This is a genomic window from Collinsella sp. TF12-2AT (assembly GCF_003436735.1).
Taxonomy (GTDB): Bacteria; Actinomycetota; Coriobacteriia; order Coriobacteriales; family Coriobacteriaceae; genus Collinsella.
Genome location: NZ_QSQK01000012.1, coordinates 37,742 through 85,291, shown reverse-complemented (window position 1 = coordinate 85,291; position 47,550 = coordinate 37,742). Strand labels below are relative to the sequence as shown.

42 protein-coding genes and 5 tRNA genes are annotated in these 47,550 nt (G+C 57.5%); 3 read left to right on the top strand and 44 right to left on the bottom strand.

Annotation, left to right across the window (positions count from 1 at the left end; genetic code table 11):
* Positions 1-316 precede the first annotated feature (316 nt).
* Entirely contained in the window at positions 317-1,618 is a 1,302-nt protein-coding gene (locus tag DXD24_RS08440; protein WP_117564801.1) for a glycosyltransferase, read from the bottom strand.
* 75 nt (positions 1,619-1,693) lie between these two features.
* Here DXD24_RS08440 and DXD24_RS08435 point away from each other — a divergent pair, with 75 nt between their 5' ends.
* A complete protein-coding gene (locus tag DXD24_RS08435; RefSeq protein ID WP_233502370.1) occupies positions 1,694-2,674 on the top strand; it encodes an NAD(P)/FAD-dependent oxidoreductase in 981 nt (326 codons plus the stop codon).
* Between the two features lie 215 nt (positions 2,675-2,889).
* Complete coding sequence (locus tag DXD24_RS08430) at positions 2,890-3,501, top strand: DUF1836 domain-containing protein (RefSeq protein ID WP_199407935.1); 612 nt, start codon at positions 2,890-2,892, stop codon at positions 3,499-3,501.
* Positions 3,502-3,574: 73 nt separating this feature from the next.
* Here the strand turns inward: DXD24_RS08430 and DXD24_RS08425 are convergent, their stop codons facing one another.
* The 26 genes from DXD24_RS08425 to DXD24_RS08300 form a co-directional block, all read right to left on the bottom strand.
* Complete coding sequence (locus tag DXD24_RS08425) at positions 3,575-4,441, bottom strand: DegV family protein (RefSeq protein WP_117564799.1); 867 nt, start codon at positions 4,439-4,441, stop codon at positions 3,575-3,577.
* 175 nt (positions 4,442-4,616) lie between these two features.
* Entirely contained in the window at positions 4,617-5,729 is a 1,113-nt protein-coding gene (locus tag DXD24_RS08420) for an NlpC/P60 family protein (protein ID WP_117564798.1), read from the bottom strand.
* 32 nt (positions 5,730-5,761) lie between these two features.
* The gene (locus tag DXD24_RS08415) at positions 5,762-6,307 is read right to left on the bottom strand and encodes an adenine phosphoribosyltransferase (RefSeq protein WP_117564797.1); all 546 of its coding nucleotides are present in this window, start codon (positions 6,305-6,307) and stop codon (positions 5,762-5,764) included.
* A 21-nt stretch (positions 6,308-6,328) separates the two neighbouring features.
* The gene (locus tag DXD24_RS08410; protein ID WP_117564796.1) at positions 6,329-7,213 is read right to left on the bottom strand and encodes a MerR family transcriptional regulator; all 885 of its coding nucleotides are present in this window, start codon (positions 7,211-7,213) and stop codon (positions 6,329-6,331) included.
* A 3-nt stretch (positions 7,214-7,216) separates the two neighbouring features.
* Positions 7,217-7,651, bottom strand: a complete 435-nt coding sequence (locus DXD24_RS08405) for an FHA domain-containing protein (RefSeq protein WP_195239292.1) — start codon at positions 7,649-7,651, stop codon at positions 7,217-7,219.
* 65 nt (positions 7,652-7,716) lie between these two features.
* A complete protein-coding gene (locus DXD24_RS08400; RefSeq protein WP_117564795.1) occupies positions 7,717-8,421 on the bottom strand; it encodes a CDP-alcohol phosphatidyltransferase family protein in 705 nt (234 codons plus the stop codon).
* Positions 8,422-8,715: 294 nt separating this feature from the next.
* Positions 8,716-8,792: transfer RNA gene (locus DXD24_RS08395), tRNA-Pro, on the bottom strand.
* Positions 8,793-8,872: 80 nt separating this feature from the next.
* Positions 8,873-10,087 carry a bifunctional phosphopantothenoylcysteine decarboxylase/phosphopantothenate--cysteine ligase CoaBC gene (coaBC, locus tag DXD24_RS08390; protein ID WP_233502371.1) on the bottom strand — a complete coding sequence of 405 codons (1,215 nt, stop codon included), beginning with the start codon at positions 10,085-10,087 and terminating at the stop codon, positions 8,873-8,875.
* A gap of 3 nt (positions 10,088-10,090) precedes the next feature.
* Entirely contained in the window at positions 10,091-10,810 is a 720-nt protein-coding gene (locus DXD24_RS08385; protein ID WP_117646532.1) for a zinc ribbon domain-containing protein, read from the bottom strand.
* Entirely contained in the window at positions 10,807-11,616 is an 810-nt protein-coding gene (locus DXD24_RS08380) for a Nif3-like dinuclear metal center hexameric protein (RefSeq protein WP_117646531.1), read from the bottom strand. The genes DXD24_RS08385 and DXD24_RS08380 overlap by 4 nt, the downstream gene beginning before the upstream one ends.
* Positions 11,613-12,791 carry a cysteine desulfurase family protein gene (locus DXD24_RS08375; protein WP_117564792.1) on the bottom strand — a complete coding sequence of 393 codons (1,179 nt, stop codon included), beginning with the start codon at positions 12,789-12,791 and terminating at the stop codon, positions 11,613-11,615. The genes DXD24_RS08380 and DXD24_RS08375 overlap by 4 nt, the downstream gene beginning before the upstream one ends.
* Positions 12,792-12,797: 6 nt before the next feature.
* Entirely contained in the window at positions 12,798-13,469 is a 672-nt protein-coding gene (gene rpe / locus DXD24_RS08370) for a ribulose-phosphate 3-epimerase (RefSeq protein ID WP_117646530.1), read from the bottom strand.
* A gap of 18 nt (positions 13,470-13,487) precedes the next feature.
* Complete coding sequence (locus tag DXD24_RS08365; RefSeq protein ID WP_117564790.1) at positions 13,488-14,495, bottom strand: NAD(P)H-dependent glycerol-3-phosphate dehydrogenase; 1,008 nt, start codon at positions 14,493-14,495, stop codon at positions 13,488-13,490.
* Positions 14,496-14,504: 9 nt separating this feature from the next.
* Positions 14,505-15,188: a glycerol-3-phosphate 1-O-acyltransferase PlsY gene (gene plsY, locus DXD24_RS08360; RefSeq protein ID WP_117564789.1), complete on the bottom strand. Its 684-nt coding sequence runs from the start codon at positions 15,186-15,188 to the stop codon at positions 14,505-14,507.
* Complete coding sequence (gene der, locus DXD24_RS08355) at positions 15,181-16,515, bottom strand: ribosome biogenesis GTPase Der (RefSeq protein ID WP_117564788.1); 1,335 nt, start codon at positions 16,513-16,515, stop codon at positions 15,181-15,183. The genes plsY and der overlap by 8 nt, the downstream gene beginning before the upstream one ends.
* A 10-nt stretch (positions 16,516-16,525) precedes the next feature.
* Positions 16,526-17,968 carry a DUF512 domain-containing protein gene (locus tag DXD24_RS08350; protein WP_117564787.1) on the bottom strand — a complete coding sequence of 481 codons (1,443 nt, stop codon included), beginning with the start codon at positions 17,966-17,968 and terminating at the stop codon, positions 16,526-16,528.
* 2 nt (positions 17,969-17,970) lie between these two features.
* Positions 17,971-18,870 carry a 4-hydroxy-3-methylbut-2-enyl diphosphate reductase gene (locus tag DXD24_RS08345; RefSeq protein WP_233502369.1) on the bottom strand — a complete coding sequence of 300 codons (900 nt, stop codon included), beginning with the start codon at positions 18,868-18,870 and terminating at the stop codon, positions 17,971-17,973.
* A 2-nt stretch (positions 18,871-18,872) separates the two neighbouring features.
* Positions 18,873-19,601, bottom strand: coding sequence for a lysophospholipid acyltransferase family protein (locus DXD24_RS08340; RefSeq protein ID WP_117564786.1), 729 nt, complete (start codon positions 19,599-19,601; stop codon positions 18,873-18,875).
* Positions 19,602-19,604: 3 nt separating this feature from the next.
* Positions 19,605-20,291: a (d)CMP kinase gene (cmk, locus tag DXD24_RS08335; RefSeq protein ID WP_117564785.1), complete on the bottom strand. Its 687-nt coding sequence runs from the start codon at positions 20,289-20,291 to the stop codon at positions 19,605-19,607.
* A gap of 65 nt (positions 20,292-20,356) precedes the next feature.
* Positions 20,357-21,283: a pseudouridine synthase gene (locus tag DXD24_RS08330; RefSeq protein WP_117646529.1), complete on the bottom strand. Its 927-nt coding sequence runs from the start codon at positions 21,281-21,283 to the stop codon at positions 20,357-20,359.
* Positions 21,284-21,305: 22 nt separating this feature from the next.
* Positions 21,306-22,034: an SMC-Scp complex subunit ScpB gene (gene scpB / locus DXD24_RS08325; RefSeq protein WP_117564783.1), complete on the bottom strand. Its 729-nt coding sequence runs from the start codon at positions 22,032-22,034 to the stop codon at positions 21,306-21,308.
* A gap of 11 nt (positions 22,035-22,045) precedes the next feature.
* Positions 22,046-22,855: a ScpA family protein gene (locus DXD24_RS08320; protein WP_117646528.1), complete on the bottom strand. Its 810-nt coding sequence runs from the start codon at positions 22,853-22,855 to the stop codon at positions 22,046-22,048.
* An 84-nt stretch (positions 22,856-22,939) separates the two neighbouring features.
* A complete protein-coding gene (locus DXD24_RS08315; RefSeq protein ID WP_117583159.1) occupies positions 22,940-23,623 on the bottom strand; it encodes a site-2 protease family protein in 684 nt (227 codons plus the stop codon).
* Between the two features lie 9 nt (positions 23,624-23,632).
* A complete protein-coding gene (locus tag DXD24_RS08310) occupies positions 23,633-23,929 on the bottom strand; it encodes a hypothetical protein (protein ID WP_233502368.1) in 297 nt (98 codons plus the stop codon).
* Positions 23,916-25,949: an ABC-F family ATP-binding cassette domain-containing protein gene (locus DXD24_RS08305; RefSeq protein ID WP_117646527.1), complete on the bottom strand. Its 2,034-nt coding sequence runs from the start codon at positions 25,947-25,949 to the stop codon at positions 23,916-23,918. The genes DXD24_RS08310 and DXD24_RS08305 overlap by 14 nt, the downstream gene beginning before the upstream one ends.
* A gap of 75 nt (positions 25,950-26,024) precedes the next feature.
* A tRNA-Ala gene (locus DXD24_RS08300) sits at positions 26,025-26,097 on the bottom strand.
* 552 nt (positions 26,098-26,649) lie between these two features.
* On the opposite strand from DXD24_RS08300, the gene DXD24_RS08295 reads away from it, so the two are divergent.
* Positions 26,650-26,725, top strand: a tRNA-Ile gene (locus DXD24_RS08295).
* Between the two features lie 209 nt (positions 26,726-26,934).
* Here the strand turns inward: DXD24_RS08295 and DXD24_RS08290 are convergent.
* From DXD24_RS08290 to DXD24_RS08210, 17 genes are all read right to left on the bottom strand, one after another.
* Positions 26,935-27,007, bottom strand: a tRNA-Ala gene (locus tag DXD24_RS08290).
* A gap of 367 nt (positions 27,008-27,374) precedes the next feature.
* Positions 27,375-28,532 carry a hypothetical protein gene (locus DXD24_RS08285; RefSeq protein ID WP_117564779.1) on the bottom strand — a complete coding sequence of 386 codons (1,158 nt, stop codon included), beginning with the start codon at positions 28,530-28,532 and terminating at the stop codon, positions 27,375-27,377.
* Positions 28,533-28,979: 447 nt separating this feature from the next.
* Positions 28,980-29,054 (bottom strand) — tRNA-Val (locus DXD24_RS08280).
* Between the two features lie 138 nt (positions 29,055-29,192).
* The gene (locus DXD24_RS08275) at positions 29,193-29,981 is read right to left on the bottom strand and encodes a DUF3825 domain-containing protein (RefSeq protein ID WP_070097101.1); all 789 of its coding nucleotides are present in this window, start codon (positions 29,979-29,981) and stop codon (positions 29,193-29,195) included.
* A 38-nt stretch (positions 29,982-30,019) separates the two neighbouring features.
* Entirely contained in the window at positions 30,020-30,445 is a 426-nt protein-coding gene (locus tag DXD24_RS08270; RefSeq protein WP_117564777.1) for a helix-turn-helix domain-containing protein, read from the bottom strand.
* A 63-nt stretch (positions 30,446-30,508) separates the two neighbouring features.
* Positions 30,509-30,733: a hypothetical protein gene (locus DXD24_RS08265; protein ID WP_117646525.1), complete on the bottom strand. Its 225-nt coding sequence runs from the start codon at positions 30,731-30,733 to the stop codon at positions 30,509-30,511.
* Positions 30,734-31,888: 1,155 nt separating this feature from the next.
* Entirely contained in the window at positions 31,889-33,514 is a 1,626-nt protein-coding gene (locus DXD24_RS08260; RefSeq protein WP_158548966.1) for a reverse transcriptase domain-containing protein, read from the bottom strand.
* A gap of 1,192 nt (positions 33,515-34,706) precedes the next feature.
* Positions 34,707-34,832, bottom strand: coding sequence for a hypothetical protein (locus DXD24_RS10305; RefSeq protein ID WP_255413158.1), 126 nt, complete (start codon positions 34,830-34,832; stop codon positions 34,707-34,709).
* A 309-nt stretch (positions 34,833-35,141) separates the two neighbouring features.
* Entirely contained in the window at positions 35,142-35,918 is a 777-nt protein-coding gene (locus DXD24_RS08255; RefSeq protein WP_055250181.1) for a DUF1828 domain-containing protein, read from the bottom strand.
* A 1-nt stretch (position 35,919) separates the two neighbouring features.
* Positions 35,920-36,423 carry a hypothetical protein gene (locus DXD24_RS10035; RefSeq protein WP_124786174.1) on the bottom strand — a complete coding sequence of 168 codons (504 nt, stop codon included), beginning with the start codon at positions 36,421-36,423 and terminating at the stop codon, positions 35,920-35,922.
* Positions 36,424-36,979: 556 nt separating this feature from the next.
* Positions 36,980-38,074 (bottom strand): hypothetical protein, encoded by a 1,095-nt coding sequence (locus DXD24_RS08250; protein ID WP_117646524.1) that lies wholly within the window; start codon positions 38,072-38,074, stop codon positions 36,980-36,982.
* A 318-nt stretch (positions 38,075-38,392) separates the two neighbouring features.
* Complete coding sequence (locus DXD24_RS08245; protein ID WP_158548965.1) at positions 38,393-39,601, bottom strand: AAA family ATPase; 1,209 nt, start codon at positions 39,599-39,601, stop codon at positions 38,393-38,395.
* A gap of 11 nt (positions 39,602-39,612) precedes the next feature.
* On the bottom strand, positions 39,613-40,458 hold the full coding sequence (locus DXD24_RS10130; RefSeq protein WP_055287428.1) for a hypothetical protein: 846 nt from the start codon (positions 40,456-40,458) through the stop codon (positions 39,613-39,615).
* Between the two features lie 275 nt (positions 40,459-40,733).
* On the bottom strand, positions 40,734-42,530 hold the full coding sequence (locus DXD24_RS08235; protein WP_158548964.1) for a P-loop NTPase fold protein: 1,797 nt from the start codon (positions 42,528-42,530) through the stop codon (positions 40,734-40,736).
* Positions 42,531-44,079: 1,549 nt separating this feature from the next.
* Positions 44,080-44,715 carry a HEPN domain-containing protein gene (locus DXD24_RS08220; protein WP_055287434.1) on the bottom strand — a complete coding sequence of 212 codons (636 nt, stop codon included), beginning with the start codon at positions 44,713-44,715 and terminating at the stop codon, positions 44,080-44,082.
* A gap of 762 nt (positions 44,716-45,477) precedes the next feature.
* Positions 45,478-46,932 carry a sugar nucleotide-binding protein gene (locus DXD24_RS08215; RefSeq protein WP_117646522.1) on the bottom strand — a complete coding sequence of 485 codons (1,455 nt, stop codon included), beginning with the start codon at positions 46,930-46,932 and terminating at the stop codon, positions 45,478-45,480.
* A 13-nt stretch (positions 46,933-46,945) separates the two neighbouring features.
* The coding region (locus DXD24_RS08210) for a dTDP-glucose 4,6-dehydratase (RefSeq protein ID WP_117646536.1) at positions 46,946-47,550 on the bottom strand (605 nt) is incomplete at its 5' end.

The window sequence follows — 47,550 nt, the reverse complement described above, 5'->3', positions numbered from 1 at the left end:
GTTCCGCTATGCGGTTGTCAATTTGCGAAAGAAATTATGCGTCACCCTAAATGCTTGAGATAAATAATCTTTCTAGTTAGCCGATGCTACAAAGGAACAATCCCTTTGTAGCATCGGCTAACTATTATCAGATTATTTGGTTCCACCTTCGCAGCTTCTACTGGGGCGAACCCGCTGTAGTTGCTAGTACGTAAACGTAGCTGCTCGGCGGGAGCCGCCCATATATCGTTCCACGCGCAGTTTCGCAGCGCAGCGAGAATGTTTGAGCATGGAATGATATATGGGCGGCTCCCGCCGAGCAGCGGACATTAAGACGCTAGCGGATATGCGCTGGTTTTTCGCCCCAGTAGAAGCGGCAGAAGGCTCGTTTGCGCTTTTGGGGCTTGCCTGCAAGTTCCATGGTTGCGATGGCGATATCCTCGGCTGCGCGTGGACGGCGCAGCACTTCGCCGTTAATGAGTAGTGCCTTGAGCGATTCGGGATGATCGTGCAGGTGGCGCAGGGTTACGATGAGCTCTCGCGCCGTGGTGACATGCATGCTGGCGCCCATGCCGGTGAGCATGGTGGTGTTGGCCTTTTCCTGGCCATATGACTTGCCCAGCAGAATCATAGGCAGGTGTGCGCACAGGCATTCGGTAACAGTGAGTCCGCCAGATTTGAGGATTGCCAGGTCACAGCCGTGCATAAGCGCTGCCATGTCATCGACGTAGTCAAGAACCGTGACGTTCTCGAGTTTCATGGCATCGAAAAGCGTTTTGAGACGGGTGGCATATTCGGCATCCTTGCCCGGCAAAAAGACAAAGTGCATGTCCTCGAAGCTGCGCAGGAAGGGGAGGGTGCGGTCCATCTCCGCGCGAAAGCGAACGTACGGTTGAGGCAAACTGGCGCCGGCCATCACCAGCACAACGAGCTTGTCTGTGGGGAGATTGAACTTCTCGAGTTTTTCCTCGCGGTTGTAGTCCGTATCAAACCCGGCGCGAATGGGGATGCCCGTAATGCGGATCTTTGCCTCGGGAACCTTACGGGGTCGGAGTGTTTCGGCCATAAACTCGTTTGCTACGCAGAATAGGTCGGTGTCCTTATGGGGCCACCAACCCTCGACCTCGTAATCGGTCGGTACGCAAATGACGGGATAGTCGATGCCCGTAATGACGCGCGCGCCGACGGCGACGTTGGCTGCCGTGATATGTGTGGCTACCACGGCAATGGGCCTGCGAGTTCGAACGTATTCGTTAAATGCGGGGAACATGATGCGCGACCATGCCGTGCCACCGCCCCAAAGCAGGTGTCCGGTAAGGGTATAACGCCAGGTCAAGTCATAGATTGGGCGCGTGGCGCCGGTAAACGAGGCGGCCGTTTTGTTGCCGTCGAATTTTATGCGTCCAAAATCAAGGATATCGAGCACTTCAATCTCAACATCCTCTGGGATGCCATTGGTGCCGCGGATGAGGTCGAATGCCTGCGCAATCGCATTTGCGGCGGCCTTGTGGCCCGAGCCGACCGAGGCGTGCACGATAGTCACGAGAGGTTTTTGCTGAGCCAAGAGCGTGGTTTGTTCCGATTGGGGAGTGCTGTGCGTGAGCAGGGGAGCGTCGTCGCTCGTCTGCGTCTGATCCATCGATATCTCCCCTTCATCTTTGTTTCACAGAGAATCATTGTAGTGCATGAGTGTCACGTTCGCATAAATTTGGGTATGAGCGCAAAGAACGCCAATCTTTCGACAGGAGGTCTCTTCATGACTACTCATCAGCCGATCGATGTTGCGATTATCGGCGGCGGGCCTGCGGGCTATGCTGCAGCCATTTACGCGGCGCGCGCCAACCTAACGACGACCGTGATTGAGCAAGGTATGTCGGGAGGACAGATCGCCACAACCAATGAGGTTGAGAACTATCCGGGCATTCCGCTCTTGAGTGGCGCCGAACTCGGCGAGCGGTTTCAGCAACATGCAGAGGGCCTGGGAGCACAGGTTACATGGAGCATGGTTACGGGTATCGATTACGATGCGGATGCGGCGCTGTTTACGGTGCATCACGATATGGGCGATACGCTGGCCTCGAGCGTTATCGCTTGCATGGGTGCCACGCCGCGATCTGCTGGTTTTGTTGGCGAGGATACGTATCGCGGTCGTGGCGTTTCTTATTGCGCGACGTGCGATGGCATGTTCTTTCGCGGTAAACAGGTCTTTGTCATCGGTGGCGGTAATGCTGCCTGCGAGGAAGCCCTGTTCTTGTCAGAAATCGCCAGCAGCGTGACCATCGTCTTGCGCCGCGATCAGTTCCGTGCCCCCGATGGCGTGGTTCAAAAGGTGCTCGCAAAAGATAATATTTCAGTTAGGTACCAAACTAGTATTGTTGAGCTTTCTGGTGAGGCGATGCCCACGACAATCACGTTTAAGGACAATGCGACTAGTGAAATGCACGCTGAGTCCTTTGATCCTGGTTCGTTTGGCATTTTTGTCTATGCTGGCACGCAGCCCCATACCGAGTTTGTAGAGCATCTGGTAGATCTGGCGCCCGACGGCGGTATTGTGACCGCCGAATCGATGGCCACCCGCACGCCTGGCTTATTTGCTGCCGGCGATATCCGTTCCAAGCGTTTACGTCAAGTTGTGACCGCCGTTTCGGACGGAGCCATAGCGGCTACCAGCGCATACGCTTTTCTACGCGGATAAGTACGATAATATATATTATGTAAGGTTGTTTTTTTACTTAAACGTCCAGCAGTAACGAGCTTGAGGCAACGTTGCTGCTGGACGTTTTGTTGTGCAAAAACAAGCCAGTTATCCTGCGGCCGGACTCGAGCCAAAGCCGACGATCATACCGTTCATTGTGGTATGTAAAACTAGATAATCTAGAATACAATATTGAAAACGAACGGAGGCACCATATGAATCACGTTAAACATGTCATTCCTATGTCCGATACGTCGGTTAGCATTAGCCCAGAGGATATTCAGCCAACGGTGCTACCTGATGCATTTATCCAGTCTGATATAGTCCGCAAACTCAATACGCTCAGCCTGCCGCGCTATAACCAGTTGCCGAATGTAACGCTCTACCGTGACCAGGTCATTGAGTACATCGAGCTGTGGATGGAGCCGCTTTCGATTTGTGTGGAACAGCCCGTCATTACGCCATCGATGATCAATAACTACGTAAAGGTCGGCCTCGTTCCCGCTCCGGTTAAAAAGCAATATGGTCGCGAGCAGATTGCGCGTCTCATCTCCATTTGTATCTTTAAGCAGGTGCTGCCCATCGCTGCGGTTCAGGCACTCTTTAACATTCAGCGCCTGAGCTATGATGCACCGACCGCCTTTGATTATGTGATTGATCAGCTCGAGGCATCGATTCGTGCGGCTTTTTCCATTGAGCAGGTTCCTGTTCCCGATACGGCTCATCAGGTCACTCGCGAGTCGCTGCTCGTTCGCAGTGCAGTATCGTCTTTTGTATCGAAGGCGTATCTAATGAGCTACCTAAAGTTCAATGGGTTTAATAGCTAACCGACGTATAAGAAGGGCGGGGCAAAGAGTCATCAGACACTTTGCCCCGCCCGTGTTTTTGTTTAGTTGGACGCTATTGGCCTGAAGCCACGCCCATGCCGTAGCCGATAATGAGCCCGTGCATCTCGGCATAGTATGAATCCAGTCCGTTGCAGGGCATGATGATGGTCTTGGAACCGGGCCAATGCTCCACAATGCGGCTGGCAAGTGCCTGGGCGCCCGCCTCATTTTCGACATGGTCGATTACGACCTCGCCGCCGGTAAAGCCCTCGGCCTCCATGGTGTCGACAATCTTGCCAAGCATCTTCTTTTCGCCACGGGTGTGACCGACGAGCTTAATCTCCCCCTCCTCGCTTGCCGTGCCTAAAACTCGAATGTTGAGTTTATTGGCGATAACTCCAGCTGCCTTGGGAATACGTCCGGCCTTGGCGAGATTTTCGTAATTGCACAGGCTAAAGAGGATCTTGCTGTTTAGTTCCAGCTCATCAAAATAGCTGCAGGCTTCCTCAAAAGGGACGTTGGGGTTGCTTGCGAGATAGCGGTCGAACAGCAGGAAGATCAGGTCCATTTTGCCGCCGGCTCCGCGTGAATTGACCAAATGAATCTGACGGTTCGGATCCTCGGCAAGAACCAAATCGCGTGCCGTGGCGGCGGCATTGTAGCTTCCCGAGACGCCCTCGGAGATGGGCATGCAAATTGTCTTGTCGGCAAGCCTAAAGAGTTCGGTCCACTCGCCTACGCTCGGGCAGGCGCTCGAAGAAGCGCTCGACTCAGCCTGCACGGCGCAATTGAGCTCGTGAACGTTGAGCGTGAGGTCATCGACGAACTCGCGCTCCCCCACTCGAATTTTAAGGGGTGCATATGCAAAGGTGGTATGGGGCGCGGTCGGTTGCCAATCGCGGAGGTTGCAGCTCGAATCGGAGATAAGTGCCCAGCTCATAGAGGGTCCTTTCTAGATGCTTCTCATTTATTATAGCCATCTTGCTTACCTTTGAAACGTGCATCTAGTATTGAAAACTAGCTCATTGGGATCATGTATGGAGCACGGTCACAAATAAATGAACCTCGCAGCCCAAAGGCCACGAGGTTCACATTCGTTTGCTATGCAGAGTGACTTAGTAGCGCACGAAAATGTAGTTGTTGTTCATGCCGGCTGCGACGGAGCTGATGATGACGCCCGTCTTGTAGTCGGAAGCATGGATCATCTGACCATTACCGATATAGATGCCAGTATGGTAGGAGTTAACCACGACATCGCCGGGTTGCGGGTCGGACACGCGGGTCCAACCCATGAAAGTGCCGGTGGTGCCCAGACGGCAGTAGCGGCCCGTGAGACAGTAGCTTACAAAACCGGAGCAGTCAAAGCTGTCCGGTCCAATGCCGCCCCAGGAATAAGCGCAACCAAGCTTGCTGTAGGCGCGCGAAACAACGGAGCCGCCGTCAACAGACTGGCTCGGTGCGGAAGGCGTCGGAGCCGGAGCGGGCGTCGAGGGCTGCGGCGTAGGAGCAGGAGCGGGCGCAGGCGTGTTGCCGCCGTTGTTGGTTGTGCCGCCGCCATTGTTGGTGTTCTCGGTCGTACCGGCGGTGTCGTTGCTTACCGTGGCCTTTTCGGCTGTGCTGGCATTTATGCCGGCCTGCAGCGCCGCATTGGCCTCGGCCTCGGCGGCAAGCTCGGCCTGCAGTTGCGAGTCCAGGGAACTGACGAGGCTCTGAGCCTCGGCCTGCTGGGCGTTGAGCTCGTCGACTTTCTTCTGCGTCGCGGCGACGTTCTTCTCCTGCTCGGCCTGCTTATCAGTGAGCTGCTGCTTAAGGTCCTTGACATCCTGAATGGTCTGGGCCTGCTTGTCGGAAACCTTGCCGTAATAGAACAGACGGTTGAGCATGTCGCCCAGATCGTCGACGCCCGTCAGAACCTGAAGGAGACTCAGACCGCCGGTCTTGTACTCACCGGCAACGTAGCTCGAAAGCTTTGCCTGACCCTCGGCAATCTCTTGCTGCTTTTGCGTGATCTCGCCTGCAGTCTGATCAAGCTCCTGCGTCTGTGCGGAGAGTTCTTCATGAATTTGCTGAGTTTGGGTGCCAATCTGCTCGAGCTTGGTACGGGCAGCAGCAAGCTCGGATGCGGTATCGGCGTAAGCCGGAGCCACGAGGCCCAGGCCCAAAACACAAGCGAGGGTTGCCGTAGCAGCGCAGCGTGCCATGTTTCTGTGCGTGTTTGCTGTGCGCATGTAGCTTCCTTTCCGGTATCTAAGGGTAGCGGCTAGTCCACCGTTACCAGGCTAAAGAGCTCAACGTCCTCGTTAGAAGGCGTGAGCTTCTTGCGCGGGTTGAGAAACGCAAGCTCAAGGATACAACCGTAGCCCACAAGCTTTGCGCCCATATCTCGCACCAGTTTACCTGTTGCCTCGACGGTTCCGCCCGTCGCGACCAAGTCGTCCAGAATCAACACGGTATCTTTAGAGCTGATAGCATCGGCGTGGATCTCGATAGAATCCGTTCCATACTCGAGCTCATAGCTCTCGCTCACCGTCTTGCGCGGCAGTTTACCCGGCTTACGTGCGGGAACAAAGCCAGCGCCCAGGGCGACGGCCACGGGGACGCCCACCATAAAGCCACGAGCCTCGGGGCCGACGACCTTGGTAATGCCCATGCCAGCAAAATGCTCGGCGAGCGCATCGACCATGGCCTTCAGAGCCTCGGGATTGCCAAAGAGCGGCGTAATGTCCTTAAACACGACTCCGGGCTCGGGATAGTCGGGGATGTCGACGATATGAGATTCGAAGTCGTACACTTTGTGACCTTTCATGGATTGCCGGATGGACGGCGATTATTTACTCGTGTTAGCAGACGAGCTATGCGAGGGGACGACGACCTTGGACGGCTGCACGAGCGACTCGTCGTGCGCGGCAACCGCGGGGACGCTTGCCCCATCGCTTTTAGCCTTGGTGGATTCGGAACGCGCGATCTCCTCATCGAGAGCATCGATGTCAGCGTCCTCGACCACGGCGTTGAGCGACTCAAAGACACGGTTCTTAAGGAGCGCGGTGTGCACACCCTCGGTGAGGTCGTGCAGCTTCTTGAAAGCGCGCTCGAGCTTGGCGTCGCGCTCGTCATCGGAGGTATCCATGCCGAGCATGCTCACGAGAACCTGCTCAAACATCGAAGACTCGCGGTTTGCCGACGATACGTACTGACGCAGGTTGCGCGGCTCAATGTGGAAGCGCGACAGCTCCGAGCAGTAACGGATAATCGGGAAATCTCGGCCATCGACGAGCTCTCGGTTCTGCGGGCTCTTGATGATGCGAATTAGATCGTTCTCGGCAAGGGAGCGGATAAACGAAATCTCAACACCGAGCATGTCGGGGATCGTCTCGATGGGATGCAGCTTTTGCTTGGTCTCTTTGGGTTCCGTCTTAAGCGGAACATCGGACAGAAGACCCACCTCGTAAGCCAAAGTGGACAGGTCCGTTGCGTTTTCCAAGCGCTGCTTAATGACGTTGAGCGGCATGTAGCGGGTCTTTTGCAGGTGCAGGATGACCTCGAGACGGTCAACGTCTTCCTTGGAGTACTGGCGATACCCCTTAGGCGTACGATGAGGGGTGATGAGCCCCTCATCTTCTAGAAATCTAATTTTTGAGTTCGATAGATCGGGGTATGCGCCTCGAAGAAGGTTGACGACTTGGCCGATACTCAGATAGTTGCGTTCGGCCATTACCTACTCACCGGTTTCGATGCGCTCCGGCGTGCTCTCGTGGTAGATGAGCGTGAACGTACCGATTTGAACGGAAGAGCCGTCGTGCAGCGGAGCACCGTTGACGATGGCGCCGTCGACCCAGGTTCCGTTGAGCGAGCCCAGATCCTCAATACGGGCGCCCAGGCCCTCACGAATAATGCGTGCGTGGCTGCGCGAGACCGTCATGTCGTTGAGGAAGATGCCGTTCGCGGGGTCGCGGCCGATGGTGGTCACGTCGTCCTCGAGCTCAAAGGCAGCTCCGGTCTGCGGACCCTTGACGATGGACAGAACCGGAGCGGTGATGTGCACGTTGGCCATAAGGTCGGGAACAGTGACATCGCTCGAGGGAACGCGGAAAACGCAGGTAGCGTCCGCAGTCTTATCGTTCTGAGGCATATTGTTAACCTTGTTGTCCATGACAACCCCTATCTAACGCGGCGACGCCGCAAAAAATGAACCGTACGTAATCATACCCCAATGAATCAGTCTTCGATTTCGGGGTTGAGAAAGTCGGTGTCCTCGTCCTCGGGATGCGCAATGGCCTGTTTAATGGCCACCCCTCCCTTAATGGAATAGATGACAGCGGTGAGCATGGAGAAGATGACGCCGCCGTACACAAAGAAGATGCCGAGGGGCACCGAGCTGCCATTGAGACCCGGGAATGCCGTGAACGTGGCGGGCAGCAGATGCCAGCCGTCTATGATGGGGAACCCAAGCAGCATGAGTGAGAAGCCGGTCATGAGCAGCGCCGTGGCAATCTTGCCGGGAAAGACGACATCGATGGGACGACGGTGATAATGGCGCACGATGAGCGATCCGATCCCTAAGTAAACATCGCGACCGATGATGAGTATGCAGACCCAGATGGGCAACTCGCCGCGTACCACCAGGCCCAGCACGCCGGTAAACAGCAGCGCACGGTCGCAGATGGGATCCATAACCTTGCCGAGCCACGAGACGGTTTTGGTCATGCGGGCAATCTGGCCGTCCATCCAGTCGGTGGAGGCCGCGATAGCGTAGATGACAATGGCAACGACACGGTTGTTGTCCGTCACAAACAGGTACAGGAAGACGAGCGTGAGGATCAGGCGCGTAAAGGTGATGAAATTGGAGATCGTAAAGATCTTATTCGACGGGTAATCGGAGGTGCCGATAAGCTCCTTTTTGATCTTCTTTTTGATGCCCACAGGACTCCCCCGCTGGTAAACGACAAAACTTCCGATACTATACCCGTTCTAGCGATGTCTATCCAGCGTAAGCATAGAGAGTCCAGACATGTGGAGGACGCTGTCGCAACGTGAATGTACCGTATTTGTGTACGTCAGCCTCCAAACATTTCATAAATTGTCGTTTTTGGAGGGTGACGTACAAGTTTTTGTTGAGCGAAAGTATCGATCAAGAAAGCCGTTGATTCTTTGTTGCTTACTTTGTTGATTCTTAACAAAAAAGGTCAGGCACTAGGCGCCTGACCTGCAAACTTCTGGTCGGGACGACTGGATTCGAACCAGCGACCCCTTGACCCCCAGTCAAGTGCGCTACCAAGCTGCGCCACGTCCCGAAGCTTTTGTTTGTTGCTCTGCTCTCGCTCGCAACAGGGAGTATATTAACCCGAAACTTTGGACTTGTGCAAGAACTTTTTTAATTATTTTTGAGCAAGTCCAAAATTGTATCTGCGAGCTGGGGTTTTGTTAGTACGGGAAGTTCTTGCGTACCTGCCGTGCTCACAATCCAGGCCTTATTGGTGTCGGTTCCAAAGCCCGAATCGGCGCGCGAGACATCGTTGGCGATGATCGCGTCGCAGCCCTTACGGGCAAGTTTTCGCTCAGCGTACTCCACGACGTTATCGGTCTCGGCTGCAAATCCGATTACACGGCGCTCGCCCTTCTGGCGCGAGAGCTCAGCCAAAATATCAACGGTCTCGACCAGTTCGATGCGATCCAAGCGTTCGTTGGCCTTTTTGAGCTTGTGATCCGCAGGAGCGGCAGGTGTGTAGTCGGCGACAGCCGCCGCACAAATGGCCGCATCGGCCGTCTGAAAGGCGCTCAGTGCGGCCTGCAGCATCTCTGCGGCGGTCTGCACGCGTACACACTCCATGCCGCGACCCACGTCGAGTGACGTCGGCCCCAGCACGAGCGTGACCGCAGCGCCGCGGCGTACGGCCTCCCCTGCCAGGGCAATGCCCATCTTGCCCGACGACCGATTACCGATAAAGCGCACGGGGTCGATCGGCTCGTGCGTGGGGCCGGCGGTAATCACGACGCGCTTGCCCGCCAGGTCCTGCGGCACGGGATTGAGCACCTCGCAGACGGCCTCGACGACGTCCTCGGGCTCGCTCATGCGCCCCGTGTCCACGTCGCCGCAGGCAAGGTAGCCACTGCCAGGTCCCACCACATGGACGCCACGGTCGCGCAACGTGGCCATATTGGCCTGCGTCGCCGGCGCCTTCCACATGCCGTTGTTCATGGCGGGGGCGATCACGATGGGTCGCGGCGTGGCAAGCAGCGTGGTGGAGATGAGGTCATCGGCGATACCGTTGGCCATCTTGGCGATGATATTGGCCGTCGCGGGCGCCACGATCACAAGATCGGGCTCCTGCGCCAGCGAAATGTGGTGGATGGGGTCGGAGGGGTCGTCGAAAAGGCCCACCGCGACCGGCTCGTTGGTGAGCGCGCGGAACGTGAGCGGCCCCACAAACTCCGTGGCATGCTCGCTCATAACGACCTTGACGCGCGCGCCGCGCTTTTGCAGTAGGCGCACGATATTGCACGACTTATAGGCGGCGATCCCGCCGGTAATACCCAGCAGGATCGTTTTTCCCTCAAGTTGCATTGAATTGTTGGATGCCGCCGTCATCATTTAGGCTTCCTTGTTGGGAAGCACCAGCAGGCGGTGGCAGTACGGGCAATGCGTAATCTCACTACCGTCGTGGTTGAGGTCGCTCATGGACGACGCCTGCAGCGCGGTGTGGCAGACCGTGGGGATGTTGCCCTTGATGGTCTCGACTGCCAGGCCGCGGAACTGCTTGAGCAGGCGCTCGTAATCGGTGAGGACGTCGGTCGGCAGCGTGGCGGCAAGCGCGGTGCGCTCCTTGGTGGCGGCGTCAATCTGGGCTTGGAGGTCGGCGGCCTTGGCGCGGGCGGCCTTGGTGTCGGCCTTCACGCCCTCCTCGAACTTGGCGATGATGGCCTGCGCGCGAGCCTCGCGGTCGAGCGCCTCCTTGTGGGCGACGACGACGTCCTTGCGGGTGTGCTCGATCTTGTCCAGACGCTTGGCCAGAGTGGCGAGCTCATTCTCCAGGTCCTGAACCTCGCGGTAGTCGGAGCCGTCGACGTGGCGCTTCTTGGCAGCCTCGATGGCGTTGTTGGTCTGAATCTCGGTGGTGTTGAGATCGTCGAGCTCAATGTCCAGATCCTTGCGCTGGGCGTAGAGCTTGGTCATCTCGGCCTTGAGCTTAACGTAGGTCTTGCGCTTGGAAGCGAGCTCCTTGAGCTCCGGCATATTGGCAAGTTCGCTCTTGTTGCGGGCGAGCTCCAAATCGATCTGTTGCAGCTTGAGTAGCGTAGCGCCGGCGCTCATAAGTTCTCTCCTTTTGTCACAGTCCACCATTGGCAAGGGTTCAGTATTTTAATCGCATGACGGGGGTCGACCCCGGCGTCAACTGCAGAGTTCATCAATATATCAACGAACGGCTCCTCGGAGCGGTCATGGCCGAGCAGGATGATGCCCAGACCGCGCAGAGCAAGGTCTTGCGCCACGTGATAGCCCGCCTCGCCCGTCACGATGACATCCGCACCGGCGGCGATGGCGAGCTCTCCAAAGTCACCGAGGGAGCCGCCCAGGATGGCGACGGTGCGGCACGGGTGCTCGGCCTCGCCCCACACACGGGGGTCGCTGCCAAACGCCGTGGCGGCACGGTTGGCGAGATCGCGCAGGTTGCAGGGATCGTGGAGGGTCGCGAGTGCGCCCAGACCGGTGAGCTCAGGCTCGTCCACATGCTCCAGCGAGCTCATGGGCTCGGCGCCCAGCAACTCACTCAGGCGAACGCGCGCTTCGTGCGAGCGGTCCAGGTTGGTATGGAGCGAAATAATGCTCACGCCGCAGCGGGCGGCCTCAAACAGTGCTGCGCTGCACTGGGGACGCGACGCATCCGCCGGGCAAAACGCCTCAGGCGCCTTAATATAGATGGGATGATGCGTCAGCAGCACGTTAGCGCCGGCCTCGAGAGCGCGGTGCACGTTGACCTCGGTCGCGTCGAGTGCGCAGGCCACGCCGCGGATCTCGTCGTCGGGGTCGCCAACGGATAAGCCTATGTGGTCCCAGGGTTCGGCGTCCGTCATAGGATAGCGTGCAAGCAGGGCGCGCTCGAGTTCGGCGACGATCATGCGGCACCTACGATCGAGAGCAGCGTCTGGGCAAAGTCGATCAGATCGTCCGGAACCACGCGGTCATCGAAGGAAATGCGCAGTGCGCCCAACGCCTGCTCGCGACCGATGCCCATCGCGCTCAAAACGTGGCTGGGGTCCGTGCTGCCGCTCGAGCATGCCGAGCCTGCCGACACCTCAAAGCCGGCGGCGTCGAGCTTGATGATGAGCTCCTCGGAGTCCATGCCGTCAATGTAGATCGATACCATGCCGGGCAGACGGTCGGCATGCGCATAGTCGCCCATCGTGGCGTGAATACGCGGATGGGCCGTAAGCGTGGCGTAGAGCTTGTCGGAAAGGGCTTGCAGCTTCTCGCACTCCTCGGCCACATGGGGCGTCAGCGTGCGGGCGGCAGCGGCAAAGGCGAGCTGCGTGCGCAGGTCCTGCGTGCCGGCACGTCGTCCGGCTTCCTGTCCACCGCCAAAGATTCGGGGGCGCAGCGGCGTGCGGTTCTTGAGGTAGAGCGCGCCGGATGCCACGGGACCGCCGATCTTGTGGGCGGCAACGGACATGGCATCGACGCCCAGCTCGGTGACATCGAGCGGAATGTGCAGATAGCCCTGGATGGCATCGGTGTGGAACAGGGCGCCCACGGTATGCGCGGCGGCGGCCAGCTCGCGGATGGGCTGCACCACGCCGGTCTCGTTGTTGGCGGCCATGATGCTAACGAGTGCCACGTCGTCGCCGAGCAAGTCGCTCAGCGCGGCGGTCTCGATGTAGCCCGCTCGGCAGGGCTGCACCAGATCGACGGTAAAGCCGGCGGCACGCAGCAGCGGTAGGTTGTCCAGGATCGAATCGTGCTCGATCGCCGACACGATGACACGGTCGCGCTTGCGATCGCGCTGACGAGCGCCCTCGGCAAGACCGAGCAGCGCCAGCTGGTTGGCCTCGGTGCCGCCATTGGTCAGGACGATCTCGGACGGGCGGACGCGTGCGCCAAAGCTGCGGGCGATTTCGCGACGGGCAACTTCCAGGCGTGCGGCGGCCTTGCGTCCAAGCGAGTGCAGCGAGTTGGGGTTGACGCCGGCAAGCTCGCTGTCGTCATATTCGCGCTGCGCAAGGAGCGCCTCGGCGCGCATGGGCGTCGAGGCGGCATAGTCAAGATTCACGGGTATGCGGTTTTGACCTGCGGTCATAAGGGTTTATGCCTCCTGTGCGGCCTCATTGCCCAGCTTCTGCAGTAGCGCAACCTCGGCGGCGGGATCTTCGGACTTAAATACGGCGGAGCCGGCTACGAGCACGTTGGCGCCGGCCTTGACGACCTCGGCGATGTTTTTGGAAGAAATGCCGCCGTCGACCTCGATCATGGGCGACGCGCCGTGGCGCTCACACATGGCCTTGAGCTCGTGGAGCTTAGGCAGAGTGCCCGGGATAAAGCTTTGGCCGCCAAAACCGGGGTTCACACTCATCAGCAGCACGATGTCGACGACATCGATGATGCTCTCGAGCACGCAGACGGGCGTTGCGGGATTGAGCACCACACCGGCCTTGACGCCGCGCTGCTGCAGGTGCGTGAGCGTGCGGTGCAGGTGCGTGGAGGCCTCGTAGTGAACGGTGATCATATCGGCGCCGGCGTCGGCGTACCAATCGACGGTCTCGTCGGGGTTCGACACCATCAGGTGCGCGTCGACCGGTACATCGGTGGAGCGCTTGACGGCCTTGAGGATGTCGACGCCAAAGGTGAGGTTGCCGGTAAAGTGACCGTCCATAACGTCGAAGTGCACGTAGTCGGCACCGGCGATCTTGTCGAGCTCGCCCTTGAGGTTGGCCATATCGGCCGAAAGGACGGACGGAGCGATTTTAATGGAACCCATGGTAGTAGCCTTTCTGCGCTAATCGGTAAGTCCGTAGAACTCTTGTGATGGGACGCGGTCGGTGAGAATTTCCATCGCCCTATCCAAAGTAACACCGTTGTAGAGCGTTTGCTCCACGGCAAAGGTGAGCGGAATGTCTACGCCCAGTGAACGGGCGAGCTCGCTCACGCTGCGGGCCGCGACGGCGCCCTCGACCACCATATGCGTGCGCGCCTGGTACTCGTCGAGCGACACGCCGTGGGCAAACTCGTAGCCAAAGGTGCGGTTGCGCGAATGCTCCGAGGTGCAGGTGGCGATGAGGTCGCCCATGCCGGCGAGTCCCATGCACGTTATGGCCTGCCCGCCGCGGGCGTGCACCAGTCGGCTGATCTCGGCCAGGCCGCGCGTCATGATAAGGGCAAGCGTGTTGTCGCCCGCGCCGGTACCGGCGGAGATGCCGCATACGATAGCGATGACGTTTTTCATGGCGCCGCAGACCTCGACGCCCGTCATGTCCTGCGACAGATAGATGCGGAAGGCCGTGGAAAGCAGCAGCTCCTTAAAGGTCTCCCCCACCTGCTGGTCTTTACTGGCGATGACGGCGGCAGAAAGCCCGCCGCGGCAGATCTCCTCGGCATGGTTGGGGCCCGAGAGCGCCGCCACGCGCGCCTCGCTGCCGATCTCGCTGGCGATGACCTCGCTCATGAGTAGGCCGGACTCGGGCTCAATGCCCTTGGTGAGGCAGAGCACCGGGGTGTCGGTGGCGATGAAAGGTGCTGCCTGATGACATACGCTGCGCAGGTGCGTGGAGGGCACGGCAAAGATGATGGCCTCGGCGCCGTCGAGTGCCTGCGACAGGTCCATGGTGGCGACAACGTTGCCGGGCAGCTCGTAGTCCACCAGATAGCGGGGATTACGGTGCTCGCCGTTAATGCCGGCGGCCGTCTGCTCACTATGGGCCCACATGGTCACGCGCTCGGCTCGAGCGGCGGCAAGGCCGGCGACGGCGGTTCCCCAGGAGCCGGAGCCAATCAGCGCAACATTCATGACTCTCTCCTACTTATCGTCGGGCTCGGTGACGCGCTTGGTAAACGAGAGCTTGGACTCCTTACCGGCCATGAGCTTTTTGATGTTCGCGCGATGGGCCCACACCACGGTGATGCCGATCAGCGCCATGCAAAACTTAAGTTCCAGGCTGCTATACGGAAAGACCGCGCAGACGGCGATGGGAAGACCAATGGCCGCGGCAAGCGAGCCTACCGACACAAACTTGGTGATGGCGACGGCCACGATAAACATGCCCAGCAGCGAAAGTCCGATGGGCCAGTACCAGGCGAGGATGACGCCCAAGCCCACGGCGATACCCTTGCCGCCGTGGAAGTTGAGGTAGGGCGAGAAGATGTGACCCCACACCGCAGCCAGGCAGATGACGCCGAGCATCCAGTCGCCGGGGGCTCCAGGCGCCATGATGCTCACAGGGAAGCCATAGCCCACGCCCGCGATAAGCGGACGCGCGATAAGGACGCAGATGGCGCCCTTAAGGCAGTCGAACAGCAGCGTGAGCGCGGCCACCTTGGGGCCGGCCACGCGCAGGGCGTTGGTGGTGCCGATGTTGCCGGAGCCCGCCTTGCGGATGTCCGTGTGGTTGAACACGCGGCCCAGGATCAGGCCAAACGGAATCGCTCCGATAAAGAACGAGACCACGGCGCAGATGGCGGTCAGCAGAATCGGATTAAGCATCCTTTTGCTCCTTCTTCCTAAAGAAGAGTCGAATGGGCGTTCCGGCAAAATCGAAGGTCGAGCGCATGCGGTTCTCCACGTAGCGCTGGTAGGTGTCATTGACCAGGTCGCTGTGGTTGACGAAGAACGTAAACGTCGGCGGGTTGACGCCCGTCTGGGTCACGTAGTGCATGCGCAGGCGGCGCTTGCCGTCCACCACGGTGTGGCCAAACTCGCGCAGGTCAGTGAGGAACGTGTTGAGGCGCGAGGTGGTGATCTTTTGCGAACGCGTCTTTTCGGCCGCGTCGACCATCGCCCAGATCTTCTCGACGCTGCGGCCGGTCAGGGCCGAAATGCGCAGGTACTGGGCCCAAGGAGCCATGACGCCCAGACGGCGGTCAACGGTCTCCATGCAGGCCTCGCGCTTGCGGTCGTCGTCGAGCAGATCCCACTTGTTGAGCAGCACCACGATGGCGCAGCCGCGCTCGATGGCAAGGCCCATGACCTTCTGGTCCTGCTCGGTGACGCCCACGGAGGCGTCGACGACGAGCAGCGCCACGTCGGCGCGGTCGATGGCGCGCAGGCCGCGGACCATGGAGTAGTACTCGATGTTTTCGTACACGGTGCTCTTCTTGCGAATGCCCGCGGTGTCGACCATGCGGTAGTGCTTGCCGTCGCGCTCGACGACGGTGTCGATGGCATCGCGCGTGGTGCCGGCGATGTTGGACACGATGGAGCGGTCGGCGCCCAGGATGCGGTTGAACAGCGAGGACTTACCGGCGTTGGGGCGGCCGATGATGGCCACGTTCAGCGCATCGGGAAACTCGTCGGCGACCTCGTCCTCCTCCTCGGGCAACAGGGCCACGATGTCGTCGAGCAGGTCGCCCGTGCCATGGCCGTGCAGGGCCGAGAGCGGCGTGGGCTCACCGATGCCGAGCGAATAGAACTCCCAGATGTTGTCATTCTCGCGATCGGGGTTGTCGAGCTTGTTCACCAGCAGAAAGACCGGCTTGTCGCAGCGCTTGAGCATGCGGGCGACCGATTCGTCCTCCTCGGTGACGCCGGTGCGGCCGTCGACCACAAACAGGATGACGGCGGCTTCCTCGGCGGCGGCAAGGGCCTGGTCGCGGATGGACGTGGCAAAGACGTCATCGCTCTTGAGCGGCTCGATACCGCCCGTGTCGACGATGGTGAACTCGCGGCCGTTCCAGTCGGCCGTGTGATACGAGCGGTCGCGCGTGACGCCGCGGGACTCATGGACGATGGCGTCCGAGGTCTGGGCCAGGCGGTTGACGAGCGTGGACTTGCCCACGTTGGGGCGTCCGACGACGGCGACGATAGGTTTCATCTGCTCTCCTTTAATGGGTAGGTTCAGCGGGAATAGTTGAATTGGCGGGCGTTATGCCAAGGATGTGCTCCAGGGTATCGAGCAGCTCATGCGGCATGGTCGACACCACATGAACCTCGGCGCCGCGACCGGTAAGGCTTGCGAGTAATTCGTCACGATGATACTCGTCAAGGGTCATACCATCGGCGTTGAACATGAGCTTAGGCACAAAGAGCATAACCCCCGATAGGTCCTGTGGCAGTTGCTCCAAGATGTCGCAGGCGACGATGAGGCCGGTCACGTCCACGTTGCCGCCAAAGTAGCGGTTTTTGATGGCCGTGACGGTACCGGCAAGGCCCTGCGGCGATTCCACAAAACGCGCTACCGTATCGCGCGCGCTGGCGCCCGAAAGGCACAGCAGGCGCTGGTCACGGGCGGCGATTGCCTCGCGAACGCGGCGCAGGCGCTCGGCATCGGCGGCGAGCACGTTGTCAGTCTCGTCCAGATAGGAGCGAATCATACCGATGCCGTCGTAGTACTGCGGGTAGCCGTCGTAAAAGTCCGCCTCAGGCGGCTCGATGCCGGCATCCAGGTAGAACTCGTCGCTCATCTGGAAGGTATGGCGGCCAAAGCGCTCGAAGGCACGGTCCTGGAAGGGCCGGATCATGGCGATAGTCTCGCGCGCCAGCTCGGGCTTGTCACTGTAGGACCAGCTAAAACGGTTCTGATGCTTGGTAAATCCAAGCGGCACAATGCCCAGGCTCGTGATTTGCTCGTGCTCCTCGCAAAAGCGCAGAGTCTTTTCCAGCTCCTCGCCGTCGTTCATGCCGGGGCACAGCACGATCTGCGCGTGAATCTCGATGCCGGCGGCCATGATGGCCTCGAGCACGTCCATGCCGCGCTGGGCGTTGCGGCCCATCATGCGGCGACGGATGTCGGGGCTCACGGCGTGGACCGACACGTTCATGGGGCTCATGTTGCGTTGGATGACGTTTTGAACATCTTCGTCGGTGAGGTTCGTGAGCGTGACAAAGTTGCCCTGCAAAAAGCTCAAGCGGTAGTCATCATCGCGAATGTAGAGCGTGGAGCGACCGCCCTTGGGCAGCATGGTCATAAAGCAGAACACGCAGGCATTTACGCAGGTACGCATGCCATCGAAGATAGGGCCATCGAACTCCAGACCCCAGTCCTCGCCGGGAAAGCGGTCAAGCTCGACGGGGGTGACGGTGTCGTCGCGCGGGTCGAATACCTCCAGCTCGACAGTGTCGTCATCTGCCTCCCAGAGCCACACGATCATATCGGTCAGTTGCTCGCCGTTGACCGTGAGCACGCGCATGCCCGGCTCGATACCCACATCCCATGCGGGCGATTCGGGGCGCACGTTTTTAACGAGCGCGCCCTCACCCGGCTCGGGGTCGCGGCTGCGCCCGTAATCGGCCACCTCAGCGGCGTATGCGGGTACGGTCTGGTCCATGATTAGCGGCAAAGCTCCTTGATGCGCTCGACGGCGCGTTCGATGTGTTCTTGCGGGGTGGAGGCTCCGGCGGTGATGCCGATGTGGTGAGCGTCGGTAAACCACGCGGCCTGAAGCTCGGAAGCTTCCTCGATGTGATACGTACGCTCGCAGGCGTTTGCGCAAATCTGCGCCAGGCGGCGGGTGTTGCCCGAGTTCTTGCCGCCCACCACGACCATGCAGTCGCAGCGGTTGGCAAGTGCGGCTGCTGCCTGTTGACGCTCACTCGTGGCGGCGCAGATGGTGTTGATCACGAGCAGTTCCTGCACGCGCGGCGTGATGGCAGCCACGACCTCGGCCAGGTTCTGCGCGGTCTGGGTGGTCTGCACGACGAGCCCAACCTTGCCCTTGAGCGGCAGCGCGTCCGCATCGGCGGCGCAGCTCACGACTTGAGCGTCATCGCCGGCATGGCCCAGGATGCCCTCAACCTCGGGGTGGCCCGGCTCGCCCACGACGATCACGCGGTAGCCCTCGCGTACCAGGCGCTCCGCCGCCACGTGGACTTTTTTCACGTAGGGGCAGGTGGCATCGACCACGTCGAGACCGCGCTCGCGAGCGGCCTCGATCACCTGCGGCACCACGCCGTGCGCGCGGATGATCACGGTGCCCGATGCGGCGTCGTCTAGGGTCTCGGCCAGACCGACGCCTGCCTCGGAAAGCTCGCGCACCACGATGGGATTATGGATGAGCGGGCCCAGGGTGTGGACCTGAGCGTTCTCCCCCGCCTGCGGGGCGGCCGCCAGGGCCATATCGAGCGCACGCTGCACGCCGTAGCAGGTGCCAGCGTGGGCGGCGATTTCGATGGTGGGGGCGTCTGCCTTGCCGGTCACAGCCTCGGCAGTGTTCATGACATACTCGCCCATGGCTAGAACCTGCCCGGGTGCTCGGCGCACAGGTCATCGCGCATGGCGTAGACGCGACTCATGGCTTCGGACTCAAACCATGCCAGGCGTTCCTTGCGCTTGAGCTCGGCCGGAGCATCGGAAAGCGAGATGGCCTTGCCGGCACGGATCCAGCATTTTTTGGGGCGCATGAGCTTTTTGCCCTTAGGCGTAATATCGGACCAACCACAAATGGCGAGTGGGTTGACGGGCGCCTTGCCCATCTGAGCGATGAGCGCAAAGCCGCCGTGGACTTCGGGTTTGATCTCGCGCGAGCGGATGCGCGTGCCCTCGGGGAAGATCAAGACGTCCTCGCCGCGCTGCAGCGCATGCTGGGCGGCACGCAGACACTTCATGTCTGCAGTGCCACGCTCGACGGGAATGCCGCCCACGCGGCTAAAGGCCCAGCGCACAATCTTGGTCTTGGCAAACTCGGATTTAAAGATCGGGCGGATGCGGCGGCCGCCAAAGAACAACGCCGTCTCCACGGCCAGCAACTCGGCCATTGAGGTGTGGTTGCAGATGACCACACTGCCGCGGCCTTCCTGGCGCTCAAACAGCAGGTCGCTGTCCTCGACCTTCCAGCGCCACATGAGCTTGGAGAAGACCCACAGGATGCCCATGACCACGGCGACGGTGCCGCGGATGAGCGCCGGGAACTCGGCGTAGGGGGCGTTGTAGTAATCCTCGGGCGTCTGCTTAAACAGGCGCATGGGCTACCTCCTTTGGTTGATGAGGTCCTCGATAATGTGGACGACCTCGTCGATGGTGTGGGCGGTGGAGTCGACGTGCACGGCGTCCTCGGCGGGAACGAGCGGCGCGACCTCGCGGCTGCTGTCGAGCTTATCGCGCTGCTTGAGGGCGTCGAGGGTCTCGTCGACCTCGGCCTCGAGCTTCTCGGTGGTAAGCGGCTGGGCGTCGTTTTGGTGGCGCTGCAGCACACGGCGACGGGCACGCTCGCGCGGGTCGGCGGTCAGGAAGACCTTGACCTGTGCGTTGGGGAACACGACGGTTCCGATGTCGCGACCCTCGGCGACGATATCGCGGTCCTCGGCGGCGCGGCGCTGGTGGATGAGCATGGCGGCGCGCACGCCCGGGTAGGCCGAGACCTTGGACACGTTGGCGTCGACCTGCGGGGTGCGAATGGCGGCCGATGCGTCCTTGCCGTCGATGGTCAGGCGCGTGTCCTCGCCGGTGCCGTTGGTAAAGCGGATCTCGATTTGCTCGGCGAGGGTGTCAATGGCCGCCTCGTCGTCCAGGTCGATGCCGCGGTCGAGCGCGGCGAAGGTGACGGCGCGATACATGGCGCCCGTGTCGAGCTTGTTAAAGCCCAGCTGGCGGGCAATCTCCTTGGCGATGGTGGACTTGCCGGAACCGGCGGGGCCGTCGATGGCGACGATCATGCAATGCTTCCTTTCGGTGGTTGACGTGCTGGTATGGGACGCGGGCGCTGGGGCTTTGCGATTGCCTAGCTCGTGTAGCGCTCGCGGTAGGTGTTGCGCTTGGGCGCGGAGCCGTGGCTACCGTGGTGACGCGTGCGACTCGCGGTGTTGGTCGCCGGCGCGGCGCTGCGCTTGGAGCTGGCCTGCTTGGGCGGGATACCGCCGTCTTTGAGGATCTGCACCTCGCGGTCGGTGAGCTCGCGCCACGAGCCCTTGGCCACATCCTTGAGCTCCAGGCCGGCAAAGTTGCAGCGGTGCAGGCGGATCACCGGGTGGTGAATCTTGCTCAGCATGCGCTTGACCTGGTTCTTGCGGCCTTCGCGGATGATGACCTCCACGGCGGTGGTGCCGGGCTTAACGCCTTGCGGAGCTACGGCCTCGGCCTCGCGCGCGTTAATGACGCGGCAGATCGCCGGCTGGCACAGGCCGTCATCGAGCTCGATGCCGCGGCGGAGTGGTTCTAAGTCGCGATCGGTCAGGTTGCCGTCCACGAGCGCCTGGTAGGTCTTGTAAACATGCTTGCTGGGGTGCAGCAGATCCTGCGACAGGTCGCCGTCGGTGGTAAAGAGCAAAAGGCCCGTGGTGTCGCGGTCCAGGCGGCCCACAGGGAACAGGCCCGGAAAGCGGTCGCGCGGGACCAGGTCGGCCACGCAAGGGCGCTCCTGCGGATCGCTCATGGTGGTGAGGTAGCCGGTCGGCTTGTAGAGCATCAGGTACACGGAGCCCTGGTTGAGCTTGACGGGCATGCCGTCGACCTCGATATGGTCGTGGTCGACGTCGACCTTGGTGCCCAGTTCGGTCGCGATCTGGCCGTTGACGGTCACGCGGCCGGCGGTCATCAGGTCCTCCGATCCGCGGCGGCTCGCCACGCCCGCGCGCGCCAAAAAGCGCTGCAGGCGCATGGTATGCGGGTAGACGGGCTGGGCGTCGGTTGCGGGTACTGCGTTGCCCATGGCACGCGTCTCCCCTACTTCGTTAGTCCTCGTCATGTAAATCCTCCGAGGTCTCGTCGACGACCAGGGTTTCCAAGTCCTCGACTGCCTCAACATCTTCAACATCGGTATCGAGCAGTTCGCGCTCTTCGTCCAGGTCATCGGCCTGCTCCTCGAGCGTGGACTGAATGCTACGACCGCTCAGGCGCTCGCGGATAAACCGGCGCGACTGCTCGTCGGGGGCAAACTGCTCCAGATCGGGCAGGTCGCGGGTGGAGCGCAGACCGAACTTTTCCAAGAAGGCGTTGGTCGTGCCGTAGATGATGGCCTGACCGCGCTCGGGGTCGCGGCCGAGCTCGCGCACCAGGCCCTTGTCCACGAGCGACGCAATGACGCCGTCGGAGTTGACGCCGCGGATGCCCTTGACCACCTCGCGCGTGACTGGCTGGTGGTAGGCGATAACGGCCAAGGTCTCGAGCGCCGCCTGCGACAGCTTTTGCGTGTCCCAGCTCAGCACATAGGCCTCTACCACATCGTGGTAGGCGGGGTGCGTAAACAAGCGCCAACCACCGGCGACCTCGCGCAGCTGAAAACCGCGGTTAGCCTCCTCGTACTCAACTTTGAGCTCGGCGAGCAGCGATGCGCACTCGCCCGGGGCGATATCCAGTGCACTTGCCAGCGCGGGCGCACTCACGGGGTCGCTCGACACCAGCAGCAGCGCCTCCAAGGCGCCTTTGAGGCTGTTTGCCTCCAGCGTGGAAAGGGTTGACATGGTTGCCGCTCCTATTCGGTGAGCTCGGGGCCCTCGCCGGGCACGTATGCCTCGGCGCCCTCGACGCGATTGATTTGAATGGTTCCAAAGATTTCGTCCTGGCTCAGGGTAAGCGAGCCGCGCTTGGCGAGCTCGAGCATGGCCAGGAAGGTGACGACAAGCTGTTCGGTGGTGGCATCGCCGTCCAACAGCTCGCGGAAGGTGCAGGTTTGGTGAGCCATGGTAAAGCGATCGACCGAGGCCACCGTCAGGTCGAGCGGCACGCGATGCGGTGCCACGTGCTCGGCTTCCAGCAGGAAAGTCTGGCGCTTGCCGTCCAGGTCGGCGCAGATGACGGCGAGACCGCGCAGGGTGATGCCGGCCAGGTAGTCGGGCATGAGCCCCAGGAACTCGGGGTCGGGGCCGGCCACACGCGGGTGCATGCGGCTTTCGGCCTGCATGCGGGCACCGAGGGCCGCAGCCGCGCCTTTAAACTGCTTGTAGGCGATCAGGCGCTGGATCAGGACCTCGCGTAGGGCGTCCCCGTCGAGCGCGCTAAGTTCTTCGAGGTCATCGTCGATCTCGTCATCGTCATCGGCTTTGCGCGGGGCCTCTTGCGGCACCAACGAGGCGGCCTTGATGTCCAAAAGGGTTGCTGCGACCAGCAAAAAATCGCTCGCCACGTCCAGGTCCAGCGCCTCGATGCGCTCGGCCTCGGCAAGGTACTGCTCGGCCACCTCGCTGATCGAGATAGCGCCGATATCGACTTTTTGGCGGGTAACCAGCTGCAGCAGCAGGTCGAACGGTCCGCTGTAGACCTGCGTCGACACGCGATACGACATCTTCGACCTCCTTTGACGGCGCCTTCGCGGCGCGGTTTGGGTGCATGTTGCGACCGATTTGCACGGTCGATTTGTAAGTTTACCCTAGATACCGGCGATTGCGAAGGTGAGCAGCTGCTCTGCCAGCGGATACACGGTAACGTCGAAATACCGGCCGATCACGTCGATGCCGGTCCACATGGGCAGCAGGTACAACACCAAGATGAGGATGGGCATGGCGTATTGCTGCAGGCGGTAGTAGCTGGCGAGCGCCTTGCCTTTGAGGAACGGCACGATGATCGACGAGCCATCGAGCGGCGGGATCGGGATGAGATTGAAGAACGCGAGTGACAGGTTGACCACGATGAACGTGGCGCCGAAGTTCATGATCTGTGACGCCACGGCAAAGGACATGCTGGTGTAGAGGTTGCCGTACGCTGCGTGCATGAGGGCGGCCGCGAGGCACGCGAGTGCGATGTTCGACGCGGGGCCGGCTGCGCTCACCAGGACCTCGTCGCGCTTGGGATGTTTGAGGTTGTTGAGGTAGACGGGTACGGGTTTGGCGAAGGCGAACACCGGGCCGCCGGCGGCAAGCATGAGCAGCGGCAGGATGATGGTGCCAAACGGGTCGATATGGTTGAGCGGGTTGAGTGAGACGCGTCCGCGCGAACGGGCCGTCTTATCGCCGAGTGCCCAGGCCGCGGCGGCGTGCGCGCTCTCGTGGATCACGATGCCCACGATGACGGCGACGGCGCTGGCGAGTAGGTTCATGAGGTAGCTGCTGGACATGGCGCTCCACTAGCGGACGCGGCGCGAGGCGCGCGTGAGCAGATAGTCGATCGCAAACAGGATCACGGCGACGATGGCGTAATCCAGGCGGAACACGCCGCCAAAAGGCGACGTGATGACGCCGTAGCCGGCGATGGCGCTCGGCAGCGCTCGCGAAAGCTCAACGACAAAGCCCACGATCTGCAGCTTGGCGGTGAGGCCGCTAAAGCACAGCAGCACGGTCATCGCGCTCATAAAGATGCCGCAGATGCGGCACGCGATGGCGATGATGCTCATCGCCACGGCAGCGGCCTTACGAGAGTTCACGCGCGGTCTCCTCTTCGATCTGGGTGGAAAGCTCCAGCCATTCGTCCTCGAGCTTGGGCAGCTCTTGCTTAAGGCCGTTATATTCCCCCAGCGCGGCGTTGAACTTATCCTGATCGGCATAAAGCTCTTCGCTTGCCATCAATTCCATAAGCTCGTCATAGCGGGCGCGCTTTTTGTCGAGCTCCGTCTCGATCTTCTTGAGCTGGTTGCGCACGCCCTTGAGCTTTTTATTGAGCGCTGCGCGGGCTTGGGCCTCGGCGCGCTTTTGCTCCTTGGTCTTTTTGCCCTCGGCGGGTTTGGGGGCAGCTGCGGGGGTGTCGGCCTGGGCGGCGCTGGCTTTGGTGGACTTGGCCGTGGCCGGCGCACTCTCCCCTGCCGTCTCGGCGGCGGCACGGGCTGCGAGGTCCTCGCGCTTGTAGAGGTAGTAGTCGTAGTCGCCGTCATAGACCTTGACCTTGCCATCGCGGATGTCGATCACGCGGTTGGCCACGGCGCGCACCAGGTGTTCGTCGTGGCTGATCAGCACGATGGTGCCGGGGAAGTTTTGCAGGGCGTTCTCGAGCATGTCCACCGAGTCGATGTCCAGGTGGTTGGTGGGCTCGTCCAGGCACAGGAGCGCCTCGGGGGCCACGAGCATCTTTGCCAGGGCCAGACGCGCCTTTTCACCGCCGGAGAGGACGCGTACCTGCTTTTCGATTGCGTCGTTGTCGCTAAACAGGAAGGCACCCAGCAGGCTGCGCTGCTGCGGCACGGTCCACTTGGGCGTGACGGTGTCGATCTCTTGCAGGACGGTGTTGGACTCGGTCATGCCCTCGAGCGCGTGCTGGGCATAGTAGGCGACGCCGACGTTGGTGCCCAGATCGCGGGTGCCGGTGGTGGGCGGCTCCAGGCCGGCGAGGATCTTCATGAGCGTGGACTTGCCGGCGCCGTTGGGGCCGACGAGCGCCACGTGCTCGCCGCGGTAGAGCTTGAGGTCGATATCGCTGTAGATGTGCTTGTCGCCGTAGGACTTGGACACGCCCTCCAGGCCCACGACCATGTCGCCGGAGCGCGGCGGGTCGGGGAACTTAAAGTCGATGTGCTTGTGGCCCTCGGGCAGGATGACGAGCTCCTTTTTGATCTGCTCGATCTTGCGGATGCGCTCCTGCGCCTGGGCGGCCTTGGTGGGCTTATAGCGGAACTTGTCTACGAAGACCTGCATGTGGGCGATGTCGCGCTCCTGGGCGGCACGCTTTGCGCGCATCTGCTCCAGGTTGTCCTCGCGCTGCTTGAGGTAGCTGCTGTAGTTGCCGGTGTAAGTGGTCACGCGACGATTTTCGAGTGCGGCGACGTGGTCGACGCAAGCGTCCATGAAGGCGCGGTCGTGGCTGACGATGAGGACGGCGCCGTCATAGTTGGCTATAAAGCCGCGCAGCCACTGGACGCTTTCGAGGTCCAGGTGGTTAGTGGGCTCGTCCAGAAGCAGCAGGTCGGGATGGCGCAGGAAGAGCTTGGCGAGCGCGATGCGCATCTGCCAGCCGCCCGAGAACTCGGAGCACGGGCGCTCAAAGTCGGTGACCTTAAAGCCCAGGCCGGACAGGATTTTGCGGGCGTTGCTCTCGAGCTCGTAGCCGCCCAGGTGCTCAAAGCGGTCCTGGACCTGGCCGTACTCGTTGAGGAGTGCGTCGACGTCCTTGCCCTGCTCGGAGAGCTCGGTGATTTGGGCCTGCAGCTCGTTAGCGCGCTCGCCCATGCGGCGGATTTCCTTGGCGGCGGCCATGACCTCGGCGAGGATGGTGGTGTCCTTTTGTTCCAGATTAGTTTCCTGCTCTAGGTAGCCCACCTGGCAGTCCTTTGCGTACTGGACCTGGCCGGAGTCGGGACTGTCGATGCCCATGATGATTTTGAGCATGGTGGTTTTGCCAGCGCCGTTGGGGCCCACGAGCGCGAAGCGCTCGCCGGGGTTGATCTGGAAGGACGCGCCGCTAAAGAGGACGCGTGCGCCGAAGCTTTTTTCGATCTTGTCGACCAGGAGGATCATGGTGCCGCCTTTGACCTTGTGTGCCAATATGAAAAAAGGCCCCAACTTGCGTTGGAGCCTCATTCAATGCTCGGGTGGAGACGAGGGGGATCGAACCCCTGACCTCTTGACTGCCAGTCAAGCGCTCTCCCAGCTGAGCTACGCCCCCGTGCGAAGAAGTACTATACGGGAACTCCGACGGCGATGCAAGGGCAATTTTGGAAAAACTTTCGCCCGTGCCGGCACGGGCGAAACACGACCCGCCCGCTCAACCGGGTTTCCCGTGCTCCGCCAGTTCCATTATCGGACCCGATTGCGAACCGCCCCTCCTCTGCGCCTCAGAACTATGCCGGTTTACTACGATGAATCAGGAATGTTCGACCACGCACGCCTTTTCACGCAACCGTCGGGCTCCCTACCTGCGGTTTTGCAAACGGGGAACACGCGGTGCTCGGGAGTCGCCGATCAGTCGTAGTAAACTGGCGGTGTTTTGAAATGGCATCAGCTTGATTTCGCGGTTAAATGTGTTTGAGCCCTGAATTAATGGCCTTAACTTTTTCTAAAACACGTCTTTTCTGCGACGCGCCTAGATTGGTTGTTGTTTAGCATTGGACTTGATCTTGCGTTGTGCGACTTGCTCGTGCATGGTAGTATTTCACGACGTGAAGCGAAGAAATTAGGCCTTAGATGCCTTTATTAGAATTGCATTCACCGTTCATAAGGGCTCTTGGCGCAACGGTTAGCGCAGGGGACTCATAATCCCTGGGTTCTGGGTTCGAATCCCGGAGGGCCCACCAGAGTATTTTAGGCCGGGCATTACGCCCGGCCTCTTTGTTGTTAGCGCTGCAAACTAGCTTTGCCATCCAGAGACGTAAAGTTATTAACATTCATATTCGTAATTAACAATGGGAATGTCGCCAAGATGCTACCCAACCAACACATGGCTTCAATCGTTAGATAAGAAAAAAGGCCCCAACTTGCGTTAGAGCCTCATTCAATGCTCGGGTGGAGACGAGGGGGATCGAACCCCTGACCTCTTGACTGCCAGTCAAGCGCTCTCCCAGCTGAGCTACGCCCCCGTGCGAAAAAGTACTATACGGGAACTCGGACGGCGATGCAAGGACATTTTTGGAAAATTTCGCAGTCGCGGCGCGGGCCGCCATCCGCCCAACGGCCGTCTTGCCGGCGCCAGGCCCATTACCGGGGCCAATCGCGCTCCCGCCGACCCGGCGATTTCAAAACTATGCCGGTTTACGGGGCCAGGCCGGGAACCCCCGAGCATGCCGTAATCGGTAAAATCAAAACCGCAGGTAGACGGCTTGCGTATTCCGTGAAATGCAGGGTATGGACGGCCAGTCCGGGTCCAGCCCCGTAATCCGGCATAGTTTTGAAATGACATTATTTCACTAACAGGCAAACTAGGTAGTTCTAGCGCCTTGTCGCCGACTAATTTCCGATTTCCAACCAGTTGCACAAAACATTTGCTCGCAGTCTCGTCTCGGCGCACTTCATTGCCTCAGTTTTGGCTTTATAGCGAATCCCTAAACGGTCGCAGACACTTCTGACTATGGTGTCTAGCAGCTTTGAATCGTTGAGCATATCGTGAGTCACCAGGAATACATCGAATCCCATGCTCTGCAACGCAGTCATGCGCTCCGCATCGTGGTCAAGTATTGCACCTGAGCCATGAATGACCTCACCTTGGATCTCGATAATAACTGCCTTCATTAGGATTGGGTTTACGATCACGATGTCGCCGTAGCAGACCTTTTGGCCTGCGATGCTTTGGGCTGCCACGGATAGAGGGGTTAAATCGTTGAGGTACACGTATCTGAATCCTGAACCACCTAGACGTCGAGAACGACTTAGAAGCAGTACCCCCGCGACCTCGAGCGGAGACGCAGCAATGCCGATAACCTGCTGAGCGGCATCATAAAACTGCTTTCCCCACATTTGACTTTTGACCTTGTCGGCGAATCGATGTAGATCGCTTAGCTCGATGAGCGGCTTTCTCATCCAAAGAGAAGTGCCTTTGAGTTTCGTAACCTCTCTTCCATCCTCACGCTTGTTCGTTTGGCCTTCTTTATCTGTGGCCTTTACGGTTGCGCGGGCGTAAACTCGTTTCCAAGGAACCTCGTCTTCGCCTTCTCCAAGTTCGAACAGATCCTGCGTGCTGGAATTGCGATTCTCCTCTACCGCCATTTTTAACTGCATTTCGGCAGCGGGAGCAAGCTCGAAAACGGAAAAGCAACCGCAAAGTTCGTACATAGCCAGTACGAGATCTATTTGGGACACAAAGCGTGTCATAGTAAATAATGTGTTAAGCGGATTGGTAACACTAAAGCCTAAATTAGTGTCGATTGTTGTGCTGACATCCGATGTCCCTTCCCAGCGAATAGTGGAGCGCAATCCCGAGTGGTGATTGCAATAACCTGGCGAAGCAACAGCGATAATCGGGGTCTTGAGGACGTCGGTTACGAATGGGGCTTGGGATAGAGCTCGCCAGCCTTCTTCGGAGTTGGGTAGGCGCGGGTAGAGGTCGCGCACCTGCGGTGGGCAGCGCCAATAGCGGAATGCGGTGTTTGCGCAGACGATTTCGTCCATTTGCGCCTCCCTTGGTATCGGCCGTAGGCCATGCGGTTGTGGTCGTGGACGATTATCTACTGGGGCATCATGCGGGTAAGTACCGGAAGCTGACCAAACGCTGACCAAAAAATGGATGGGATGTGTTGAAAGGTTGTCACGAGGCGTGAATGTGCTGGTACGAGCTGTGAGCCAGTGGTCTTTTTCTCCACAATTGCGTATGAATCATGCAAAGAATTCATTGAAAGATCGCGTGAACTATTTTCAAAATGTTCGACGACGTCACTCTATAGTTGGTCAACGAACGAAAATAATATTCAATATGTAGGAACTATGAAGGGTTTGCGATCAATAAAAAATAGGACCCCATGCTAATAAAAATCGAAAATTTGGTGTCACTTTTGGTGTCACCCTTGGTATCAAATAGAAAAAGGCCAGAGGCTTAACACCTCTGACCTGCGCTTTTGATGGTGGGCGATACAAGATTCGAACTTGTGACCCCATCCGTGTGAAGGATATGCTCTACCCCTGAGCCAATCGCCCGTCGCCTTTCGGCAAAAGAGATACTATCATAGCCGCGCCTGGTTTACCAAGAACTTTTTGCCCCCGATTTTAAATTCGTGGATGCTAGCTAAGCCAAAGCAACCAAAGCAATAGGTAAAACAGCAGCTTAACCACCATTTACCGCTTTATCCACGAGGTCTCGGGGCGACAGATTAGTCGCGCATTGTTGTATGCCATGTCGAGCGTGAGGCAGGTGCGCGCGGCGTAGAAACCGTCCTCGCGCTGGATGGTCAGCGCCAGTTCGGGCTTGTCGCCGGTTAGGCACAGCGGCAGCAGCAGTTGGATCCGACCGCCGTAGAACTGCGGCACGGCGAGCGTGTAGTTGGCGGCGGCGCGGCGGGCGGCCTCGACGACGGCGCCCTCAAAGGCACGGCGCAGCAGCAGCGAGTTGCCCTCCCCCATCAGGCTAGCGGGAATACGCGTAAGGTTCTCCTCATCGCCCAGAATGTGGTCGATGTTGGAGCGGATGGGCAAGCGGTAGTCAAAGACCAGCTCGGAGGGGTCCTCGGCAAAGCGCACGCGGCACGGCAGGTACTCAAACGAGACCAGCATGGGGTCGCTCTCCTTAAAGAAGCCCTTCAAAAACCAGCGCTGGCGCGCGTCGGGCTTGGTGTTGGGCTCAAACAGGCCGTAGATGGTCTCGTAGCGACGCGTGTACAGGCCGGTGTTGAACAGGCATTGGTCGTTGTCGAACACCAAAGGCAGGTTGGACGGCGCGGTCTGGTCCACGTCGCGCTCGGTCAGGAACACCGCACGGCTAAACGAAAACGACAGGTAGTTTTTGAGGATGCGGTTGCCGGGACCCCAGTCCTCGGGGTCGGCGAGGTCGGCCAGGCGTTCGTAGCAGGGCTCGGGGCAAAACGCGAAGTCGTACACATTGCTGCACAGGGTGCTGGGGATTTCCATGTGGCGTCCATTCCATTTCATAGCTGGCGTGCGGATGCTTAGATTCTATACGCGCGACGCAATGCAGGGGAGCACATCACAGTGGCAACAGGAGTCGTACTCAAGAACGATCGGTTGCCAGACGAGGTCTTCGATGCTGCAGTGTAAGGTTTTGCGAGCGCCAATGCCGAGGATACCGAGGCACGGCGCAGGTCCAGTTGGTTTTGCTCGTAGAGCTGTATGGCACGGATTTTGACTCCCGATTGGGCGGCCAGCTGCTTTTGGGTCAGGCCGGCTGCCTTTCGTGCTGCCTTGAGGCCCTTTTTGCCTGCCTGGGCTTTGTTCCATTTATCAATGACTATCTGGGCGAATTTAACTTCGGAGGCCTCGTGAAGCGGATGGTACGAGCCGATAACCCAATCGAGTGGCGCCACTTCAAAAAGGTCGCTAAAACCTAGGCCGCACGTCCATTGCGTGTATGCCAAAACCCAACCTGCTCAGTATTGCGGGGAACGGTCGAACGGATAGGCCTCCCTGAATTCGACGGGCTACAGACCCGCGTGGACAATGATCTCGCGCACAAGCTCATCGCCCGACATGCCGCAGACAACGCGTGGGATACCGCGCTCAAACTGTTTCATCTCAAAAGCGTTTGACAAGATCGCCGTCAGTTCGGTCGGAGTCAGTCCCTGGTCGCAGAGGGCAAAATCGACTGCCTCGCCCAGCGTTCTCATAGCGTCCTCGAGATAAACTTCACTGTAGGCGCGGGTCATTTTCGGTCATCCCCTCTCGAACGATGTCTACGATACAGATCTCGCCGGTCTGACACTTTTGATGCTGCAGGCTCTTCGGTGTTTGAATCCTTTCATAATTCTTCTGTTCTTAGAGCTGCGTCGATCAGGTCGGCGACGTTGCAGGTGTGGTCCACGCGAGAGAATGCAGAGGCTATATCGGCGAGCGTAACCATGGCGAGATTTTACCGCCGATTGCATGGGAAGTAATCGCCGCGCGTTAATATAACCTTAATCGAGGGGTCGTATACGGAAGTGCGGGAAAACAGAGATCAGCCGACTAAACCCCGGATTTACGCTTCTGCGACCGACGGTATTGTTGCCAAAAATCGGGTTGTGCTCAGCCGCCCCTATTTTCCCCGAATTTCGGAAAACGGGAGTTTCGACAGCCAGTTGTGGCCTAAGAAGCGATGCTATTAACGAGGGAAGCGCCAACAGCGTGACAATTCAGACGATGTCGTCGGCATGGGTGAGTGGTGTCGACAGTAATTTTGGTAATCAACTTACTGGGCATTTAACAATAGAACGTCAGGAAATCATCGCCGAAGGCTTTGGTCCGACTTTTTGCTGTTCGGCGAGCTCAAAGATAAACGGGGCGTTTTATCAATAAATTCTGTCAAGAAATTGAGGTCATCAGTAGTAAATCCTTCGACGTTGAACCTTCTAACCGCAGGCAGATGGTTCAACGTGGTAAACACCAAAATCAACCGGGCGTTCGACAGCTACGCGAACGGCTCCGTCCTCTCGTGTCTCTGAGTAGGCAAACTGAATGCCATAATCAAGTTGAACGTAACCCCCAAGTATGGTTGCCTGATCTATGAACATGAGTAGAGCCCATCGGTCCGCACGCTGCCTTAAATAAAAAGCACCCGTCTCCAGACCGACGAAATCCGCGAGCTTTATCTTTCCGGAGAAGCCGCTCCCCTCATGCTTTCCCGCATAGGTCTCAGAGTCGTACTAGAACGAAATGTTATACAGTCCGCCGCTCTATATCTTCCTGACTGGCCCGTTTTCCAGCATCTAACTCAGCACCCCCTTATGGCTTTTCCGATTGTCACCGTTTAAGTAGAAGCAGCAGACACCTTGTTTCAAGTCTGACGCGATGAGCGTTTTGGGCCAGAATGTATGACAATCTAGTTAGAAGACCTGCCACTCTCCATAAACATCGGATGAGCGGATACAATCCCTTAAAGGAAGGAAAGAGCCAAGTTTTCCCTGCTCAGTTGCAGTATGTACTATGCCAATGACCTGACCCAAGTCATTAAACACTGGCCCACCACTCATTCCATGCTGAAATGAGCAATTCGTATAACAAAGTGTGCCCTCTTCGCTTGGATCTCCGACCCTGAGCAAATCCCCACTGTGCAATTCAAGGCTGAATCTAGATTCGGAAAAATGCTGTTGATAAGCGGAGATCTTATCCCCCTTTACGGGCAAATCCATGACTGCTGGAAGCTTGGGGATCTTCTTTAAGATTTCTTGAGGAACTTCTCGTAGTATTACAGCATCGCGCTTGTTGTCTTGAACGATCGATTTGCTAAATTTAAATTTAGCAAGCGGGGTCTTATCTGAGCTGGATACTTTTATTTCCCTTCTTTCCATGTCATGAGAAACGGCATCGCATATCACGTGCCACGCCGTCACAAGGCCGTAGCCGGTTAAGTAAAACCCTAAACCCTCAAACGGGGTTTCTTTGTCATCCTCTCCTTCTAGATACAGAAGCGAGTCTTGCTGAAGTGCGACTGGGAAAACAGGCGTATCTTCTGGTTTCGTTTTATTGTAGAGGCTGCCTAAACGCAGGAGCGGTCCCGATGTCCAGGGATTCTTAATAAGAGACTTATAAAAATTTAGACTTCCTCGAAGAGCCGCTTGAAATATCCCTCTCTCTGCGTCGGTGAGTTTAGCGATGGATTTACCGTAATAGCAGCCCATCGCGCCTTCAATGTCGCTATTGCTTAGTCGGTGGAGCGTTGAGCGGAGTCGCCGATATTGCTCGCGCTTTATATTTGTCTTTTGGTTACAGACAACGCCCGTGACTAGCTGTCTTGAGAAACTGCAACTGTAAAACGATTTATCTTCGTTGATCTCAAATGACTCGGTTCCATGGAAGTCAGTGATCGCGTTTCGTATTTTGTTGGGCAACCTGAGCTTTTCCTCTGAGCAAAAGTGTCGATAAAAATAAAAAGAGCTTTTAAAAGAGAACGTTAGGTCATCGGCATATCGCGTGTATTGATAATGATACTCATGCGATAGATGCATAAGCTGTTTGTCCATGCCAAGGCAAATCATGTTCGAAATTAAAGGGGATGAGGGAGCTCCCTGAGGGAGCCCTTTTGGTGTGGCGACAAGTCTAGAAATGCAGAATGCAACTTCAGGGGTGAGACCTAACTTCTTCGAAACAAGAAGGCCATATACCCGTTTAGATGAGATTGAAGGAAAGAAATCCTTAATATCAATGCCAGCAATTACTTGTGAGCCAATATGGGTCTCAGCATTTGTTTGTATTGATCGACCCTTTACAAAACCGTGCACACAAGGCAAAGGGTTGTAGCTTTTTTCTAGCTCTTTAGCGATAATTCGTTGAACCTTTTTTAAATCAGATCTTGGGATTAATAGCTCTCGATAGCCGCCATTTCTTTTAGGAATCAATTTATTTCTGTATAGGTCATACATGGAGGATGAATTGACAAAGAAATCAAGCTTTTCTATAGACAGGCCAAGAAACCCTGCCAGATCTGTCTTCGACTGCAGCTCGTTGAGCATCAGATTTTCCTTAAAGTTGATAGCCGGTTCCTCCGTAGAGTCGTACTTAATAGACACGTAGCAGAATATAATGTGCAAACAACACATATCCGATTGCGATGCGCAAACGCTAATTCGAACCGGCTATGAAGTGTATTTTACCAGTCATCCATTTGATGCAAATTCAAAATTAGGTAACTGTGTCAAATCAGGAACCCTGAATACAGGAATGACCCCTAAGGCCGAAGGTGCCTTCTGCATTGATAATTGAACATCGTTCGCAACTAATAGACGGTCGATGCATTTTGAGCTAATGAAGCGAGGCGAGGCACCTCTTCACCGGTCTTCTACAGATAGTTCAAGAAGAGGGAGTGGAACTCAAGACCCGGCGGCGGAATCAATACGCATGCAATCATGGGCGGGATCGCGCTCAACGCGGTCAAAGTCGACATATGCAAGGTCGACATACAGCGGCTCCCTGGGGCGGATCGCAGGTAAAAATAATTCACCGGGGACTAAGCTCAATATTGGCGGTACCATTTCACGGTACTTGGTGGTGCCTAAGCTAGAAAATTCAAAAAGTGTTTCAGCAATAATATGCTGCACCTAGAAACACTATTCCCGGAAAAAGCAGTGTAAAGGTAGCAGTAATCCAGTTGTTGTCGCCGGTTTTGAGAAGAGCTAAAGTTGTCGCGGTGGCAGTCTTGGGCTTGGACGACGTGGCCACCGTGGCCTGGTCGTTGTGATTGTCTTGGGCGCTGCGTTCGTGGGCTTCGCTACGAGGTCCGTCAACTACCAAGCACCGGGCTGCCCTGCAACATGACCGGCACCGCCAGCAGGCTAGCCCGCCCTGCCACCCACGCGCCGCATCCATCGGTCTCCACACAGCCGGTGGCGTGGCCACAACGGGTCCAATCACCACATACGCGGCCACGGCCCCCGGCAGCATCTACCCACCTCAGCACCAAAGACCCCGCCGGAAGGCACCACAAACCGCGCAGACACAAGCGAGCCGCCCGTGCGCGCAACGCTGCCATCGGCACCGGTCGTATCCAGCCACGAGGCATCGACGGTGCAACGTCCAACGCGAACGCCTGTGAAACGTTATCATGCACTGGGGGCTCGTCGCCGTCAGGGTCCCGGTACCGCGAAGTGCCTGGTTGCCCCACACTTCCATGTCGCATAGCGTGATGACCGCATCGGTCGCATGCGACTATATCACGGAGTTTTGCCCGGTAAACGTCAGCACCATGTCGCCATCTGCGCCGATGGCCTCAGCCACGTAGCCGTTAAACTCCAGGTGGTCAGCATCGGTCCAGGCCCATCCGGGGCCCGACACGCTCGGCACGTAGTATGCTTCCGGCAGGAAAAACGCGAATTACCCTCAGCTGCACAGGTTAAGTCGATACCGCTTGTAAATCAAGACGCCTTCAACCTAAGCAGTTGAAGGCGTCATCTTCGCGAGCATTATTTATATTGCATTGGTCGTGCTCTGCAACCAAGATCTTCGCGGTAGTCGTTCTTTTGATTTCATTGGTCGCGCCTTACGAACAAAAACTGAGTAAAGCATACAGACGAATGGAATGAGTAGCAAGGCATGCCTAATTGCCATTCATCAGCTTGCATGAGCATTTCAAAATTAAACCGCCTATGCAGCGAGCATGGGAACATAGGAGTCTTGATCGACGCCCCAAATGATTGGAGTAAGTCCGTAGTTTTTGCAAGCTTCGATAGACTCGGGGGAGACAACACCATCTTTAGTGTTGGTGGAGTTGAGAAAAACGACTCCTTCGCAATCGTTGCGTGCCGACTTAATGTCTTCCCATCCAAATAATGCATTTTGAATGCCTTGCTTACCAGGATTATTTACCGTTTTAATAAGGCGCATGGGTCTTCTCTTGTTTTTACCAATTGCATAGTCAAATTTAAACGAAAGTCCGGATCTGCCCTGGAAAGACGGGCCAGGAACATAAGGGATTTCATTATCAAGCAGCCAATTGCCGACATCTTCAGTGAAGAGGTTTCTCACACTGCTTTGAGATAACAAGAACATATCATCAACAGAGGCCATAGCCTGAAGAAGCATATTCATCTTCATAGGAAGGTCAGATCCGGAAGCCGTTATACACAGTTCGCCTTTTTCTTCCTTTACCGAAAAGCCAGAAAGAATCGAATTGAGCTTATCGATTCGCTGTCCTTTCATGGTGAATCCAGACAATTCAAGATCATTGATGGTTTCACCAAGATCAGAAATGACATAGCCGCCTGCTGGGTCATCACCCAGATAAACCCGCATGCAATCGTTGTTTCGATTGAGCATGGGGGTGGAGATGCAGACGCCATTACCTTGCTGGACCGGGACCATATTTGCCTCTACGAACTTGGCGTATGCGCTGATAAAGCCTCGAGCCTGATCTACGTTCATCTCACACCCCCAGAGATAGCTCTACTTTAAGCTTGTCTGTAATATTACAAGTTTCCTGAAATGACCAAAAGAGTGATGCAAAATCGTCGTTCAGAGGTTTCAGAATATTTTGACCTGGGATGCCACAAGCCCATTTGGCGCCGTATCCGTCTATATCAAAATGGACATGAGTACCAAGGACCAGCGATCCGTCTGGATTTCTGTGACGAAGGACCTCGGGATTATCACTATAATCAAGACGAATTAATGGACGATCCGATACGCGTGTCTGCATGGTGCTTTTTCTGTCAGCGGAAAGTCCAAGGATTAAGGAAGAACTTCTTTTATTCTCTGTAAGATCAAGATAAAACTTAAGGGCTTTATTCTCGTTAGCAACGAGTTCGATTAGCGTTTTACCTCCAGGCGTAGGCCATTGTTTGCGATATTGCATATCACGCACATCTTTGGCCATCAAGATGTATTCGCGAGCAGTTGGATTCAAGTCGTTCCAGCTGAAGATATTCACAGCAGTTCCAATCCTTATGGCTATTGCCCAGTAATCTCATCCTATGATAGATGCTCGCTGGGACAGATATTCGAAAATGTAGCGGAAGCGTTTCCCGCAGGGGCTTTCTTCGTTATGTGTGTATCACTTTGGCATAACAAAAGGTATCGATGCGCCGGCAGTTGCAAGGCTTGAACCCAGGAGTAAAAATTTCTCGGTCCCAAGAGCCTGCCCTCATTCGGGAACTGAACTAAATCCATCCCAAGCCAAACGATGCTTTGGTAGAAATTATATCATCATGAGCCTCGTGAATATCGTAGCGAGGTAGCACGCGTGAGATGGTGAATGATATGTCGGCAAGCGCAATCATGGCCAATTTTAACTAACTGACTGCATGAGATACAATCGCCGACTGTTGGTTGGCCTCTAATGGAGACAATTCCGGAAGTGCGGGATAAAACCGAGATCTGCTGACCAGCCCACGGTTTTACGCTTTCGCGACCTGTGGTTTTGTTGATAAATAGCGGGTTACGGTCGACAGGTTCTGCTTTCCCCGCACTTCCGAAAAATTAGTGTTTCAGCAGCGGCGTACGGCGACGAGCAGCACTGTCCCCAGCAGCAAAAGCGCCACGGACGCGGCGATCCAGCAGTTCTCGCCGGTCTTGGGGAGCGTGGCGGTTGTCGTGGTAGCCGTCTTGGGCTTAGTGGTCTTGGCGACCGTGGTCTTGGTTACTGTCGTTGTTGTCTTGGTTGTCGCGGCCGCTGGTTTCAGCGCCGGATTTGTCGTGGGCCCTGTGGTGGGCTCTCCGGCAGCGGGGTTAGCATCGGCGGAAGGCTCGCCCGCCCCGCATCCAGGCACATCGACCCCGTCGGTCTCCCCCGCCGGAGGCGTGGCGCCCTCGGGCTCAACCACCACATGCGGTGCCACCGCACCGGCGGCATTCACCACACCACTAGCACCAAAGGAACCGCCAGCAGGCGTCACAAACCGTGCGGACACAAGCGAGCCGCCCGTGCACGCAACGCCGCCATCGGCGCCGGTAGCATCAAGCCGTGAAGCTTCGACGGAAAGCCGGCAGTCGGCCGCGCCATCGCCAAGGCCCGCGTCCTGCAGATACACGCCGTAGGCGCGCACGCCCGCTCCGGACCCGGCGCCAGCGGCAACGACGCGCCCGCCGCCGCGCACGGCCATGTTGCCGGCGATCACGCCGGCGACCGCCTCGTCCGTAATATCGGCTCCGTCCGCCCGCGCATCGACAGAGCAGCCGTCCACCACGAGCGCCTGCGAAACGTGGATCCCGCACTGCGAGCCCGTCGCCGTCAGGGTCCCGGTGCCGCGAAGCGTCAGGCTGCCCCACACCCCCATGCCGCACAGCGTGATGTCCGCATCGGGCGCATGCGACTCCGTCACGGAGTTCTGCCCGGCAAGCGTCAGCACCAGGTCGCCGTCGGCGCCGATGGCCTCGCCCGCGTAGCCGTTGAGCTCCAGATGGTCGGCATCGGTCCAGGCCCAGCCGGGGCCCGACACGCCCGGCTCGTAGTATGTCGCGCCCGCGATGATGAGGCTCTCCGCACCCGCAGCATAAGAAGGCCCGCCCAGCAAAACGCATAGGCAGGCCATGGCAACAATCGCAATGTAATGACGGCTGGTGTAGGACTCGGCAGCAAACATACCCGCTCCGATCTTCGCGGGAGCCAATAGAATATGCACCAGAAAATGCCCTGGTGGCAGCACTTATTAGTTTAGCGAGATCGATGCAGGAGCAAGGAGAAATCGCGTGGGCAACTCCCACAATTAGGTGTAAATCGTTTTGCCAGTCGGTGAAAGGAAGAATCGGCTTACAACCTCCGTTTCGATTCTTCAAAAGCGCAGGTAGCATCCTTCAAATTGACAGCATGATACTCCGAAGTGAATCTGAACTTGCGTCAAGACATCTCAAGCAATCTGAATTTCGTAATGTAGATGCGATGCAATAAGAACATATATTCGTTATGTTTGGGTGTTGATGATGGAGGGCTGCGTCGCGATTGAACTGCTCTTTCGGGCCTTCTCTACGAATTCGCTGATCCAAGATCTTGTTGTGTTCTTGAGGATCCGGATGTTTTCGGTCGCTTCAATGTCGATTTCCATCATTGCCCTGTCGGCGATGTCGTCCGGCAATGTCGGCAAGCCACTGGGAGCAGTCTCCCTGTACTTCTTGGCAAACATGGATACGTATCTTTCGACAAAGAACTTTTTGTCGCTTACGCTTAGCTTGGAGAAGTGGCTCATCAAATTGAAGCGGGAGAGGAGTTCTGCCGGGAAAGTTTCATTGATCTTCCCGAGGGGGCAGTTTGTCGTGAATACGATGATGAACCCGCGGAGATCGTGCTCCATCCCTTGGGAGTCCGTGAACGATCCTGTCTCGAGGAGATCGAGGAAGAAGTTCCAGACGGCGGGTTCAGCTTTCTCGAACTCATCCACCAGGAGAATTCCGGCATCGGACGAGTCGATCTTCTTTCCCAGCTCGCCTTCTTCGCTTCCCATGTATCCTCTCGGGCTGCCAATCAGGGAGTTTAGAGAGTCCTTGCTGCTGTAGTTCCCAAGATTGACTTTAGGGAGGGGCTGGCATGGCGCGATTGCCTCGCAGAGAATCTTGGCGACTTCTGTTTTCCCGACACCCGAAGGGCCAAGAAGGAGCAACGAGAATACCGGCTGCTCGTCGAGCGCGTTGAAGAGCCTGAAGCTGCGCGATCGGGATTCGAAGGAGCGTTTGAATTCGATCTGGCCTATGAGCTCGCTTTCGAGGGTGGTGAGGACCTGTTTGAATTCGAGTTCGTCGAGGGATACGAGTGTTCTCTTTACTCTTTTGTCCTTCTGGGCGTCCTTATCGATCTCGATGTCGCATTCTATAATGTCGTCGAACATGGTTCTCAATTGGTATGCTCCTTCGTTCACGGTTTTATCGTCTCCGATGAAGAGGGTGCCAAAGGGTAGCTGGTGGACGAGGAGCTCGAATTTCGATGCCAGCTGAAGATCGCCCGAGAGTAACCCCACAAGTGATGAAACGTCCACGACGAGCTTTTTCTCGGAGAGGAGCTCGGAGATTTGGTCGCTTCCGTGTAGTTCGAGAAGCGACATCAACTTGAAGCCGCCGTCTCCGAGCTGGTCGATCAGGGCTTTATACTGGGATTTGTTGTATGTGACGAGTTTGCGCATGGCGTTGCCTATCAAGCCTCGAAGGACACTGCCTGAATGACAGCAAGGATGTCTATGTAATAGCCCTGTTCTACCCGATTGCCGCCGCCGGTCATGGCGGTGGGTGACGGGTTCTTTCCGCATATAACAATGTCGTTCTGCGGCGTGCGTTTCGGGTCGTCTGGCTGTTGGAAGTAATCGAGGGGGCTCTTCATCTGGGCCGGGGTGATTTTCCCTTTGCATATCCCGACGATGCCGACCTTTCCGATGAGCAGGTCGTCGATTGTGTACCCGCTTTCGAACATTTCTTCTCCATCGAGGGGAATCTTCGCGTACAGCGGCGTTCTTCTTCTTGCGCGGTTTCCTCTGAGCTTGAAGGCTGCGCCGTCTCCTATGAAGGATTGCATCATGTGGCCGATGTCGAGGTCTCCGGCATCGGAGACGGTGATTCCGTCGAAGGTCCCGCTCATGATTGCCATGATGCCTCGAATCTCCTCCTCATTGATGAGCTCCAGCGAGACATCGCCGATGTATGCGAGGTCGCCTTCTGCAAGCGTTGTTCCGCTTTCGGGGGCTTTGCAATGCTCCATTATGTCGGCGAGCATCCGGCTATTTGTGTTCACGTATTCGAGGGTGTCCACGATCTTCTCTTGTTTTTCGTGCCTGACGCTTCCTTCGAGTTTTGCCCTGAGTTTCGTCAGAAAGGGAGGGTTGAGCTCCGCTTCGGCGTTCAATGATGCTCTCTTTGTCGTCCCGTTCTGGTTTTCCTTGGAGCTTGTAGTCTTGAGTTTGTTGTCCAGGAGCATCCTCGTCTCGAACACCTTCTGCTGATTCATGTAGTAGACGGTGAAGAGGCCTGGTATTTTATTTTCTGGCATAGTTCCTCCGCTCCTTTCCTTTAGCGTGGGGCTGTCGTTGTTTCCGCCCCTCGTTATCCGCGTACCATCCGTTTCACACCATACGTATCATTGCCACTCCGAAAAAGCAATCGGACCCACCATGCAGCCGAGACGGACAGAAGACCGTGAGCACGGCGAAGAAGACGTGACTGGCGCATCCTTCAATCTATGCAACAAATGAAATCAAGCCGGCACCGCGCAAGCGCAAAACAAGACCGCTGGCACTGAAGCGCACGGCAAGTGGAGCATCGGTGCTACTTCTGTACGGGATACCCAAATCGGCTCTCAAGCTCCTCCAGATTTCTCAAGAACAAACGCCTTCTCATTGATCCAGTTTTCGTTTCAACGTTCGTTTCTTCCAGTGCAGTCTTTATCTCAAGTATCCATTCAACTAAATCCGCCGATGGCACCCCACCCGGAATCCAAACGTTATGAAGATGCACAAAGAACTTGCGAAGCGCCTCTTGATTCGCCGCATCTTCTCTACAAAATGACTCGACAATGACTCTCGGACTAGCATTAACCAACACTTTGACATCGCGTTCTGCAGCATCGTTGAGAAGTCGAGCAATCTCCCTGCCCGTCAGTCCCTCCGCTCCCTCAGATATCATCAACTGACTCGACATCTTTTTATTCAGCTCTGTCCGAGCATAACGCTCAAGTTCTTCGGCGAGCGCCCGTCTTTTCCGCCTTTCGTCTGCACTAAATACTGGTCCAGAGAGGAGCTCAGAAGCTTTGTCTAGATCGGCATCGATCACTTTCTTGCAATATTTGATAAAGTCATTTTGCGAAAATGGACATTCCCATTTGAGGTCAGATAGCAGGTAATAAACCTCGAGCACGTCGTGCAAACAATCGACTGAATAATGTGCTCTAGTAACTAAATCATAGTAACGCTGCGCGAGGCCATCTACATTATCGTCATCAAGATCGTAAGCGCACCGCATACTTTTAGCGATCTCCCTAACTTCGAGGGTATCGCGGTTGCTCGGGTACCGTTTCCAAATGTATGTTTTAAACCCTTGTTCGAGATCTTCAATATCTACATCGCCTGAAGGGTCGAATGCCTTACCTATCACGGAGAAATCAGAGTATTGCTCGTAAAGAGACACTCTGCGATCGTATTCCAGCGCCTCCGGACTGAGCCATTCCTCTGGCTTTCCGTTTTGTGGCATGGAAGGTGCGTTCCCCATGGAGGTCAACAAAGCAAAATGGACTGCGTCCCGTAGAGCGTAAAACCGGTTTTGAAGTGCAATTCCTGTATTTTGAAGCACCTCAAGGCTGCAAATTCTTCTGATTAGCTCATGAGCACGAATCATTGCCCGAGCATTTACGCATCCGCTGGCCTCTACCCCCGCAAGTATGGCGCTATGCATATCAAGGTCTTCCGATGGGCGACAATCTCCCATGAGAATTTCTTTGGCCAATGCAGACGGGCACGGCTTGAAAGGATAGACTTTCCAAATTAGCTTTTCGCGTACGTCCCTATCGAACTCTCGCATCGATTGCACATCACTTCCTTCCCAGGCATTTGAAACCAGCATGACCTTCAATCCAAGTCTTTCGACAAGATCGTTCATCGTTCCGAATAGCGCCAAATCGTCGCTATGTTTAGAACGCCTCTCCACATCATCGAATACAAGAAAGTGCTTCTTTTTGAGCATTAGGCAGGCAACGGATTGTATCCCGACGGCGAGATTCACCGATAATCCCGTTCTTTTAATTAAAGCCCTCGAAATACCGTTGAGGGCGCCCCCTATAGTTTTGGCAGCAGCTTGCGCCTTCATACCTTTATCGCTAAGGTGTACAAGCGCCATCACAATACGTTCGCATAGATCATCAGCAGTGGCAATTCCGAACATGGAAACGCGGACAAGGTTGTATTCGCCCTTTTCGAGATACTCGTTGAGTTTCCCTTCGATGAATCGGGTCTTTCCCGATCCCCAATCTCCCTCAAGTGCAATTGCATATTGATTGTCCTTATCCTTGAGATAGGAATCAATATGATCGATGAGCTGATCAGCAGGCTCTTTTGACCGGCATGTCTCCATTATTTCCTCCTGCATAAACTTATAGCGAAAGATTTCCTTCGCTGCGCTAGATCAAACCGCAACCGAGGTCGCCCCGTTCACAACAATGATGGCATAAGCTCGATCGAATGAGTATTTGAGCGCCCCCCCAATATTCGCGGTACGGAAACGTGCAAATACTCACTCGATGCTAGATCTGCGCTAGCGGCCGAGGCCATCGGAGAAGATCCGTTTGTCGCGGGCACGATGACTTCGCGTCGGTGATGCCGCCCCTTGTGATTTCAAGCTAGTTCGCCGTGGCGGCGTTCCTACGGGGGAAGCGTTGCGGCTCCTCTTTTCTGAATCTGGCAAACCACCTGTAAAGGCGCGACTCTCTCAAGTGGTTGAGCTTACTCAGTCTCCCGCTCATGTTGGACGAGAGGCACCGCTCGATGCGGTCGGCCCATTTGTTCCTGCGATTGGCGTTTGCTTGCATCACCGCAACCTCTTTGAATTGGCGTTGCAGCATGTTTGCCTTAAGAAAAACAAGCTGTTGAGACGCACCCATTTATACGCTTACGAAACGGCAACCATCGATCATCCCTTATTATTCGGAGTTAGAAGTATCGCCCCACGACGCTAAGCCGGTGACCATCCAGTGACTTTTGACAACAAAATAGACATCGCCAATCTGATTGTCCAAGCATTCATCGGATTCTTTACCTTGGGGACCTTGATTGCCGCATTGCGGCAAAGCAGCCAGAACAAAAGGAACAGGGAGGACGACATCAAGCGGTATCAGCCATCCCGCATATCGGCATGGTACGAAGGGGGTCGAAACCGAACCGATCAGCCCAAGGACAATCGATTCGTCTGGCAGTTAGTCGTGCTTCGAAACGAAAGCGAGTCCCCCGTCTACGACGTAATCGTCACCTGTGTCGGGATTAGCGGAGCCGGCCCCTCTTTCAAAGGAGAGGACAACCGTCCCGCTTTTCCCGACCGCGTCTGCGTCGGCACGCTTCCTCCTGGAGCATGGTACACATGGCTCCCGACGGAAGGGCACGGAATGGGAGTACGCACGGCACCCGAAACGGCTTTCACCGACGCAAACGGAACTTCGTGGGTTCGGCGAGGCAACGGAAGTCTCGAGGAGATCCCTATGGAGCCGACCTCGTTCTACAGGCTGCCCCTCCCCTTGACCTGGTACGGATGCAAGAAGCTGACCGAGTAGCCCCTTGGCATCGTCGCTTTAAGCATTGGGTTTTCCGGACTGAGACGCGAACTTTCCCGGCCGTTCCGGATAACGGGAAAGTCAGAATCATTCGGGTTTGCGGGGCGGGAACGCGAGAGCGACTCCGCCCTTATTTTTCGATACACCCATAAATTGAAGCGAGATCGGCATCATCATCTCGAAGCACTTACTCACAGATCCATATGGTAAAGGTAGCAATTCACTACCTTTTATGCATAAATTACAGATATCTTAATTAAGCTGTTAAAAAATAATCAACAGCTGTTCTGATTAACCGGCTAATACAACCATGATTCCAACCACTGGTTTTACAAACGATAAAGACCAGCTTCCAACCACTTATTTACCATTCTCGACAAGATAATCGAAGTCAATCAGCTGAAGCTGCTCTACGAACTTCTCCAAATACGAGACAACTTCCTCGTCATTCACGAATAGCGGCCTGTCCTGCGTCAGTCTGCCTGATTTGTCCTGCGGATAGCGGAGACTGATGCCGTTGTCATCGATTTCGGCAATGGCTTTTACAAAAGCACCCATGTTCTTGATGGTTGTATTGTCTTCACGGCACTTTTGCCCCGGAAACCTCGAGAGCAAGGAGTTCCACAGGTTTGTAAGGCTGTGGTCTTTCTTAGGCTTAGCCCCACATCTTTTTATCGCCCTCTTGATTGAAAGCTCAATACAGTGCCTTGTGAGGAACATCACCGGAATCGCGTAGGAATGTTCCAGCATCACATACATGCCCGGCCTGTCGGTCGCTCTCCTCCCGGCGGCCGCAAGCTCCTTGGCGGCATTGAGGAAGGATCTAATGAACTCATCGTCGAACCTGTCGGCTTTAAGCTCGTCTTTCACCAGGGCAGACGAGTCCAACAGCATGAAATTCCTCAAAGTGGGGTCATTGAAGCCATGCATCTGAGGCTTCATGACCTGTTGATCCTTGTATTTAGGGAACACATGGTCATTGAACACGCTATCCATCAGAGAATCCCTCCTGTCTTCGCGTCTATCCTCGCCCCCGACTTCGAGTCGATGAACTCGTCCACAGCCTCGCCATAATAGACCAATAGATAGTACATCTGAGCTGATGCGGTGCCCACAGCGATGCCAGAAACTCAGACGCCCATGAATGGCGGGGAAACGTTACGAGATGGATAACGCTCCAGAGCGCATAAGGTCCGGCTACTTTGCTCGACCGGCGACGAAGCCCCATTACAGTCAGAAACGAGCTATTCGATACCCCGTTGATGCATTTCCCGGTGTCGCATACGATGCAAGCAAGCCCGTCTGGGCCGCCGATCGGGCGCCCGCGTACGGCCGTCTTTCCCTGCCCCGAAGAGGTCCCGGGGGGTATTGCCGACGCAGGCGTCGCCGTTTCAGACGACTGATAGGAAACTGCCGGACCTCAGGGAAGATGGCCACGGCCAGGTAATGTGGGTGTCGCGGGAAACGGCTTCCGATCGACCGACGATTGGAGGATACCATGGCCAACAACGCAGCGCCCGCGAGGAGGGCCGTCCTCTAGCTCGATGTCGGGAAGTCCTTCCACTGGGCCTGCATGCTCACCCGGGACGGGCAGGTCGCCGTCAACCGCCCCGTCGCGAACTCCTAGCATGAGCTCGACAGGCTGTTCTCGCTTGGTGACCACCACCGCACTTACCGGCACAGAGCTATACGCCAGGCACAAGAAAAGCCGCCGTTAAAGAACGGCGGCTTTGATTCTCGCATATTTATTAAGAGCGACTAGAGCGTCTTGAGGTACTCCCCCAGCTCTTCCTCCCAGTCGGGCATGTCGAAGCCTGCGGACTCCAGCTTGGACAGGTCGAGCGCGGAGTGGACCGGGCGCGGTGCGATGGGGCCGGCGGCGCTGGCGTAGTAGTCGGCCGTGGAGACCGGGACCACCTTGCCGCCGTTGCCGTTGGCGGCCTCGAAGACCTCACGCGCGATTTCGGCCCAGGAGGCGACGCGGCCGCTGCCGGTGCAGCCGTAGGTGCCGTAGGGGGCCTTGTTCTCCAGCACGTGGAAGATGGCCGCGGCCATGTCGCGCGTGAAGGTCAGGCGTCCCAGCTGGTCGTCAACGACGGTGATCTGGGTGAGCTTATCCCCCGGGTCGGCGACGCGGTCGGACAGCGCCTTCATGGTCTTGACGAAGTTGTGCCCCTCGCCGATGACCCAGCTCGAGCGCATGATGTAGTGGCGCGGGCAGCCGGCCACGGCGATGTCGCCTGCCGCCTTGGTCTGGCCGTAGACGGACAGTGGGCTGAGGGGCTCGTCCTCGTCATGGACCTCGGCGGTGCCGTCAAAGACGTAGTCGGAGGAGACGTGCACGAGCGTGATGCCGTGCTCGGCGCAGGTGCGGGCGAGGAGCGCCGGGCCGGTCGCGTTGGCCTTCCAGGCGATGACACGGCCCTCGGGGGTCTCCGCTTTATCCACGGCCGTGTAGGCACCGCAGTTGATCACGGTGCCGTAGAGCGACCAGTCGTACTGTACGTAGGCGTCCGGGTCGGACATGTCGAAGGTGTCGATGTCGCAGAAGTCGAAGTCCTTCGCGACGCCGCGCTCCTCCGCCAGCGCGCGGACCGCATGGCCCAACTGGCCGTTGCAGCCGGTGACGAGGGTGCGCTTCGGCGCCATGGGGACGACGTCCTTGAGCATCGGGTGGTTGAGGTCGGCATCGGAGACGGTGGCCTCGTCGAGCGGGATGGGCCACTCGATGGCGAGCTCGGGGTCGGCGAGGTTCACGAAGGTGTAGGTCCTCTTGAGCTCCGGCGACCAGTGGGCGTCCACCAGGTAGGTGTAGGCGGTGCCGTCCTCCAGGGCCTGGAAGGAGTTGCCCACGCCGCGCGGCACGTAGATGGCCTTCGAGGGGTCGAGCACGGTCGTGTAGACCTTGCCGTAGGTGGCGCTGCCCTCGCGCAGGTCCACCCAGGCGCCGAAGACGCTGCCGCGGGCCACGGAGATGAACTTGTCCCAGGGCTCGGCGTGGATGCCGCGGGTGACGCCGCGGCTGTCGTTGTAGGAGATGTTGTTCTGGACGACGCGGAGGTCCGGGATGCCCAGGGCGGTCATCTTGGCGCGCTGCCAGTTCTCCTTGAACCAACCGCGCGAGTCGCCGTGGACGGCCAGTTCGACGACCTTCAGGCCCTCGATGCCGGTCTCGGTGACGGAGAGGTCCTTCTCGAATGCGATGTCTGCCATGTCTCTGCTCTCCTTACTGCCCCTGCGCGCGGTAGCGGGCCTCGGTGGCCTCCTTGGCCGGGCGCCACCAGGCCTCGTTGGCGACGTACCAGTCGATGGTGGCCCTGAGGCCCCCGGCGAAGTCGGTGTGCGCCGGCCTCCAGCCGAGCTCGGTCTGCAGCTTGGTGGAGTCGATGGCGTAGCGGCGGTCGTGGCCGGGGCGGTCGGCGACCCAGTCGAAGTCCTCGGGGTCGCGGCCCATGGCCTCCAGGATCATGCGCAGGACGGTGATGTTGTTCTTCTCGCCATTAGCCCCGATGAGGTAGGTCTCCCCCGTGCGGCCCTTGGTGAGGATGTCCCAGACGGCGCTGGAGTGGTCCTCGGTGTGGATCCAGTCGCGGACGTTCTCGCCCTTCCCGTAGAGCTTGGGGCGCACGCCGTCGATTATGTTGGTGATCTGGCGCGGGATGAACTTCTCCACGTGCTGGTAGGGGCCGTAGTTGTTGGAGCAGTTGGAGATCGTGGCGCGAAGGCCGTAGGTACGGGTCCATGCGCGCACGAGCATGTCGGAGGAAGCCTTGGTCGAGCTGTACGGCGAGCTCGGGTGGTACGGCGTCTCCTCGGTGAACTTCGCGGGGT

What these genes read in the sequence shown, in the direction of transcription:
- DXD24_RS08440 (WP_117564801.1), bottom strand. Translation starts at nt 1,618, where the DNA reads ATGGATCAGACGCAGACGAGCGACGACGCTCCCCTGCTCACGCACAGC.
- DXD24_RS08435 (WP_233502370.1), top strand. Translation starts at nt 1,694, where the DNA reads ATGAGCGCAAAGAACGCCAATCTTTCGACAGGAGGTCTCTTCATGACT.
- DXD24_RS08430 (WP_199407935.1), top strand. Translation starts at nt 2,890, where the DNA reads ATGAATCACGTTAAACATGTCATTCCTATGTCCGATACGTCGGTTAGC.
- DXD24_RS08425 (WP_117564799.1), bottom strand. Translation starts at nt 4,441, where the DNA reads ATGAGCTGGGCACTTATCTCCGATTCGAGCTGCAACCTCCGCGATTGG.
- DXD24_RS08420 (WP_117564798.1), bottom strand. Translation starts at nt 5,729, where the DNA reads ATGCGCACAGCAAACACGCACAGAAACATGGCACGCTGCGCTGCTACG.
- DXD24_RS08415 (WP_117564797.1), bottom strand. Translation starts at nt 6,307, where the DNA reads ATGAAAGGTCACAAAGTGTACGACTTCGAATCTCATATCGTCGACATC.
- DXD24_RS08410 (WP_117564796.1), bottom strand. Translation starts at nt 7,213, where the DNA reads ATGGCCGAACGCAACTATCTGAGTATCGGCCAAGTCGTCAACCTTCTT.
- DXD24_RS08405 (WP_195239292.1), bottom strand. Translation starts at nt 7,651, where the DNA reads ATGGACAACAAGGTTAACAATATGCCTCAGAACGATAAGACTGCGGAC.
- coaBC (WP_233502371.1), bottom strand. Translation starts at nt 10,087, where the DNA reads ATGACGGCGGCATCCAACAATTCAATGCAACTTGAGGGAAAAACGATC.
- DXD24_RS08385 (WP_117646532.1), bottom strand. Translation starts at nt 10,810, where the DNA reads ATGAGCGCCGGCGCTACGCTACTCAAGCTGCAACAGATCGATTTGGAG.
- DXD24_RS08380 (WP_117646531.1), bottom strand. Translation starts at nt 11,616, where the DNA reads ATGATCGTCGCCGAACTCGAGCGCGCCCTGCTTGCACGCTATCCTATG.
- DXD24_RS08375 (WP_117564792.1), bottom strand. Translation starts at nt 12,791, where the DNA reads ATGACCGCAGGTCAAAACCGCATACCCGTGAATCTTGACTATGCCGCC.
- rpe (WP_117646530.1), bottom strand. Translation starts at nt 13,469, where the DNA reads ATGGGTTCCATTAAAATCGCTCCGTCCGTCCTTTCGGCCGATATGGCC.
- DXD24_RS08365 (WP_117564790.1), bottom strand. Translation starts at nt 14,495, where the DNA reads ATGAATGTTGCGCTGATTGGCTCCGGCTCCTGGGGAACCGCCGTCGCC.
- plsY (WP_117564789.1), bottom strand. Translation starts at nt 15,188, where the DNA reads ATGCTTAATCCGATTCTGCTGACCGCCATCTGCGCCGTGGTCTCGTTC.
- der (WP_117564788.1), bottom strand. Translation starts at nt 16,515, where the DNA reads ATGAAACCTATCGTCGCCGTCGTCGGACGCCCCAACGTGGGCAAGTCC.
- DXD24_RS08350 (WP_117564787.1), bottom strand. Translation starts at nt 17,968, where the DNA reads ATGGACCAGACCGTACCCGCATACGCCGCTGAGGTGGCCGATTACGGG.
- DXD24_RS08345 (WP_233502369.1), bottom strand. Translation starts at nt 18,870, where the DNA reads ATGGGCGAGTATGTCATGAACACTGCCGAGGCTGTGACCGGCAAGGCA.
- DXD24_RS08340 (WP_117564786.1), bottom strand. Translation starts at nt 19,601, where the DNA reads ATGCGCCTGTTTAAGCAGACGCCCGAGGATTACTACAACGCCCCCTAC.
- cmk (WP_117564785.1), bottom strand. Translation starts at nt 20,291, where the DNA reads ATGATCGTCGCCATCGACGGCCCCGCCGGTTCCGGCAAGTCCACCATC.
- DXD24_RS08330 (WP_117646529.1), bottom strand. Translation starts at nt 21,283, where the DNA reads ATGGGCAACGCAGTACCCGCAACCGACGCCCAGCCCGTCTACCCGCAT.
- scpB (WP_117564783.1), bottom strand. Translation starts at nt 22,034, where the DNA reads ATGTCAACCCTTTCCACGCTGGAGGCAAACAGCCTCAAAGGCGCCTTG.
- DXD24_RS08320 (WP_117646528.1), bottom strand. Translation starts at nt 22,855, where the DNA reads ATGTCGTATCGCGTGTCGACGCAGGTCTACAGCGGACCGTTCGACCTG.
- DXD24_RS08315 (WP_117583159.1), bottom strand. Translation starts at nt 23,623, where the DNA reads ATGTCCAGCAGCTACCTCATGAACCTACTCGCCAGCGCCGTCGCCGTC.
- DXD24_RS08305 (WP_117646527.1), bottom strand. Translation starts at nt 25,949, where the DNA reads ATGATCCTCCTGGTCGACAAGATCGAAAAAAGCTTCGGCGCACGCGTC.
- DXD24_RS08285 (WP_117564779.1), bottom strand. Translation starts at nt 28,532, where the DNA reads ATGGACGAAATCGTCTGCGCAAACACCGCATTCCGCTATTGGCGCTGC.
- DXD24_RS08275 (WP_070097101.1), bottom strand. Translation starts at nt 29,981, where the DNA reads ATGGAAATCCCCAGCACCCTGTGCAGCAATGTGTACGACTTCGCGTTT.
- DXD24_RS08265 (WP_117646525.1), bottom strand. Translation starts at nt 30,733, where the DNA reads ATGACCCGCGCCTACAGTGAAGTTTATCTCGAGGACGCTATGAGAACG.
- DXD24_RS08260 (WP_158548966.1), bottom strand. Translation starts at nt 33,514, where the DNA reads ATGCTCAACGAGCTGCAGTCGAAGACAGATCTGGCAGGGTTTCTTGGC.
- DXD24_RS08255 (WP_055250181.1), bottom strand. Translation starts at nt 35,918, where the DNA reads ATGAACGTAGATCAGGCTCGAGGCTTTATCAGCGCATACGCCAAGTTC.
- DXD24_RS08250 (WP_117646524.1), bottom strand. Translation starts at nt 38,074, where the DNA reads ATGTTTGCTGCCGAGTCCTACACCAGCCGTCATTACATTGCGATTGTT.
- DXD24_RS08245 (WP_158548965.1), bottom strand. Translation starts at nt 39,601, where the DNA reads ATGCGCAAACTCGTCACATACAACAAATCCCAGTATAAAGCCCTGATC.
- DXD24_RS10130 (WP_055287428.1), bottom strand. Translation starts at nt 40,458, where the DNA reads ATGCCAGAAAATAAAATACCAGGCCTCTTCACCGTCTACTACATGAAT.
- DXD24_RS08235 (WP_158548964.1), bottom strand. Translation starts at nt 42,530, where the DNA reads ATGGAGACATGCCGGTCAAAAGAGCCTGCTGATCAGCTCATCGATCAT.
- DXD24_RS08220 (WP_055287434.1), bottom strand. Translation starts at nt 44,715, where the DNA reads ATGGATAGCGTGTTCAATGACCATGTGTTCCCTAAATACAAGGATCAA.
- DXD24_RS08215 (WP_117646522.1), bottom strand. Translation starts at nt 46,932, where the DNA reads ATGGCAGACATCGCATTCGAGAAGGACCTCTCCGTCACCGAGACCGGC.